General features: G+C 73.0%; 46 protein-coding genes (1 of these 46 cut by a window edge). 24 read left to right on the top strand and 22 right to left on the bottom strand.

Annotated elements, in window-relative coordinates:
- Positions 1-728, top strand: partial view of a hypothetical protein gene (locus ACWD4U_RS26970; RefSeq protein WP_363457766.1) — the 3' portion only. Its footprint begins 178 nt before the window's first position; the window shows 728 of its 906 coding nt (coding positions 179-906); its start codon lies off the left edge, out of view; its stop codon occupies positions 726-728.
- On the opposite strand, the gene ACWD4U_RS26965 is transcribed toward ACWD4U_RS26970, so the two are convergent.
- Complete coding sequence (locus ACWD4U_RS26965; RefSeq protein ID WP_363457764.1) at positions 689-2191, bottom strand: MFS transporter; 1503 nt, start codon at positions 2189-2191, stop codon at positions 689-691. The genes ACWD4U_RS26970 and ACWD4U_RS26965 overlap by 40 nt on opposite strands.
- A gap of 148 nt (positions 2192-2339) precedes the next feature.
- Here ACWD4U_RS26965 and ACWD4U_RS26960 point away from each other — a divergent pair, with 148 nt between their 5' ends.
- A complete protein-coding gene (locus ACWD4U_RS26960) occupies positions 2340-3338 on the top strand; it encodes an Lrp/AsnC family transcriptional regulator (protein ID WP_363457762.1) in 999 nt (332 codons plus the stop codon).
- A 191-nt stretch (positions 3339-3529) separates the two neighbouring features.
- Here ACWD4U_RS26960 and ACWD4U_RS26955 read toward each other — a convergent pair whose 3' ends face one another.
- Both ACWD4U_RS26955 and ACWD4U_RS26950 read right to left on the bottom strand, forming a co-directional pair.
- On the bottom strand, positions 3530-4744 hold the full coding sequence (locus ACWD4U_RS26955) for a M20 metallopeptidase family protein (RefSeq protein ID WP_363457759.1): 1215 nt from the start codon (positions 4742-4744) through the stop codon (positions 3530-3532).
- Between the two features lie 118 nt (positions 4745-4862).
- A complete protein-coding gene (locus ACWD4U_RS26950; RefSeq protein ID WP_363457757.1) occupies positions 4863-5414 on the bottom strand; it encodes a TetR/AcrR family transcriptional regulator in 552 nt (183 codons plus the stop codon).
- A gap of 93 nt (positions 5415-5507) precedes the next feature.
- Here ACWD4U_RS26950 and ACWD4U_RS26945 point away from each other — a divergent pair, with 93 nt between their 5' ends.
- Genes ACWD4U_RS26945 through ACWD4U_RS26935 form a run of 3 tightly spaced genes read left to right on the top strand, consistent with a single transcriptional unit; the run spans position 5508 to position 6751 of the window.
- The gene (locus ACWD4U_RS26945; RefSeq protein WP_363457754.1) at positions 5508-6032 is read left to right on the top strand and encodes a carboxymuconolactone decarboxylase family protein; all 525 of its coding nucleotides are present in this window, start codon (positions 5508-5510) and stop codon (positions 6030-6032) included.
- Positions 6029-6259, top strand: a complete 231-nt coding sequence (locus ACWD4U_RS26940; RefSeq protein WP_363457751.1) for a hypothetical protein — start codon at positions 6029-6031, stop codon at positions 6257-6259. Before ACWD4U_RS26945 ends, ACWD4U_RS26940 begins: the two co-directional genes overlap by 4 nt.
- A 24-nt stretch (positions 6260-6283) precedes the next feature.
- Entirely contained in the window at positions 6284-6751 is a 468-nt protein-coding gene (locus ACWD4U_RS26935; protein WP_363457749.1) for a hypothetical protein, read from the top strand.
- 62 nt (positions 6752-6813) lie between these two features.
- Here the strand turns inward: ACWD4U_RS26935 and ACWD4U_RS26930 are convergent, their stop codons facing one another.
- The gene (locus ACWD4U_RS26930; protein WP_363457747.1) at positions 6814-7515 is read right to left on the bottom strand and encodes a hypothetical protein; all 702 of its coding nucleotides are present in this window, start codon (positions 7513-7515) and stop codon (positions 6814-6816) included.
- Between the two features lie 29 nt (positions 7516-7544).
- On the bottom strand, positions 7545-8414 hold the full coding sequence (locus ACWD4U_RS26925; protein WP_363457744.1) for an oxygenase MpaB family protein: 870 nt from the start codon (positions 8412-8414) through the stop codon (positions 7545-7547).
- A 597-nt stretch (positions 8415-9011) separates the two neighbouring features.
- Between ACWD4U_RS26925 and ACWD4U_RS26920 the strand changes: the two genes are divergently transcribed.
- Both ACWD4U_RS26920 and ACWD4U_RS26915 read left to right on the top strand, forming a co-directional pair.
- The gene (locus ACWD4U_RS26920) at positions 9012-10361 is read left to right on the top strand and encodes a cytochrome P450 (protein ID WP_363457741.1); all 1350 of its coding nucleotides are present in this window, start codon (positions 9012-9014) and stop codon (positions 10359-10361) included.
- A 136-nt stretch (positions 10362-10497) separates the two neighbouring features.
- A complete protein-coding gene (locus ACWD4U_RS26915) occupies positions 10498-15738 on the top strand; it encodes a type I polyketide synthase (RefSeq protein ID WP_363457738.1) in 5241 nt (1746 codons plus the stop codon).
- A 154-nt stretch (positions 15739-15892) separates the two neighbouring features.
- On the opposite strand, the gene ACWD4U_RS26910 is transcribed toward ACWD4U_RS26915, so the two are convergent.
- The 4 genes from ACWD4U_RS26910 to ACWD4U_RS26895 form a co-directional block, all read right to left on the bottom strand.
- Entirely contained in the window at positions 15893-16807 is a 915-nt protein-coding gene (locus ACWD4U_RS26910; RefSeq protein ID WP_363457735.1) for a hypothetical protein, read from the bottom strand.
- A complete protein-coding gene (locus tag ACWD4U_RS26905; RefSeq protein WP_363457732.1) occupies positions 16804-17661 on the bottom strand; it encodes a ParA family protein in 858 nt (285 codons plus the stop codon). Before ACWD4U_RS26905 ends, ACWD4U_RS26910 begins: the two co-directional genes overlap by 4 nt.
- A 208-nt stretch (positions 17662-17869) precedes the next feature.
- Positions 17870-18643, bottom strand: coding sequence for a DUF2637 domain-containing protein (locus ACWD4U_RS26900; RefSeq protein WP_363457729.1), 774 nt, complete (start codon positions 18641-18643; stop codon positions 17870-17872).
- Positions 18628-18984, bottom strand: coding sequence for a hypothetical protein (locus ACWD4U_RS26895; protein ID WP_363457726.1), 357 nt, complete (start codon positions 18982-18984; stop codon positions 18628-18630). Before ACWD4U_RS26895 ends, ACWD4U_RS26900 begins: the two co-directional genes overlap by 16 nt.
- 327 nt (positions 18985-19311) lie before the next feature.
- On the opposite strand from ACWD4U_RS26895, the gene ACWD4U_RS26890 reads away from it, so the two are divergent.
- Complete coding sequence (locus ACWD4U_RS26890) at positions 19312-20688, top strand: Mu transposase domain-containing protein (protein WP_363457724.1); 1377 nt, start codon at positions 19312-19314, stop codon at positions 20686-20688.
- Between the two features lie 69 nt (positions 20689-20757).
- On the opposite strand, the gene thiC is transcribed toward ACWD4U_RS26890, so the two are convergent.
- On the bottom strand, positions 20758-22602 hold the full coding sequence (gene thiC / locus ACWD4U_RS26885; RefSeq protein ID WP_363457721.1) for a phosphomethylpyrimidine synthase ThiC: 1845 nt from the start codon (positions 22600-22602) through the stop codon (positions 20758-20760).
- Positions 22603-22826: 224 nt separating this feature from the next.
- Here thiC and ACWD4U_RS26880 point away from each other — a divergent pair, with 224 nt between their 5' ends.
- From ACWD4U_RS26880 to ACWD4U_RS26850, 7 genes are all read left to right on the top strand, one after another.
- Entirely contained in the window at positions 22827-23027 is a 201-nt protein-coding gene (locus ACWD4U_RS26880; protein WP_363457719.1) for a hypothetical protein, read from the top strand.
- A gap of 198 nt (positions 23028-23225) precedes the next feature.
- The gene (locus ACWD4U_RS26875; RefSeq protein WP_363457716.1) at positions 23226-24683 is read left to right on the top strand and encodes an SPFH domain-containing protein; all 1458 of its coding nucleotides are present in this window, start codon (positions 23226-23228) and stop codon (positions 24681-24683) included.
- 119 nt (positions 24684-24802) lie between these two features.
- On the top strand, positions 24803-25810 hold the full coding sequence (locus tag ACWD4U_RS26870) for a 3-oxoacyl-ACP synthase III family protein (protein ID WP_363457714.1): 1008 nt from the start codon (positions 24803-24805) through the stop codon (positions 25808-25810).
- Positions 25807-26547 carry a glycosyltransferase family 2 protein gene (locus tag ACWD4U_RS26865; RefSeq protein WP_363457712.1) on the top strand — a complete coding sequence of 247 codons (741 nt, stop codon included), beginning with the start codon at positions 25807-25809 and terminating at the stop codon, positions 26545-26547. Before ACWD4U_RS26870 ends, ACWD4U_RS26865 begins: the two co-directional genes overlap by 4 nt.
- A 142-nt stretch (positions 26548-26689) precedes the next feature.
- Positions 26690-28147, top strand: coding sequence for a class I adenylate-forming enzyme family protein (locus ACWD4U_RS26860; RefSeq protein ID WP_363457709.1), 1458 nt, complete (start codon positions 26690-26692; stop codon positions 28145-28147).
- The gene (locus tag ACWD4U_RS26855; RefSeq protein WP_363457706.1) at positions 28144-29295 is read left to right on the top strand and encodes a cytochrome P450 family protein; all 1152 of its coding nucleotides are present in this window, start codon (positions 28144-28146) and stop codon (positions 29293-29295) included. The genes ACWD4U_RS26860 and ACWD4U_RS26855 overlap by 4 nt, the downstream gene beginning before the upstream one ends.
- Positions 29283-30230 carry an NAD-dependent epimerase/dehydratase family protein gene (locus tag ACWD4U_RS26850; protein WP_363457704.1) on the top strand — a complete coding sequence of 316 codons (948 nt, stop codon included), beginning with the start codon at positions 29283-29285 and terminating at the stop codon, positions 30228-30230. The genes ACWD4U_RS26855 and ACWD4U_RS26850 overlap by 13 nt, the downstream gene beginning before the upstream one ends.
- Before the next feature lie 50 nt (positions 30231-30280).
- Here ACWD4U_RS26850 and ACWD4U_RS26845 read toward each other — a convergent pair whose 3' ends face one another.
- Positions 30281-30481: a DUF5326 family protein gene (locus ACWD4U_RS26845; protein ID WP_363457701.1), complete on the bottom strand. Its 201-nt coding sequence runs from the start codon at positions 30479-30481 to the stop codon at positions 30281-30283.
- Positions 30482-30762: 281 nt separating this feature from the next.
- Between ACWD4U_RS26845 and ACWD4U_RS26840 the strand changes: the two genes are divergently transcribed.
- Positions 30763-33642 carry a NosD domain-containing protein gene (locus ACWD4U_RS26840; RefSeq protein ID WP_363457699.1) on the top strand — a complete coding sequence of 960 codons (2880 nt, stop codon included), beginning with the start codon at positions 30763-30765 and terminating at the stop codon, positions 33640-33642.
- Between the two features lie 19 nt (positions 33643-33661).
- On the opposite strand, the gene tenA is transcribed toward ACWD4U_RS26840, so the two are convergent.
- Positions 33662-34324, bottom strand: a complete 663-nt coding sequence (gene tenA / locus ACWD4U_RS26835; RefSeq protein WP_363457696.1) for a thiaminase II — start codon at positions 34322-34324, stop codon at positions 33662-33664.
- Between the two features lie 35 nt (positions 34325-34359).
- Positions 34360-34677 (bottom strand): cupin domain-containing protein, encoded by a 318-nt coding sequence (locus ACWD4U_RS26830; RefSeq protein WP_363457693.1) that lies wholly within the window; start codon positions 34675-34677, stop codon positions 34360-34362.
- 90 nt (positions 34678-34767) lie between these two features.
- Here ACWD4U_RS26830 and ACWD4U_RS26825 point away from each other — a divergent pair, with 90 nt between their 5' ends.
- Both ACWD4U_RS26825 and ACWD4U_RS26820 read left to right on the top strand, forming a co-directional pair.
- Positions 34768-35142: a phage holin family protein gene (locus tag ACWD4U_RS26825; RefSeq protein WP_363457690.1), complete on the top strand. Its 375-nt coding sequence runs from the start codon at positions 34768-34770 to the stop codon at positions 35140-35142.
- A 296-nt stretch (positions 35143-35438) separates the two neighbouring features.
- Positions 35439-38408 carry a S53 family peptidase gene (locus ACWD4U_RS26820; RefSeq protein ID WP_363457688.1) on the top strand — a complete coding sequence of 990 codons (2970 nt, stop codon included), beginning with the start codon at positions 35439-35441 and terminating at the stop codon, positions 38406-38408.
- 65 nt (positions 38409-38473) lie between these two features.
- On the opposite strand, the gene ACWD4U_RS26815 is transcribed toward ACWD4U_RS26820, so the two are convergent.
- The gene (locus ACWD4U_RS26815) at positions 38474-38902 is read right to left on the bottom strand and encodes an SsgA family sporulation/cell division regulator (protein WP_363457685.1); all 429 of its coding nucleotides are present in this window, start codon (positions 38900-38902) and stop codon (positions 38474-38476) included.
- A 200-nt stretch (positions 38903-39102) separates the two neighbouring features.
- Complete coding sequence (locus tag ACWD4U_RS26810; RefSeq protein WP_363457682.1) at positions 39103-39942, bottom strand: IclR family transcriptional regulator; 840 nt, start codon at positions 39940-39942, stop codon at positions 39103-39105.
- Positions 39943-40278: 336 nt separating this feature from the next.
- On the opposite strand from ACWD4U_RS26810, the gene ACWD4U_RS26805 reads away from it, so the two are divergent.
- The gene (locus ACWD4U_RS26805; protein WP_363457680.1) at positions 40279-40806 is read left to right on the top strand and encodes an NUDIX hydrolase; all 528 of its coding nucleotides are present in this window, start codon (positions 40279-40281) and stop codon (positions 40804-40806) included.
- Between the two features lie 7 nt (positions 40807-40813).
- On the opposite strand, the gene ACWD4U_RS26800 is transcribed toward ACWD4U_RS26805, so the two are convergent.
- From ACWD4U_RS26800 to pdhA, 4 genes are all read right to left on the bottom strand, one after another.
- Positions 40814-42514 carry a globin domain-containing protein gene (locus ACWD4U_RS26800; protein ID WP_363457677.1) on the bottom strand — a complete coding sequence of 567 codons (1701 nt, stop codon included), beginning with the start codon at positions 42512-42514 and terminating at the stop codon, positions 40814-40816.
- Between the two features lie 182 nt (positions 42515-42696).
- The gene (locus ACWD4U_RS26795; protein ID WP_363457806.1) at positions 42697-43980 is read right to left on the bottom strand and encodes a dihydrolipoamide acetyltransferase family protein; all 1284 of its coding nucleotides are present in this window, start codon (positions 43978-43980) and stop codon (positions 42697-42699) included.
- 5 nt (positions 43981-43985) lie between these two features.
- A complete protein-coding gene (locus ACWD4U_RS26790) occupies positions 43986-44993 on the bottom strand; it encodes an alpha-ketoacid dehydrogenase subunit beta (protein ID WP_363457675.1) in 1008 nt (335 codons plus the stop codon).
- Entirely contained in the window at positions 44990-46141 is a 1152-nt protein-coding gene (gene pdhA / locus ACWD4U_RS26785; protein WP_449787327.1) for a pyruvate dehydrogenase (acetyl-transferring) E1 component subunit alpha, read from the bottom strand. The genes ACWD4U_RS26790 and pdhA overlap by 4 nt, the downstream gene beginning before the upstream one ends.
- Positions 46142-46288: 147 nt before the next feature.
- On the opposite strand from pdhA, the gene ACWD4U_RS26780 reads away from it, so the two are divergent.
- Positions 46289-46756 carry an Lrp/AsnC family transcriptional regulator gene (locus ACWD4U_RS26780; RefSeq protein WP_363457670.1) on the top strand — a complete coding sequence of 156 codons (468 nt, stop codon included), beginning with the start codon at positions 46289-46291 and terminating at the stop codon, positions 46754-46756.
- 9 nt (positions 46757-46765) lie between these two features.
- Here the strand turns inward: ACWD4U_RS26780 and ACWD4U_RS26775 are convergent, their stop codons facing one another.
- Together ACWD4U_RS26775 and ACWD4U_RS26770 are read right to left on the bottom strand one after the other, a co-directional pair.
- Positions 46766-47353, bottom strand: coding sequence for a TetR/AcrR family transcriptional regulator (locus tag ACWD4U_RS26775; protein ID WP_363457667.1), 588 nt, complete (start codon positions 47351-47353; stop codon positions 46766-46768).
- 65 nt (positions 47354-47418) lie between these two features.
- Positions 47419-48375 carry a glycosyltransferase family 2 protein gene (locus ACWD4U_RS26770; protein WP_363457665.1) on the bottom strand — a complete coding sequence of 319 codons (957 nt, stop codon included), beginning with the start codon at positions 48373-48375 and terminating at the stop codon, positions 47419-47421.
- A 153-nt stretch (positions 48376-48528) separates the two neighbouring features.
- Here ACWD4U_RS26770 and ACWD4U_RS26765 point away from each other — a divergent pair, with 153 nt between their 5' ends.
- Both ACWD4U_RS26765 and paaN read left to right on the top strand, forming a co-directional pair.
- Positions 48529-49794: a glycosyltransferase family 39 protein gene (locus ACWD4U_RS26765; RefSeq protein ID WP_363457662.1), complete on the top strand. Its 1266-nt coding sequence runs from the start codon at positions 48529-48531 to the stop codon at positions 49792-49794.
- 119 nt (positions 49795-49913) lie between these two features.
- Positions 49914-51608, top strand: a complete 1695-nt coding sequence (gene paaN, locus ACWD4U_RS26760) for a phenylacetic acid degradation protein PaaN (protein WP_363457659.1) — start codon at positions 49914-49916, stop codon at positions 51606-51608.
- 108 nt (positions 51609-51716) lie between these two features.
- On the opposite strand, the gene ACWD4U_RS26755 is transcribed toward paaN, so the two are convergent.
- Positions 51717-52952 carry a glycosyltransferase gene (locus tag ACWD4U_RS26755; RefSeq protein WP_363457656.1) on the bottom strand — a complete coding sequence of 412 codons (1236 nt, stop codon included), beginning with the start codon at positions 52950-52952 and terminating at the stop codon, positions 51717-51719.
- 119 nt (positions 52953-53071) lie between these two features.
- Here ACWD4U_RS26755 and ACWD4U_RS26750 point away from each other — a divergent pair, with 119 nt between their 5' ends.
- Positions 53072-54544 carry an FAD-dependent monooxygenase gene (locus ACWD4U_RS26750; protein WP_363457653.1) on the top strand — a complete coding sequence of 491 codons (1473 nt, stop codon included), beginning with the start codon at positions 53072-53074 and terminating at the stop codon, positions 54542-54544.
- 158 nt (positions 54545-54702) lie between these two features.
- On the top strand, positions 54703-56932 hold a 2230-nt coding region (locus ACWD4U_RS26745), incomplete at its 3' end, for a protease pro-enzyme activation domain-containing protein (RefSeq protein WP_363457650.1).

The raw sequence follows: 56932 nt of genomic DNA, 5'->3' as shown, positions 1-56932 counted from the left end.
ACCCCGAGTACCGCCACTACACCGCACTGCGGGCCGCCCTCGCCGAACGGGCCGCGCCCGCCGACGGGCCGCTCTCCCGGCCGCTGCGCAGCGACCAGGGCGCCGGGCTGTTCCCGGTGCTCACCGTGCTCACCCCGATCCTCGCCGGCGCGGCCGCCGTCATCCTGCTGCTGCTCGGCTACCTGCTGCGGGCCGCCGCCCCGGGCCTGGCGCTCGGGCGCAGCGTGGTCACCGCCGGCTGGGCGGCCCTCGCGATCGGCGCCGCCGCGCTGCTGATCGGCGGCGCCGGACTGGTCCTCACCGCGCTGCGCGACGGCTCCGCCACCCCCGGCGGCACCGACCCGCACCTGCACGCCGACCTCGCCGAGGCGCGGGCCGCCTGGCACACCGCGCTGCGCGAGCGCGCCGTCCTGCCCTGGCTGCACGCCAACCTCACAGGCGAACCGGCGATCGCCAGGCTGCCCGCCGCCCGGCCCGAACCGCCCGAGCTGCTCAGCCCCGGCTACAGCCCGGCCGCCTACTCCAGCCCCGGCTTCACCAGCCCCGGCGCGGAGGGCCTCACCGACGCCGAGGGCCGGGGCCCCCGCGGCGGGCCCGGGTACACCTCCCCGGACTTCACCAGCCCCGGCCCCGAGGGCCTCACCGACGCCCAGGGCAACCCGCGCCGCGCCGAGTTCACCGGCCCCGGCTACACCCCGCCGGACTTCACCGGCCCGGACGAGACCTGACGGACCCTCACCCGCCGTTCCCCCAGCGCCAGCGCCAGCGGCACGCCCGCCGCGCAGGCCACCGCACAGCCCGTCCACACCAGCGTGTACGCGCCCTCGGTGGGCACCCCGGCCCGCAGCACCAGGGCGTTCAGCACGGCCGCCGCGACCGCCCCCGCCGCGGCACCCGCCAGCGACTTCAGGGTGTTGTAGACGCCGGTTCCGATCCCGGTCTGGTCGGCCGGGAGCCGCCGCATCAGCAGCGCCGGCAGCAGGCTCAGCCCCAGGCCGCCGCCGAACCCGGCCAGCGCACCGCCCAGCACGAACTGCCACGCCGCGGCGTGCCCCAGCGCGATCACCGCGTACCCGGTGGTGCACAGCGCGAAGGCCAACCCCAGTACCCGGGGCACGTCCTGACGGGCCGCCAGCCGGTGTGCGGTGAGCGCGCCCGCCGTGGCCGCCGCCGTCTGCGGCAGCACCAGCAGCCCCAGCACCAGCGGCACCGCACCGAGCCCGTACCCGGTCTCGGCGGGCTTGGCCGCCTGGTACGCCAGCGTCGGCCCCTGCGCCCCGTACAGCGCGCAGCCCAGCAGGAAGCTCAGCCCGAACACCGGCGCGGTGGCCCGCCGGGCCAGTAGCCGGACGTCCACCATCGGCTGGTCCGTCCCCAACTCCCGCACCACGAACACCACCAGCAGCAGCACGCCGCCCAGCAGCAGCCCCGCGACGGCCGTGCCCGGCAGCACGGCGCTGCCGGCCAGGCCCGCCAGCAGCAGGGTCAGGCCCAGCGAGAGCAGCGCGGCGCCCGCCCAGTCGATCCGGCCGCGCGCCCGGGTCCGGGACTCCGGGACCAGCCGCCACACCACCGGCAACGCCAGCAGCGGCAGCGCCGCCAGCGCCCACAGCAGCGGCCGGGTCGCCGACGGCGCCGAGCCCAGCCCGCCGACCGCCAGTGCGCCCAGCGTCGAACCCACCGTCAGCGAGCCCACCAGCGGCCCCACCGCGCGGCCGCCGCGCTCCTCGCCCAGGTTGTCCCGCAGGATCGCGAACTCCAACGGCAGCCAGCAGGCCAGGAACCCGGCCAGCGCCCGGCCCAGCAGCAGCGTCGTCAGGTCCCCGGCCAGCGCCGTCACGACGAAGCCCAGCATGGTCAGCAGCACGGTGGCGCGCAGCAGGCGGCGGTGGCCGTACAGGTCGCCGAGCCGCGAGGTCAGCGGCACCGCCACGCCCGACACCAGGAACTCCACGCCCAGCGCCAGGCTCAGGTCGGACGCCCGCAGGCCCAGGTGCTCACCCACCCGCGGCAGCAGGATCGGGAACCCGCCCTGCAGCACGCCGCTGGCGAACTCCACCAGCACGAGCAGCGGGACGGCGGACGCGACGGCTCTGCCTGTGGCCGTGGCAGTGGTGTCGCTCTTCTCGGTGGCGTCGGTGGGGGAGTCGGCCGGGGTGGCGGGGGAGTCGGCCGGCGTGGCGGGGGTCATCGGCGGATCCACGGGGGTGCGGAGGGTGCCGCGGTCGGCGTCGCCGGCGCGGTCGGTGGGGGTGGCGGCAAGGATGACTAACCTGGAGGCCGAACCACCCGCCTCGCACGAATCCGCTCCAGCGGCTCTCCCGACGCAAGGATCAGCCATGATCGACGAGCTGGACCTGGCCCTGGTGGACGCCCTGCGGATGGACCCGCGCGCTCCCTGGTCCCGGCTGGCCGCCCCGCTGGGCGTCGACCCGGCCACACTGTCCCGCCGCTGGGCCCGCCTCACCGCCGACGGCGACGCCTGGGTGACCTGCTACCCCTCCGCCGACCGGATCGGCCGCGGCCTGTCCGCACTGATCGAGGTCGAGTGCACCGCCGACCGGGTCACCGAGGTCGCCGCGGAGCTCGGACGCCACCCGCAGACCGCCAGCATCGAACTGGTCACCGGCAACGCCGACCTGCTGCTCACCGTCGCCGCGCTCGACCACGCCGGGCTCACCGCCTACCTCCTCGACCGGGTCGGCACCGTCCCCGGCGTCCTGCGCACCCGCACCTCCCTGGTCGAACGCACCCTGGTCGAAGGCAGCCGCTTCACCAACGGCGCGCTGGACGCCGACCAGCGCCGCGCCCTCACCGTCTCGCCGCCACCCCCGCACCCGCTGCCGTCCCGCCGGATCGAGGAGGACCTCGCCCTCATCCAGGCCCTCGGCGCGGACGGCCGCATGCCCTACGCCGAACTCGCCGCCCGCACCGGCCTCCCCGCCTCCACCGTCCGCCGCCGACTCGCCGAACTCCGCGACTCCGGCCGCCTCGTGCTGCGCTGCGACGCCTCCCCCCGGGTCACCGGCCACCCCGTCGGCGCGATGCTCTGGCTCGACGTGCCGCCCACTCGCCTCCCCGAAGCCGCGCGCCGCCTCGCCGCGCTCCCCCAGACCCGCCTGTGCGCCGTCACGGTCGGCCCGGCCAACCTCGCCCTCTACCTGATCGCCCCCCAGATCCCCGACCTCCGCCGCATCGAGTCCGAACTCACCCGCCGCTTCCCCGAACTCCGCATCCTCAACCGCCAGATCACCCTCCGCACCCTCAAACTCGTCGGCCACCTCCTCACCCCGGACGGCCGCGCCACGGACTACGTCCCGATCGAACCGCGAGCCTGAGAGGCCCTCCGGGCCGAAAGGGGCCCGGGGAACGGCGGGAGTGCGTGGCGGTGTGGTCTCAAGGGCGCGGTGGCGTCTGGGGGCTTCGGGGTTCCGGAGACCTCCATACGCCAAGACCTTGCAGCGCCCTGTGACCCCGACCGCCACGCACTCCCGCCGTTCCCCGGGCCCCTAGCGACTCCTGGCGGCTCCTAGCGGCTCCTCCCGAGCGCCAACGCCGCGAGCACCGCACTGGCGTCGCCCAGCACCCCGTCATCGAACTCCGCCTCCGCCGAGTGGTTGTACGGCGCCGTGAACGGGTCCTTCTCCGGCGGGCAGGCGCCGAACATCACGTACGCCGCAGGAACGTGCTCCGCCAGCACCCCAAAGTCCTCCGACCCGGCCACCGGTCGCGGCATCTCGATGTACCGCTCCGCCCCCAGCACCTGACGCACCGTCCGCTCCGCGTACGCCGCCTCCACCGGATCGTTGACCGTCACCGGGTAGCCGGGCTCGATCTCCGCCTCGACCTCGCAGCCGTGTGCCTCCCCCACGCCGCGCACCACCCGCAGGCCCTCCGTCAGCACGCGTTCGCGTGCCTCCGGCGAGAACGAGCGGATCGTCGCCCCGAACTCCGCCTCGTCCGGGATCACGTTCTCGGCCGTACCGGCGTGGAAGGTGCCGACCGTGAGGACGACCGGGTCGAAGGCGTCGAAGCGCCGGGTGACCATGGTCTGCAGGGCCAGCACCGCCTCGCACGCGGCCGGCACCGGATCGATCCCCAGGTGCGGGCTGGAGCCGTGGCCGCCGCGGCCTCGCACCACCACCCGCAGCGTGTCCGAGGCCGCCATGATCGGCCCGGGCCGCCCGGCCACGTAGCCGGCGGGCAGCAGCGAGGCGCCGACGTGCAGCGCGTACGCGGCGACCACGCGCTCCCCGGCGGCGTCCAGTACGCCCTCGTCGACCATCAGGGCCGCGCCGCCGCCGCCCTCCTCGCCGGGCTGGAACATGAAGACCACGCTGCCCGCGAGCTCCTCCCGCCGGGCGGCGAGGAGCCTGGCGGCGCCGATCAGCGCGGCGGTGTGCAGGTCGTGGCCGCAGGCGTGCATCGCGCCCGGCACCTCGGAGGCGTACGGCAGGCCGGTCGCCTCGGTGACCGGGAGCGCGTCGAGGTCGGCGCGGAGCAGGACGGCGGGGCCGGGGCGGGCGCCGCGCAGGACGGCGGTCACCGAGCTGAGGTGCTTGCCGACGGTGGTCTCCAGGCCGAGGCCGTCCAGGGCGGCGAGCACCTTGGCCTGGGTGCGGGGGAGGTCCAGGCCGATCTCGGGGTCGCGGTGCAGGGCCCGCCGGAGGGCGACCAGGTCGGGCTGCAGGGCGGCGGCGGCCTGGCGCAGCGGGGTGGGGTCGGGGTGAACGTCGGCCGACATGGGCGCGCCTCCTGGGTGGACGGGGGTGGGCGAAACGTTCGCATCCTCACCCCGGTGCCGCCGTAGTACGCCCGCTCGCACGGATCGGCCGGAGTCGGTCCGGCCGCGCACGAATCGGTCAGGACGGGCCGAGGAGTGCGGCGGCGATGGCGCGGGCCTCGGCGGCGGGGGCGGTGGTGCCTTCGCGCAGGGCGGTGACGATGGCGCCGTCCATCAGCAGGACGAGGCGGCGGGAGAGTTCGGCGGCCTGGTCGCCGGGTCGGCCGTCGGCGGCGAGCAGGGCGGCGAGGTAGCCGGTGACCTTCTCCTTGTGCTCGGCGGCGACCCGGTGGGCGGGGCTGTCGGGGTCGGCGGTCTCGACCATGGTGTTGATGAAGGCGCAGCCGCGGAAGTCGGCGCGGGCGAAGCGTTCGGCGAGGGCGTCGAAGACGTTCAGGGGTTTGCCGCCGAGGGCGGTGACCCGCTCGGAGAGCCAGTCGCGCCAGTTCTGGTCGCGGCGGGCGAGGACCGCGACGACGAGGTCGTCCTTGCCGGCGAAGTGCCGGTAGAAGGAGGCACGGCCGACGCCGGAGTCGGCCAGGATCCGTTCCACGCCGACGGCGCGGATGCCCTCGGCGTAGAAGAGCTGCTCGGCGGTGTCGAGCAGGCGGGCGCGTGCGTGGGTGGCCATGTTCCTCAGGTTAGCGGGTAGTTGACGATTTCGGTACCGATCGGTACCGTCTCCCAGTCAGAACGGAACCGGTCGGTACCATCTGGAGGGGTCATGCCACGCCTGCCACTGCTCACGGACGACCCGGACGGCCTGCTGGAGCGCACCCGCGCCCGCCTCGGCCGGCTGCCCAACCTGCACGCCACCCTCGCCAACAGCCCTGCCGCACTGGGCGGTTACCTGGCTCTGCACGAGCACCTGGGGGCCGGCGCGCTGACCCCGCGGCTGCGCGAGCAGCTCGCCCTGCTGACCGCCCAGCACAACGAGTGCACCTACTGCGTGAGCGCCCACACGCTGCGCGGACGCCGCCTGCTCGGCCTCAGCGACGAGGAGTTGGCCCGCACCCGGCAGGCCGCCGACGACACCGACCCGCACGCCGACGCCGTCCTGCACCTCGCCGACCGCATCCTGCACACCCGCGGCCGGGTGACCGACGAGGAGCTCGCCACGGCCCGCGAAGCCGGTGTCACCGACGCCGAACTCGCCGAGATCACCGCCCACATCGCACTCAACACCCTGTCGAACTACTTCAACCACCTGGCGCAGCCCGTCCTCGACTTCCCGGAGGTCCCCGCATGAGCCCGCAGAGCCACCACGGCACCGTCGAACTCCGCCCCGGCTACACCGTCCTGGACGCCGACGGACACCCCGTCAGCACCGCCACCGACGTCCAGGTCACCCTGGAAGGCGGCTTCGCTCACCTCCGCTTCCCCGGCACCGACACCGTCCAGGTGGTCTCGGCCCCCGCCGTAGCCCGGATCACCTACCGCCCCTCGGGTACGGAGGACGCTGATCCGCCGTCATGATCGCTGGTGGGGGAGGCGTCGGGGATGGGCAAGCCGGGGATGAACGAGTCGGGGACGCCCTACCCGGCGCTGCACGGACTGCGCGGATTCGAACGCGGCCACTACCTGCTGACCGCCACGCTGTGCGGCATCGACCTGCTCTGCCTCTCCGCCACCTGGCTCCCCAGCCGCTCGCTCGTCCCGAAGCCCCTGGTGCTCGGCCTGTTCCTCGCCGTCTTCCCGGTCTTCATCGTCGGGCTCTTCCGCCTGATCGCCGCCCGCGTCAAGGCCAACCAGGTCCGCAGCTCCTTCGAACTGCCGCGCGTGCCGCGCCCCCTGCGGGCCGCGTACGCCCTGGCCATCGCCCTCATCGCCCTCGGCATCGCCACCGGCTCCGCGCACCAGGCCGACCTGAAGGAAACCGAACGCGTGCTGGCCGCGTTCCCCGCCCCCTTCTACACGATCACCAGCGCCCTCATCCTCACCACCGCCACCACCACCCGCCGCCTCTGATCGTCAGTCACTACAGTCCGCCCCCTCCGGGGGGACGGCCGGCTCGGCTGGTGGATCCAGGGTCATCGCTCGGCGCGGAGCATGACCACTCCGGCTGCGGTCATCCAGCCGAAAATCAGCCCCATCGGGACGATCATGGTCAGATTGAGCGGTGCCAGCCATCCGTTCTTCGCGATGACTGCGAAACTGATCGCGAAATTCAAGGCGGCCACCGGGAAGGCGGACTTCGCCAGCCATGTGGGAAAATCCGGCACCTGAAGGGTGGCGACCCCGGCTGCGATCATCATGAGGGCTGCGGGAAGTTCGGCGAACGGCCAGAAGAGGATGGACGTGATGAAGGTGTAGTGGACCATGGACGTGCTCATCGCCACGGGGTGCCCCAGGGCCCCGAGCAGGGTTGCCAGCCAGAGAACTGTCGATGCCGTGAAAGTGGAGACGGTAGCGACCGCACACGGTGTGATGAGTTGGGTGAAGACCGGGCGCGGTGAGGTCGTTCTCGATCGGATCATTTCCGTCAGGCCAACGACGAACCAGATCATCAGAAGAAATGCAAGGGCATTTCCGAAGCAGCCGATGACGACTCGTGGAGCGTTGTTCACCATGAACGAGACGATTTCCGACGGAGGCTCGTCCCAGACGGGGAATACGTGGGGGAAGCTCCCCGCGATGATGAGCACGATGAACCCGGCGGGAAGTTGTACGATTCCCGCCCACGCGGCGTATTTGATATCCCCGCTCTGGGACTTGGACCGGGGCTGGGACATCGATACCTCCCGGGGCGGTGGCGTCTCCTTCATTGCGTGTCCCCGGCTGCCGCGGATTCGGTGTGGTGGTCCGGGCCGAGTTGGCCGATGGTCCAGCCGCGCGGATAGCTGCGGGGTTTTCGGACGTAGGGCCGGGAGTCCGGCCGCGGGGGCGTGAGGCGGATCAGTCGGCCCCGGGCGCGAAGCGCGCGGCGGACGAGGGCGCCGAACCAGGCGGGCAGGGGCGGCTGGTCGAGGATGCCCCGGATGTTCTCGGGAATCATCGACGTGATGGCCTTGGTCGCGATCGTGCGCGTGCCGGGTGGGCACAGCGCGGCGATGATCCGCATGGCGTGCGCGACCATGGCGCCGTTCGCGTAGTGCCACGTGCCGCGTTCCTGGATGTCGCGTTCCAGCCACGTCTTGAACTCGTCGTACGAGGACGGGATGTCCTTGATGCCCATGAGTTCGCCGAGCCTGCGGTGGGCCAGGGCGATGGCGCGTTGCTCGTGGTCGGACAGGGGGCGCCAGCCGTACTGGTTGATCCAGTCGATCGCGGCGACGACGTGGCCGGCGAGGATGTGCAGGTAGTCCTCGTTGGAGATGGTGTAGCGGCCGTGGATCTTGTTGAGCGCGCGTACGGCTTCCCTGCCGTGGGCGGAGTCGAGTCCGTCCCGATGGGCTTCGAAGGGAAAGAGCATGGTGTCGTCGTAGCGCTTCATGCCGCGGTGGGCGAACTCCCCGGTGCCGGCCAGGGTGTGGGTGATGCTGGGTATGACGAAGTCGGTGACCAGCGCGAAGGACCATCCGGTGTGGTAGTCCCAGGGGAACTCGTATCGGGTGACCAGCTTGAAGATTTCGTCGTAGTCACGCTCGGGATCCAGGGTCTGGATGTAGTGCAGCCTGCTGTAGCGGCCCATTGGTCGGTAACTGTCCTCTCCTCGGCCTTTGGCGAATGCTGCCCTGGAGCGCGAAGGTTTCGTCGACCGGATCGCCCGGAAACCCATCCGGCGTGACCGGAACGAGGACCGCGAATCCCGGGTCGTTGATTTCATTGACGGGTGGTCGGACGTCATGGCCGGCCTGGAGCGCCAGGCCGGGACGGCGCAATAACGGCCGTGGAATCCGGTGATCAGTCGTCAGGTCGCCCGGGCGATCTCAACGACGCGGCGGTGGTAATGACCGCCACGGTGAAGAGGGTCGGGTACCGGCGGCGCGGGGGTGCAGAACTGGTCGAGGAGCTGTCCACCGGGCCACACCCGGAACATCGTTGGGGATGCTCCTTTGGCTGTCAAGCAGCAGGGGTGAGGTTGGTCCGAGTGACCTGTTCCGTTGGTGTGCCTGGTCGGGCACGGTGCGCCGGCGATGTCCTCGGGAGGTGAACCGCCTGCCGTGATGCCCCGTTATGAATGGGCGGGGCCGGAAAACTTGAGGATTTCTCGGCCCCGCCATCGACCATGGGGGGGCCGGGCAGGCCGTTCCGCCGTCCGTGGATGCCCAGGGAGAAAGCAGGCAGGATGAAACTGCTGGCAAAGTCCGCCGTCGCGAGGTCGGGTGTGGTGCCGCTGGCGCCAGGCGGCCTTCCACTGGTCGGGCATCTCATACCACTTGCCCGGAGGCGGTTGGACTACCTTCTGGAACTGCGCGGGCTCGGCGATCTCGTACGCATCAGGGTCGGCTCGTCGGACTTCTACGTGGTCAACTCGCCGCAACTGCTGAACCAGGTCCTGGTGACGCGGGCCGACTCGTTCGACCGCGGCCGTGTCTTCGCGAAGGCGAGGGCTTTCGCCGGCTACGGCATCGCCACGTCGGACGGGGCCTACCACCTGAAGCAGCGTCGCATGATGATGCCGGCGTTCCATGTGGCGAGGCTTCGCGAATACGCCGAGGCCATGGTGGAGGAATCCACCCGGCTGACCGGGCGCTGGCAGGCCGGCCAACGGGTCGATCTGGACCGGGCCATGCACAGGCTCCTGTGCGCGATCACCGCGCGGACGCTCTTCCGCCAGGGCCTGTCGGAGGAGGCCGCGGCGGAGGTGTCGAAGCACCTCGACACGCTCCTCAAGGGGGTGCTCTGGCACACCATCGCACCTGACCTGCTGGGATCTCTTCCCACACCGGGCAACCGCCGGTTCGACCGGGCGGGCACGGAACTCCGCGAGCTCGTGACCGATTTCGTGCAGGCGTACCTGGCCGACCCGACGGACCGCGGGGACCTGCTGTCGATGCTCGTCGCGGCACGCGACGACGGGACCGATCAGGGCATGACCAGCGAGCAGTTGCTCGACGAGGTGCTGACCATCTTCTTCTCCGGCATGGAGACCTCTGCCACCACCCTGAGCTGGCTGTTCCACGAACTCGGCAGGAACCCCGAGCTGTACGAGCGACTGACCGACGAGGTCGACTCCGTGCTGCAGGGCCGGAACGCGGGTTTCGACGAGCTGCCGCAGCTCGTGTTCACCCGGCGCCTCGTCACCGAGGCACTGCGCCTGTACACACCGCCGTGGATCCTCATGCGGACGTCGAACACCGAGGTCGACCTGGGCGGGGCGCAACTCCCCGCGGGCACCAACCTCGTTTACAGCCTGACGGCCATGCACCGCGACCCGGCCCTGTACGCGCAACCCGATCGCTTCGATCCCGACAGGTGGGCGGACCCCGAACTCAAGGCGCCGTACATGCCCTTCGGCGGTGGTCGCCACAAGTGCATCGGCGACCACTTCGCGATGACCGAGATGGTCATCGTGGTGGCGACCATCGTGGCGCGCTGGCGGCTCGTACCCGTCCCCGGCGTGGAGGTGCGGGAGATCGCCCACGGGACTCTCCGGCCCAGCAGCCTGCCGATGACGGTGCAGCCCAGGAGCTAGCGCCGGCCGCGCCGGCGAAAGCTGCCTTCCCGCCCCGCCGCCGCTTCCCGGAGCCCCTTCCCCGGCTCCTTCTGACTTCGCTCCGAGTTCGGTCCTTCGCTCTCACCCCGCTCGCGCTCACTTTGGAAGGAACGAGATGTCTGCCTCAGAGGTCGAGCCGATCGCGGTCGTCGGCATAGGCTGTCGCTTCCCCGGCGGGGTGGAAAACGCCGGAGGGCTGTGGGACCTCGCGGCCGCGGGGCGGCACACGGTGGGACCGGTGCCCGAAGGCCGCTGGAACAGCAGGCGCCTGGCCGCGATCCACGATCCCGAGATCGCCGAGCGGGCCGGCATCGGCTGTTTCCTTGAGGGCGACGTGTGGGCCTGGGATCCGGCGGCGTTCTCGGTGGCGCCGTCGGAGCAGCGCTGGGTCGATCCGCAGTTCCGGGTGCTGATGGAGGTGGCCTGGGAGGCCGTGGAACACGCGGGCATCCCGATGGACCGGATGCGCGGATCGCGTACCGGGGTGTACATCGGCACCTACGCGCCCGACAACCTGTTCCGTGAGGCACGGCCGGTGGAGGACTCGCCGAACAGCCCGTACCTGTTCGGGAACTTCACCGCCGGAGCGGCGGGCCGGGTGGCCTTCTCGATGGACCTACGCGGTCCGTCGATGGTGGTCAGCACGCATTGCTCGTCCGGGCTGGTGGCCCTGGACGCGGCGTGCGGGGCGCTGACGCTGGGGGAGTGCGACACCGCCCTGGCGGGCGCCGTGCTGCTGATGGTCTCCCCGGAGACGCACTACTACGAGGCTCCGCTGCTGCTGTCACAGCGTGGTGCGTGCCATGCCTTCGACGCCCGGGCCGACGGCTACGTGCGCGGCGAGGGCGCCGGAGTGCTGGTGCTGAAGCGGCTGGCGGACGCACGGGCCGCCGGGGACCGGGTGTTGGCGGTGATCCGTGGCAGTGCGGTCAACAACGACGGCCAGGCGACCCGGCTGACCGCGCCTTCCACCGAGGTCCAGCAGGCGCTGTTCCGGGAGGCGGTGAAGAAGGCCGGCATCGACCCCGGCGAGGTCGGGCTGGTGGAGGCGCACGGCCCGGGTACGGCGGTCGGCGATCCAGTCGAGTACACCTCGATCGACGCGGTGTACGGGCACGGCCGGGGGCGGTGCGCGCTCGGGTCGGTCAAGACGAACATCGGCCACACGGAGCCCGTCTCCGGCATCGCCGGCGCCATCAAGGCGATCGAATCGCTCCGGCGCGGCGTGATCCCGCCGAACCTGCACTTCCGGGAGTGGAACCCGGCGATCCAACGCGACGGCTCCTCGCGGCTGTTCGTGCCGACCGAGCTGACCGAGTGGCCGGTCCCCGGCGAGGCCCGACTGGCCGCGGTCTGCTCGTACGGCGTCACCGGGACCAACGCCCACGTCGTACTGGAGGCGGCTCCCGCCGCGCCGCGCCGTCGCCCGGCCGGGCGAAGCGCCGGGCTGTACCTGCTGTCCGGCAACTCGCCGAAGGCGCTGCAGCTCTCGGCCGGACGGCTCGCCGACTGGGCCCGGACCGCGGGCGGGAGCGTCGACGCGCTCGACGTGCGGCACACCCTGGCCCAGCGCCGAGCGCACGCGGACCAGCGGCTCGCCGTGGCCGCCCGCGACCTGGACGAACTGAGCGCCCGCGCACGGGCGTTCGCCGCCGGGGAGACGGCGGACGGGACGGCGAGCGGCCCGGTGGCGCTGCCGCCCGGCCATGCCGGTCCGGTCCTCGTCTTCACCGGCCAGGGCTCCCAGCGCCCGGACATGTGCCGGGGCATGCTGGCCGGCGAACCGGTGTTCGCCGCAGCCATCGACGAACTGGAGCCACTGATCCAGGCCGAAGGGGGCTTCTCGGTACGGAAGTTGATCGAGGCGGGGGACGTCTCGATCGGGATCGAACGGGTCCAGCCGATGCTCTTCGCGGTTCAGATCGCACTCGCCGCGGTGTGGCGCTCCTGGGGCGTGCAGCCCGCCGCGGTGATCGGGCAGTCGCTGGGAGAGGTGGCCGCGGCGGTGGTGGCCGGCGCGCTCGGCCTGGCCGACGGAGTGAAGGTGATCTGCCGCCGCGCGGCCCTGCTCGCGACCATCTCCGGTGGGGCCATGGCCTCGGTGATGCTCGGCGAGGAGGAGGTCCGGGCCGCGATCGAGCGTGCGGGCGCGGACGGCGTCTCCCTGGGCGTGCTCACCTCGCCGGGCACCACGGTCGTCTCCGGCGACAGCGGGCAGGTGGCCGCCCTGGTCGAGGCGTGGACCGCGCAGGGCACGGTCGCCAGGATGATCGACGTCGACGTGGCCTCCCACTCGCCGAAGGTCGATCCGATCCTGGACGAGCTCCGCACCGCCCTGGCGGGCGTATCGGCGTTGCCGCCGGGCACGGGGTTCTTCTCCACCGTCAGCGAGGACCCCGAACAGCCCGGACCGCTGGACGGCGCGTACTGGGTCCGCAACCAGCGGGACCCGGTGCGCTTCCGGACGGCCGTCTCCGCCGCGCTGGCCGCCGGGCACCGGCTGTTCATCGAATGCACCGCCCACCCGCTGGCGGTCCGCCCGATCCTGGACACCGCCCAGGCGGACGGTGTGCGCGACGCCGTCGCCGTCGGCACCCTGCGCCAGGGCCTGGACGACCAGGACGCCTTCCTCACCCACCTCGGCGCGGTGCACTGCGCCGGGTACGAGGGCATCGACTGGTCCGCCCACCACGACGGCGGGGACTTGGCGGACGTCCCCGGCACGACCTGGGAGCGCGTGCGCCTCGGCGGCGACGAGGAGCCGCACGTGCTGGTCGCCCCCGGCCTGGTCGGCGCCGAGCAGCACCCCCTGCTCGGCGGGCACGTCCGCGACCCGCAGACGCCCGACCAGCACCTGTGGCAGACCCCGATCAGCCCGGGCCGTCTTCCCTGGCTGGACGACCACCGGGTCGCAGGCGTACCCGTACTGCCCGGAACGGGCTTCGCGGAGATGCTGCTGGCGTCGGGTGCCCGGGTGTTCGGCACCGACCGAATCGCGGTGAGCGACCTGCGCGTGGACCACCCGCTGGTCCTGGACCCGGAACCGCTGGTCACCACCCGTCTGCTGCGCACGGACGGCAGCGCCGAGGCCGAGGTGTTGTCCTTCGACGAGGACGGCGGCGTGGTCGTCCACGCCAGGGGCACGGTGCGGCCGCTGTCCGCCCTCGACGCCGCGCCGCCGGCGGACCCGTCCGTCCCGGCCGGCCCCGAGTGGGCCGACTCCTCCCCGGCCGACCTCTACCGGCACTTCCGCGAGCGGCACAACGTGCAGCACGGCCCGGCCTTCACCGCGCTGGACGGCATCCAGGTGCACGCCGAGGAGGACCGGGCCGTCGCCCGGCTGCGGATCGCCGAGACAGCCCGCGTCTCGGCCTGGGCGATGGCGCTGCACCCGGCGCTCGCCGACGAGGTCGTCCAGACCGTGGTGTCCGTCTGGCTGGCGCACCACGCCACCAGCCCGGGCCCGGTCGTGGTGGCGGGTTTCGAGGAGATCCGCCTCTACGGCCCCACCGCGCACACCCGACTGGCAGCGGTGGAACTGCACAAGGTGGACGATCTGACCTGCGTCGCCTCCGCACGTCTGGTGAGCGCGAGCGGCACCGTGGTCGCCGAGATCCGCGGGCTGCGGCTGGCGAACATCACCCCGCCCGCCGAGCGCTTCGCCTCCCGCCTGGCCCACTTGGCCTGGGTGCCCGAGCCGACGCCCACCGCCGAGGAACCGGCGGACGGGAGGTGGCTGGTCCTTGCCGAGGACGGGCCGGTGTGGCCCCGGCGCCTGTGCACCATGCTGGGTCAACGGTCGGCGGGCAGCCGCCTGCTCACCCGCCCGGAGGGCGTCATGTCCGACGCGTTCGACGCGGAGGAAATCGCCGCGGCACTGGACGAGGACACCCCGCACTCCCCGACGTCCGTGCTGATCGCCATCACTCCCGCCGCGGACCAGGACCGGGCAACGGCCGCGCGCAAGGACGTCGACAGGGTGACGGCGATCCTGCAACAGCTCGCACACCGCACTGACCTGCCCCGGCTATGGGTCGTCTGGCGCAGCGACGACGGCCCGCTCGGCGCAGCCGGCCTGCGCGGCCTGCTCCGGGTCGCCGCCTTCGAACACCCCGAACTGCGGCCCAGCAGCATCGAGCTGGCCGGCGACACCCCGCTGGACGTACTGCTCGACGACCTGCTCGCCACCGACCGGCCGATGGTCGAGATCGCCTGGCGTCAGCAGGAACGCCGCGTCGCCCGGGTCCGCACCGGCCCGGCACCGTTCAGCCTGCCCACGCCGGTACGGACGGACGGCGCGTACCTCGTGACGGGCGGCCTCGGCGGCCTCGGCCTGCTGACGACACGCTGGCTGGCCGAACAGGGCATGCGCCGGGTGGTGTTGTGCGGCCGATCCGCCCCGTCCGCGCACGCCGAGCGAGTGCTGGAGGAACTGCGCGCCTCCACGGGCGCGGACCTCACCGTGGCCCTCGGCGACCTCGGCGACCCGTCCACCGTGCAACTGGCCATCGCGGCAGCCGTCGAGGGCGGACTGCCGCTGCGCGGCATCGTGCACGCGGCCGGGCTGGTCGAGGACGCCGTCCTCGCCAACCTGGACCAGGACCTGACCGCCCGGGTCTGGCGCGGCAAGGCCGACGGCGCCTGGGCACTCCACCAGGCCAGCATCGACCACGAGTTGGACCACTTCGTGGTCTACTCCTCGGTCGCCTCCCTGCTCGGCTCACCCGGGCAGGCCGCCTACGCGGCGGCCAACGGCTTCCTGGACGCCCTGGTCGAGTGGCGCCAGAGCCAGGGCCTTCCCGCGACCGGCATCCACTGGGGTGCCTGGAGCGAGGTCGGAAGGGGCCGGCACCTCGCCCGGCAGCGCGTCCTCATGATCTCACCCGCCGACGGAATCGCCGCCCTGGAACGCATCCTGACGGATGGTCACCGCCGAATCGCCTACTCGCCGATCGACGTGTGGCAGTGGACCGCGCCCTACCCGGCCGTGCGAGGCTCCGCCCTGCTGGCCGAACTCCTCGGCGAGGCCCCGGCGTCCGAAGAAACCTCCTTCCCGGTCCGTGACGAACTGCTCGCCGCCCCGAGCGGAGCCGAACGCCGCCTGATACTTGAGGAGTTCATCATCACCCAGGTCCGCGAACTCCTCGGCGGCGGAACCCGGCACATCGGACCGCACACCAGCATGGTGCTGCTGGGTCTCGACTCCCTCGGCGCGGTGCAACTGCAACAGCGGCTGCAGCAGGCGCTCGGGATCGAGATCAAGGCCGGCGTCATCTGGGTCAAGCCGAGCGCCGCCAGCCTCGCCGAATGGCTGGACGAGCACCTGGCTCCCGCCCCGTTCCCCGACGCCGGGTGAAGACGTGCCGCCGGCGGACGACGCCCGCGCCGTCCACGACGAAGGCCGTCCACGACCTCGAACACCGCCTGCGCTGGTCACACCGGCGACGCCGGCACATGTCCGTGTCATCACCGGCCACGCTACCGGCCGACGGTCGGCACACACCGGTCTGTCAGACGACGGCCCGTTTCATCCGGTCGAACACGGCGTCGAAGACCCGGCTGTCGGTCTCGTCCGCGAACGCGGCGAGCAGGTGGCCGAGGACCTCGTGGCGGTCGATGCGTCGGCGGTCGAGGCCGTCGGCGAGGGCCAGGGCCCGGCGGTCGACGTCGCGCCTGAGCTTGGCCGACAGCGGGGTGGGCGGCCTGGACGGCGGGGGCTCCGCCGCCTCGATCACGCCGTTCAGCGCCTGGGCGATGGCCTGCGGGTCGTCCTCGTCGCTGAGGGCCAGGTCGCCGGGCAGCAGGCGCACGGTCTCGCGGATCCGCTCGGCGGTCACCCTGTCGGCGCCGGCCGCGTTGACGACCAGTTGGTAGACGCCGACGGCGGCCTTGAGGCCGTGACGGTTCTTCAGCGGCACCAGCTCGCGGACCTGCCCTTCGGGGGCCTTGTAGCCGCGGGCGTTGAGGACTTCGCCGAGCTCCCACCCGGCGCGGAGCTTGCTGCACCGCGACTGCTTGATGCCGTGCTCGACGTCCGCCCACTCCTCGATCGTGGCGTAGCAGCGGTCCGGCTCCAGCTTGTGCGGGAGCCGGCGGAACAGTCGGCCGACGGCCATGGTGTCCAGCGACTTGCCCGCGACCCAGTAGGCGGTGGACAGCAGTTCCACGCCTTCGACGCAGGCCGCGAGGCGGTGCTGCTCCTCGGCGGTCAGGTCGCCGTCACCGGCGGGGTCGACCGGGTCGGGAATCTTGTCGAGACCTGGACGGGACGCTTCGACCGCGGCGGTGATGCGGGTGGCCAGCTGTTCGTCGGCCGCGGTCTGCCGTTCGTCGGCCACCCGCTGGGCGGTGCCGGCCAGGCTGGCCACGGCGGCCTCGGTGGCGTCGTCGTCGTCCCAGCCTTCGAGCTCGTACGCGTGGCTCATGCGGTCTTCACCAGTCCCGCGTGGGCGGCGATGTCGAGGAAGAATCCGGCGGTGTCGCTCTTCGGCCGGTGTTGGACGACCGGCAGGCCGACGCTGCGGGACTCCTTGAGGTCGGTCGCCCGGATGGGGACCTCGCCGATGCAGCGGATGCGCGGGTGGCTCCTGAGCTGCTGGTAGATCTTCGCGTCGAAGTCGCCCATCGGCCGCGTGACCCGGCCGATGATCAGGCCGAGGATCTCCAGGTCGCCGTCCGGCCGCTCGGCCTTGCGCATCGCGACGATGTGCTGGGCGGTCTGCATCTTGACGGCCTTCATCGACCACTCGTCGACGTCGACCAGGATGATCGCCGCGTCCGCCGCGGCGGTCTGGGCGTCGGTGTCGGTGTCCAGCGCCGGTCGCAGATCGAGCAGGACCACGTCGTAGAGGTGGACCACGTGCGACAGCAGGCGGCGGTAGAGGCCGATGCTGCTGCCGTGCTCGCGCATCCGGGACGGCAGGAAGCACATGTCCATCGAGCCGGGGAGGACGTCGATGTTCGGCACCCGGGTGCGGGCGATGATCGGTCGGGGGTCGCCCATCCCCAGGACGACGGTGGCCTGGGTGGCGCCCGCGTCCTCGTTCAGCAGCGGGACCTTGAAGGCCATGCTGGCGTTGCCCTGCGGGTCGCAGTCGACGACCAGCACGCGCAGGCCGTGACTGGCGAGGGCGCCGGCCAGGTTGATCGTGGTGGTGGTCTTCCCGACGCCGCCCTTCTGGTTGCAGACGGCGATGATGCGGGCCGGTTCGGCCCCACCGTGGCGCGGTGAGGGAAGTGCGAGAGCGTCGAGAACGGCGCCCGGTGCCGTATCGGTCATGGCACGGACGATAGTCATCCGACCGCCCCCCACCCGGCAGCACGCGCCGACGCTCTCGCCCACAACCGCGGATGTCGAGGGCGCCGCTGCCGCAGACGTCGCGGACGCCGCGCCCCCACCACCAAGATCGTTCTTGCCCAATTGGGCAAGAACGACCGCGCACCGCGACCACGGCCTCGGTCGGCGGCCATCGGCCGGTGACCGCGGGTCACCGGGACGCCTTGCGCCCCGCCTGGCGGCCCAGAGGTTGGCGCGTGCCCCGAACCGCGGTGAGCTGGCGAACCAGTTGATGGAGCGAGACGACTCCGGTGAGCGGGGGCAGCCCGGCGACGATGACGGCGGACAGGGTCCAGGAGACGTCGGCGACGCACAGTCCGGCCGCGAGGCCGGAGAACAGCACCACCACGACCCAGGAGTGGACCGGCTGACGTCCGTACTGGACCGCACGCAGGACCGACAGACAACCCGCGAGCCACGGCCCGTAGACGACCGCCGGCCACAACGGCGACAGTCCTTGCGGCACGCGTGAGAACGCCACCTCCCGCAACGGGCCGTAGGAGAACACCCAGCCGAGTACGCAGGCCGAGGCGACCGTGACCGCCGTCAGAGCGCCGAACACCGAGCTGATCAGCTGGGCACGGGCCGGGTGGGAGACAGGAGACCGTCGGCGATGCCGCGAGGCCGACGGGCCGACCGGTCGGCCCTGCCTGGCCGGCCCCGGCAGGTCGACCGGCGCGCGCGGAGGGGGCACGAACACCGTCTCGTCCCCCCAACCGCCGGCCGATGTGACGGTGGGGTTGAACGCCTGCGCGTCGCCGTACGCGCGGCTGAGGTCACGGGCGAAGCCGTCGTCGTACCAGTCGCCCGCCGGAAGGGTTGCCGCACGGATACGGTCACGGGGCGTGGCCCATGCCCGGTCCTCGGGCTCGCCGAAGCCGTGGTCCCCGTGCCGGTCGGGAGGCTCGGTCATACGGTCGTACACGGCACGCTCCCCACGCGGTCGCCTGTCCGCGGCTTGGTCCGCTCCCCGGCCAGGGCCCGTGCAGGGGGCCTCGGTACGACCTGCGGCGTCTCGGCCGAGAAGAGCAGGGAGCCGATCCGCGCGGCGAAGTCGCTCTGCAACTGCCGGATCGTCCGCTCGAAATCGGCCAACGCGCGGGACGTGTACGACAGGGTGACGCGCTCGCCGTTGCGCGCGAGGTAGCCGGTGGCCACGTCGCCCACGGCGTTGTGGCGGTCGGGAACGAAGAGCCAGTTCCCGAGCGGGGCGACCGGCTCCCGCACGGGGGGTGACGAGGTGTAGGGCTGGCGTGTTGAGGTCACGGGTTCATCAACGAGGAGCGGCGATCTCCGTTCTTACGGCATCCAGGTGTCCTTCCATATTCGATATCGGAGACGCTCCATGAAATTACCCGGGGGGTGGCGCGGGGGGTGGGTCTTTTCTCGCCGACTACGGAACGTATCCCAATCGGCCCGGGTATGGGTAATCAAATATTCACCTCCGGCACCGCTCGCCAGAAGTCCCCAGTAAAACAATCGCAAGAGAAACGTTCATTCTCTCGGCACAGCCACTCCGCGTGCTATGTTTCCGGTTTGCTCTTGGCATATTCACCGACTTGAATCGGTCTGGATTCGACCTCGGGAGGCTTCTTGCTCAGCAGGCGGGAGTACCTGGAAGCAGTCAGTCTTCATCGCCAGGGATGGTCGATAATCAAGATCTCCCGACACCTCGGGCGTGATCGAAAAACGGTGAGGTCCTACCTTCGCGGCAAGCGAACCCCGGGCATCCGAATTTCTTCCCAGGACGCCTTCCTCCAATTCCTGCCGTACTGCCGCCGACGCCTCGCGGAGGACCCGCACCTCGCCGCGACCGCGCTCTTCGACGAGGTCGTCGACCTCGGCTATCCGGGCGGCTACTCGACCTTCACCCGGGGCCTGCGAAGACACCAGGCCCGGCCGGCCTGTGAGCAGTGCCAGGATGCAGTCACGGTCGCGCGCAGCCGACCCGCCGCCCGGCGGAGCGAGGAGGCCGTCGAGTTCGACTGGCTGCGGCTTCCCGAGCCGCCGACGGGTTGGGGCTACGGCAACCGGGCGTGCCTGCTGCTGGCCTCGCTCACCGGCTCCGGTACGGACGCCGACGACGGCCTCGGCCGTTGGTCTGTGGCGCTCGCGGAGGACCAGGAACTGCCCAACCTCGTGGAAGCCGTCGACCTCGTGCTGAGACGGCTCGGCGGCACCGCCGGGTGCTGGCGGTTCGGCCGGACACCGGCCATGTGGTGCCCGACGACCAACCGGGTGACACCGGCGTTCCGACAGGTGGCCGGACACTACGGCGCGCGCATCGAGTGCCGCCTGCCGACCGACCACCGTTCGCACACCCGTCGGACCCTGGACAGGGCCCTCCGCTCCTGGTGGCGCGGGGTGACGAACGACACCACCCTCCAGGACGCCCAGGGCAGCCTGAACCGGCTCGCCGCGAACCTGGACTCCCGGCGCAGGAGGACCGACGACGCGCCGCACCCAGAGGTCGGCAGCCGCTGTGTGGACACCGCCGCGCTTCGCGAGATGCCCGTCCTGCCTTTCCCGGCCCGCGTCCGCGCCCGCCGTACCATCACCGCCCAGGGCCTGGTGCCCTTCCGCGGCAACTTCTACGTCGTGCCGGACCACCTGGCCGGCGCCCAGGTGGAGGTCTGCCGGCGCCTCGACCAGGCCCGACTGTCCATCGAAACGCCCGGCGGAGCCGTCATCGCCCGCTACTCGCTCGCCCCGACGGGGGCCGGTTTGACGGTCGAGCGCAGCAGCGCCGTCGCCGTACTGGAGCGGCGCCCGGTACCGGCGCCCGCCACCACCCCGTCCTGCCGACGGAACACGCCGCGCCCGCCGTCCCCACAGGCTCTGGCCGAAGCCGCCGTGCTACGCGCCCGGTTCAAAGTCCCGCCCAGCCGCCGCCCCGACGAGGAGCAGGACATCACGACGCCGCGGGTGCCACCCCAGCGGGACCGCCCGGCCGACGACGCCGGAAGCTGAGCCGCCTGACCCGGAAAGAGCCCGGCCCGCGCTCCCCCCTCCGAAGCGCGGACCGGCGTCATCGGCGGCTCAGTCCGCCAGCGGGAGGTAGACCCGGTTGCCCCGGGCCGCGAACTCCTCGGACTTGGCCTGCATCCCGGCCAGCGCCTCGGCGTCGACGTCGCTCTGCATCGCGCTGGACCCGTCGCCGTGGTCGGCGCGGATCTGCTGGCTGATCTTCATGGAGCAGAACTTCGGGCCGCACATGGAGCAGAAGTGCGCGGTCTTGGCCGGTTCGGCGGGGAGCGTCTCGTCGTGGAAGTCGCGCGCGGTCTCCGGGTCCAGCGCGAGGTTGAACTGGTCCTCCCAGCGGAACTCGAAGCGGGCGTCGGAGAGCGCGTCGTCCCAGGCCTGCGCACCGGGGTGGCCCTTGGCGAGGTCCGCGGCGTGGGCGGCGATCTTGTACGTGATGACGCCGGTCTTGACGTCGTCGCGGTTGGGGAGGCCCAGGTGTTCCTTGGGCGTGACGTAGCAGAGCATCGCGGTGCCCCACCAGGCGATCATCGCGGCGCCGATGCCCGAGGTGATGTGGTCGTAGCCGGGTGCGACGTCGGTGGTGAGCGGGCCCAGGGTGTAGAAGGGCGCGTCGTCGCAGATCTCCTTCTGGAGGTCCATGTTCTCGCGGATCTTGTGCATCGGGACGTGGCCCGGGCCCTCGATCATCACCTGGACGTCCTTGGCGCGGGCGATCCGCCCGAGCTCGCCGAGCGTGGTCAGCTCCGCGAACTGCGCCTCGTCGTTGGCGTCCGCGATCGAGCCGGGGCGCAGGCCGTCACCGAGCGAGAAGGTGACGTCGTAGGCGCGCAGCAGGTCGCAGAGCTCCTCGAAGTTGGTGTAGAGGAAGTTCTCCTGATGGTGCGCCAGGCACCACGCGGCCATGATCGATCCGCCGCGGGAGACGATGCCGGTCTTACGGCGGGCGGTGAGCGGGACGTAGCGCAGCAGCACGCCGGCGTGCACCGTCATGTAGTCGACGCCCTGCTCGCACTGCTCGACGACGGTGTCCCGGTAGACCTCCCAGCTGAGCTCCTCGGCGCGGCCGTCGACCTTCTCCAGCGCCTGGTAGAGCGGGACGGTGCCGATCGGGACCGGGGAGTTGCGCAGGATCCACTCGCGGGTGGTGTGGATGTTGCGGCCGGTGGAGAGGTCCATGACGGTGTCGGCGCCCCAGCGGGTGGCCCAGGTCATCTTCTCCACCTCCTCCTCGATGGAGGAGGTGACCGCGGAGTTGCCGATGTTGGCGTTGATCTTCACCAGGAAGTCGGTGCCGATGATGGCCGGTTCGACCTCGGGGTGGTTGACGTTGACCGGGATGACGGCGCGTCCGCGCGCCACCATGTCCCGGACGAACTCGGGCTCCAGGCCCTCCCGGAGCGCCACGTACTCCATCTCGGGGGTGATCAACCCCTGCTTGGCGTAGCCGAGTTGGGTGACCGCGACGCCGTCGCGGGCGCGCAGCGGGCGGCGCGGGCGGCCGGGGAAGACGGCGTCCAGGGTGCGCAGGTCGCCGCCGCGCGGGGAGGTGTGGCGGATGCCGTCGTCCTCGGGCCGGGCCTCCCGGCCGTCGTACTCCTCGACGTCGCCGCGCTGGCGGATCCACGGGTCGCGCAGCGCGGGCAGGCCGCGCCGGACGTCCGCGCTGTGGTCGGGGTCGGTGTACGGGCCGGAGGTGTCGTACAGCGGGACGGTGCGGCCGTTGGTCAAGTGGACCTCGCGGTACGGAACGCGCAGGTCGGGGCGGCTGCCCTGGCGGTACGCCTTGCGCCACGCCGGGGTCGGGTAGCCGGTGGTGGTGCTGTCCGTCGACGCCGAACCGGTAGCGGCGTCGTTCGAGCCGTCGGAGGCAGACTGCGGCCGTGCTTCGAAAACGGTCATGAGACCTGTTCACTCCCTACGCCGGCATTACCCGGTCAGGTTCCTGCGGTCGACGCAGCGAGTGGCACGTGCGCACGTGCCGGTCAGCGTCCTCTCAGCCCGGTGCTCCGAGCTCCCGTGTCCTGCGAGGGCAGGACGCCGACCACCGTAGCGGTGCGAACCTTGTGGGTCCAGACGGCTTCCGGCCAGTGGACATGCTCCGGACGGCCGGTCAGACTGGCGCGATGGTCGGACTCATCGGGCGGGTGACGGGCCGGATCGGCCGGGGGCTGGTCGGCGAGGTCATGGTGCACGTGCCGGAGCGTCAGGGCAGCGAGGCGTTCCTGGCGTACCTGGCGGTGCCCGGTGAGACGCTGGAGATCGGCTCGACGGTCGTGGTGGTCGAGTACCAGCCACCGCGCACGGTCTACGTGCAGCCGTTCTGAGCGGTCTGACCGCACGTCAGCAGCGCTCCGGCAAACCTCCCGAAACTGTTTCGAGACAGTGACGGTGCGCACGGGCGATCCCTCTTCCGCTGCGATCACGGCAGGCGCAGAATGTCGGGCTGCCACCGCGTTCCGCGCCATCCTGCACAACCGACGCGCAGCCACGGGACCGGTGCGCCCTGAAGGGGGAGATTGCCGATGCTTGTCGGCATCGTCGGAGGCGCCATCGCCTCCATCGTGGTGATCGTCACGCTGTTCAAGCTGATGTGGCGGGTCGCCGAACCGAACGAGGCGCTGATCATCTCGGGCGCCAAGCACGGGGACGGCCTGGGGTTCCGGATCGTCACCGGGCGGGGCACCTTCGTGGTGCCGGGCGTCCAGGCGGTGCGGCGGCTGTCGCTGGACCTGAACGAGTCCGAGCTGGACGTCGAGTGCGTGACGTCGCAGGGCATTCCGGTGCACGTCAAGGGCGTGGTGATCTTCAAGGTCGGCGACGACTCGGTGTCGATCGCCAACGCCGGACGCCGCTTCCTGGACCAGCAGAAGATGATGGGCCAGCGGGTGCACAACGTGTTCGCCGGCCACCTGCGCTCCATCGTCGGCGGGCTGACGGTCGAGGACATGATCCGCGACCGTGAGCGGCTCACCGGGGAGACCCGTTCCGCGTCCGGCGCCGAGATGGAGAAGCTCGGCCTGATCATCGACTCGCTGCAGATCCAGGAGATCCTGGACCCGACCGGCTACATCACCAACCTGGCCGCGCCGCACGCCGCGGCGGTCCAGCGCGACGCCCGCATCGCGGCCGCCGAGGCCGACCGCCGGGCCACCGAGGCGGAGCAGGAGGCGTTCGCCCGCAAGGCCGAGGCGACGCGCAACTCGGCGATCCAGCAGGCCGGTTACCAGGCCGAGATGGACACCGCCGCGGCCCAGGCGCAGCAGGCCGGACCGCTCGCGCTGGCCGCCTCCCGGCAGGAGGTCGTGGTCCAGGAGACCAAGGTCGCCGAGTTGGAGGCGCACCGCAGGGAGCAGCAGCTGCAGGCCGACGTCCGCAAGCCCGCGGACGCCCGGGCGTACGAGACCCGGACCAAGGCCGACGCCGACCGCGACGCCCGGATCTCGGCCGCCCAGGCGTCCGCCAAGGAGACCGAGTTGAAGACCGCGGCCGAGGCCAACCGGGTCAAGGTCGCGGCGGGCGCCGAGGCCGAGGCCACCCGGGCCCGCGGTCTGGCCGCCGCCGAGGCGACCCGGGCCACCGGTGAGGCGGAGGCCGCCGCCGCGGCGGCCAAGGGCCTCGCCGAGGCCGAGGCCCTCCGCGCGCTGGGCCTGGCCGAGGCGGAGGGCATCAAGGCCCGCGCGGCGGCCCTCGCCGAGAACCAGGAAGCCGTCGTCGCCCAGCAGTTGGCGGAGAACTGGCCGGCCATCGTGCGGGCCGGCGCGGACGCCTTCGGCAATGTCGAGCACATGGTGCTGCTGAACGGCGCGGAGGGCATGTCCGAGATGTTCGCCAAGGCGCTCACCATGGGCGGCACCGGCCTGGGCCTGGCCCGGCAGCTGCTGAGCTCGATGAACCCCGGCGGGGGTGCGGAGGCCGCCGAGGCCGCCGCCAAGCCCGCGGCGGCGCAGGTCATCCCGATCCAGGACGGCAGCAAGAGCTGACGACCGGTCAGAGTGGAACGGGGGCGCGGGTGCGGGACCACGGTTCCGCACCCGCGCCCCTGCGACCTGAGTACCCGTACTCACGCCCCCGTGACGCCCGGCACGCGAGCATCGAGCCCATGAATCTGCTGCCCCGCGTCGGGATCACCGCCGTCGGCTCGTGCCTGCCCCGGCAGGTCGTCACCTCGAAGCAGCTGCAGGACGAGGTGGCGGCTGGAAGCGGACTCGCGCTGCCCGACGGCATGTTCGAGAAGGCGACCGGCATCCGCACCCGCCGGTTCGCCGGACCGGACGAGCACCCCTCCGTCCTCGCGCTGGACGCGGCCCGCAAGGCGCTGGCCGCCCGCGGGCTGGAACCCGCCGACGTCGACCTGCTGGTGTTCGCCTCCGCCTCCCGGGACGTCTGCGAGCCCGCGACCGCGCACCTGGTGCAGGCCGAACTCGGTTCCCGCGCCCACGCCCTGGACGTCTCCAACGCCTGCAACAGCTTCCTCAACGGGATCGACACCGCGCGGGCGATGATCCTGGCCGGCCGGGCCCGCCGGGCGCTGGTGGTCACCGGCGAGACCCCGAGCCGGGCGATGCGCCGCGACCCGTCCGGCCTCGCCGAGTTCCGCGACGGGTTCGCCGGCTACACCTTCGGCGACGCGGGCGCGGCCGTCGTGGTCGAACCGGTGGCACGCGGCGGCATCCTCGACGTGGAGACCGAGACCGCCTCCGAACACTGGGAGGTCGGCGGCATCCCCGGCGGCGGCTCGCGGCATCCGCGCGGCGACGAGTGGAGCTACTTCCGGGGCGGTGGCAAGGAGTTGCGCGGCGTCTTCGAGAAGATCGGCGCGGACATCCTGACCCGGGTGGCGGCCCGCACCGGCTACGGCTGGGACGCCTACACCCGGGTGCTGGTGCACCAGGTGACCCTCCCCTACCTGGAGCGGTTCGTCGAGCTCACCGGGGTTCCGGCGGACAAGCTGGTGGTCACCGTGCCCGAGCTGGGCAATCTGGCGTCCGCCACGATCGGGGTCCAACTCGACCGCATCATGGATGAGTTGATGCCCGGCGAGCGGGTGCTGATGGTCGGGCTGGGCGGCGGGGTCAGCCTGCAGACGATGGTCTGGGAGAAGTCGTGACCGAGCTCTGGGTGGTCGTCCCCGCCTACCAGGAGGCCGCCCGGATCGGCGGCACGCTGCGTGCCCTCGCCGCCCAGCACGACCGCGACTTCACCCTGCTGGTGGTCGACAACGGCTCCACCGACGCCACCGCCGAGCAGGTCCTGGCGTTCGCGGCGCAGGCACCCTTCCCGGTGCACCTGCTGACCGAACCCGAGAAGGGCGTCGGCTGCGCCGTCGACTCCGGCTTCCGGCACGCCATCGCGCACGGCGCGCGGCTGCTCGCCCGCACGGACGCCGACTGCCTCCCGCAGCCCGGCTGGAGCGCCGCCGCCCGCGCCGGGATGCTCAGCTCCGGCGGTCTGGTGTGCGGACGGGTCACCGCCCGGCGCGACGAGCACGGGCCGCTCGGCCGGGGCGTCTTCCTGCTGCTGGTCGCCCTCGGCGCGTTCTTCGGCCGGATCCGGCCCGCCCACCGCCGCCGCCACGGCTACCTGACGCCGTACCGGATGCACGCCGGCAACAACATGGCGATCACCGCCGAGCTCTACCTCGCCAGCGGCGGCATGCCCCGCCGCCCCTCGCCGACCGACCGGGCCTTCATCAACCGGATCCGGCTGCGCAGCACCGCGATCGTGCACCGCCGCGACATGGTGGTGCAGAACTCGACCCGCCGCATCCGTGCCTACGGCCTGCGCGGCACCGCCCGCTGGTACCTCGAACGCGGAGCGGGTAACCGCGCGGTGGACGTCCGGTAGCCCTCGCACCGGTAGCCCTCGCACCGGGCACCCTCGCGCCGACCAGAGACCAGAGAGCCGAGACCCGAGGACCGAGACCCGATACCCAGACCCGAGCCTCGAGACCCGCAGCCAAGCCGCGACCACCCAGGAGCGATCCGCCGTGCTCGACCAACTCGATCGGACCCTCCGTCAGGGCGGCTCCCGACCCGCGCTGCTCACCGCGACCCGCGGCGGCAGCCCGCGCGTGCTCGCCCGGTGCGGTGAACTGACCGCGCTCGCCGACCGGTTGGCGGCCTCGCTGCACCACCGGTACGGGCTGCGGCCGGGGGACACGCTCGGGGTGGCGGTCCGGCCGGGGCCGCGGGCGCTCGCGGTGCTGCTGGCCGCGCACCGGCTGGGCCTACGGGTCGCGGTGCTGGACCCGGGCGCCGGGCCGGAGGTGCTGCGGGCCCGCCTGGCGCTGGCACCGCCCGCGCTGGTGGTGGCCGACGCCGCGGCGCAGGCGGTGGCCGGCTGGGCCCGTCCGCTGGCTCGCCGCCTGCGGCTGGAACTCCCGCCGCTGCGGGAGCTCGGCCCGGTGGTCACCCTCGGACCCCGCACCCTCGGCAGCGCGCCCGCCGTCCCGGACGCCGCCGCACCGCCGCCGCGCCCGTACGACGGCGACGGCGACGCGGTGATCGTCTTCACCTCGGGCACCACCGCCGCCCCGCGCGCGGTGGTGCACACCCGGGCCACCCTGGCGGCGGGCGTGCGCGCGGTGGACGCCCTGGTCCGGCCGCAGCCGGGCGGCGTCGTACTCGGCGGCACCACCTTCGTGCTGGTCCCGGCCCTCGCCGCCGGGGCGACCGTCGCCCTGCCGGCCCGCCGCCCCGCCACCCTGCAACGGCAGATCCGCGCCCTGTCCCCGGACGAGACCTACCTGACGCCGCCTCAACTCCGCCCGCTGCGTCACCTCACCGGCCGGGTCTGGACCGGCTCCGCGCCCGCCGACGCCGCCCTGCTCCGCCGAGCCAAGGCAGCGGGTGCCGGCGAGGCCTGGGGCGTGTACGCGCTCACCGAGCTCTTCCCGGCCGCCGCCGTCGAGGAGGCGGAGAAGAGTGCGTTCACCGGCTCCGGCGACCTGCTCGGCCACCCCCTGCCGGGCGTCCGCACCCGGCTCGGCGCCGACGGCGAGCTGCTGCTCTCCGCCCCCGCCGCCCGCGACCGCTACCTCGGCGAGCCGCCCGACCCGTGGATCCGCACCGGCGACCGCGCCCGCCTGGAGGCCGACGGGCGGATCGTGCTCGCGGGCCGGCTCAAGGACATGGTGCTGCGCCGGGCGGAGAACATCTACCCGGGCCTGTACGAGCCCTCACTGCACCTGCCGGAGGTCGAACTCGCCGTCCTGGTCGGCGTCCCGGCCCCCGGCGGCGACGAGCAACTGGTCGCCCTGGTCCAGCCCCGGCCGGGCACCGACCCGCGACGGCTGCGCGCCGCCCTGGACGCCCCGCTCACCCGGATGGGCACCGCCCGCCCCGACGCCGTCCTGCTCGGCCCCGTCCCGCTCACCGGCCGCTCCCGCAAACCGGACCGGGCCGCGGCCTCCGCCTACTGCGCACGGGAGCTGGCGCGCCGATGAACACCGACCCTGCCGCCGACGAGCAGTCAGCTGACGCCTCGCCAACCAGCCGCACGCACGCCGCCGCCCGGCGGGCCGACCGCGCGGTCTACCTGGCCTCGCACCCGGTGCTGTTCGCACTGCTCGCCGCCACCCGGCACCGTCCGCTGCTGCGCGTCGGCCGCACCGTGCTGGTGCACCACCCCGAGGCGTACCGCGAGATCCTCACCCGGGTGCCGCTGGACCGGACCGCCGAGCACACCACCGGCGGCACTGCGGCGCGGCTCACCGGCACCGGGCTGCTCTTCGACCAGTCGGGCAGCGAACACCGCGGCGCCCGAAGGGAGTTGGCCGCCCTGCTGGGCTCCGACGGGGTGACGCGGCTGCGTCCGCTCTGGCAGCCGATGCTCGACGGGCACCTCGGCGCCGAGCCCGTCGACCTGGTGCCGCTGGCGCGCAGGATGGCCGGCGCGACCGCCGCCGCGCTCACCGGCAGCACCGCCGACCCCGTCGTGCTGGCCGCCGCGGCCGAGCGGGCCGCGGCCGCCACCGCCCGGGCCCACCTGCCGTCGCCGCTGCCCCGGCCCGGCACCGCGCGGCGGGCCCGCCGCGCGGCAGACGAGCTGACCGCGCTGCTCCCCGACCCCCGCGACGCGATGCTCGCGGTGGCCGCCGTGAACACCACGCTGGCCGCGCTTCCCCGCGCCGCCGCGTGGTGCGCCCGCGCCGGGCTGTGGGCGCGGACAGGTCCCGAGCTCACGGCCGACCTGCTGCGCCTGACCGCGGCCTCCCCCGTCCTGCCCCGGGTCGCCGCGGCGGACGCCGTCGTGCTCGGCCACCGACTCCGACGCGGCGACCGGCTGTTGCTGGTCGCCCGGCACGCCGCCGAAGCCCACCGCGACACCCCGGCCGACCCCCGCCTGGCCACCCAAGCGCCGTTCGGCCTCGGCCCGCACGCCTGCCCGGGCGCCGCCCTCGCCCGCGCCCAACTCACCGACCTGCTCGACGCCCTGGCCCCGTACCGGCCGCGGGTCAGGCACGCGGAGCCGGCCCGGCACAGCGCCCTGCCGTCCTATCGGCGCCTGGTACTGGAGCCGTCCGTCCACGATCCGGCCCCCACGCCCCCCGCACCGACCGCCTGGGAGGACTCCCGCCAATGCCCCCACTGACCATCGCCGTCACCGGCGCGACCGGCTTCTGCGGCTCCCACCTGGCCGAACTCGCCACCGCCCGCGGCCACCAGGTGCTGTCCCTCGGCCGCCGCCCGGCCCGCCACGGCGTCCACCTGCCCTGGGACGCCGCCGAGCCGCACACCCCCGACCTGTCCGCCGCCGACGTGGTGATCCACTGCGCGGCGGCCGTCGGCGACCATCCGCCCGGCTCGCCGGCCGAGCGGACCCAGCACACCGTCAACGTCGAGGCGACCGCGCGGCTCCTCGACGCCGCCAGTGGACGCCCGTTCGTCCTGGTCAGCAGCGCCAGCGTGTACGACCCGCGCCCGGACCGCTCCCGGACCACCGAGGAGCATCCCACCGACGGCGGGCACCTCAACGCGTACGGGCGGACCAAGGCCGCCGCCGACCGGCTGGCGCTCGCGGCGGGCGCGGTGGTGCTGCGGCCGCGGGCGGTCTACGGGCCCGGCGACCCGCACCTGGTGCCGCGGCTGCTGGCCGCGGTGCGCCGCGGCGTGCTGCCGCTGCCCGGCGGCGACGTGGAGTTGAGCCTGACGGCGGTGGAGAACCTGGCCGCGGCCTGCCTGCTGGCGCCCGGCTGGCCGCCCGGCGCGTACAACGTCACCGACCGGGCCCCGTACCGGCGGGACGCGGCGCTGCGCCGGGTGCTGGCCGCGCACGGGCGACGGGTGCGGCTGGTGCACGTGCCGCGCCGGGTGGCGGCGCTCGCGGTGGGCCGACGACCGGGCGTGACCCGGTACGCGCTGGACCAGCTCGCGCATCCGGTGGTGCTGGAAACGACGAAGTCCCGGCACCAGGGCTTCACCCCGGACCGGGACCTCGACGGCTACCTCGCCCGGCTGGGGCGGCCCGAAGGCCGCTCCCACGCCGGGTCGAGCGCAGCGCTCCCCCGTGTGCATCCCCCTGCTTGACTCCCCCGTGCGGGCGACTCCCCCGTGTCCTCCCAACTCCCCTGCGGGAGCTAGCTCTTGGCGGCCTTCTTGATCAGGATCACCACGGCGGCGGCGATGCCGACCAGCACCAGGACGTTGATCAGGAAGCCGATCAGGCCGGCGACCACACCGATCACCGCCCACATCACCTTCCAGGCGACCACGATCAGGATGATCGGGACGACGATGTTGCGCACCCATGAGGGCAGCGACTTCCAGAGCTCAGCCATGTCCGTACCTTCTCCCCTCGGGCTCGGTGCCGGCAGTTCCGGCTGCGTTCCCGCTCCCTCGATCTCGACACTTCGATCGTAGGCGGGCCGCGGCACCGAAACGAGGCTTCCCGGCCCGGAGAGAACCCGGAGATCCACCCCTACCCCGACCCCCGGGGACACCCCTGAGAACGGGGCCGCTGCGAACCGGCGACCCGCCGTCCACGGCGTGATCACCCGGGAGCACAATGGGTCGACCGCACAGGAACCACCGTGCGGGACCAGCACTTTGGGGGGTCCACATGAACCGCGTTCCCGCGCGCCCGAGAACCGGACGGCTCGGCGCTCCGGTCTCGATCCGCGTGCTCTCCGGCGCCACCGCGATGACGCTCGGCCTGGCCCTGCCGCTGCTCGGTGCCCCGGGCACCGCGGCCGCCGCCGCCCGCACGCTGTACGTGAAGTCGGGCGCCGGCTGCTCCGACGACGGACCGGCCACCCAGGCGCAGCCGCTGTGCACCGTGCAGCGCGCCGCCGACCAGGTGCAGCCCGGCGAGACCGTGCAGATCGGCCCGGGCAAGTACCCGGAGCAGGTCACCCTGACCACCTCGGGCACCCCGCAGCAGCCGATCAGCTTCGTCGGCGGCCAGCTGCGGGACGGCATCGACTCGCTGCCGGTGCTCAACCCGTTCGTCAACGGCGGCTTCCCGGGCGAACACGGCCTCGTCCTGGACGGCGTGCACGACGTCCGGGTCAGCGGCCTGGCGATCGGCGGCCGGAGTGAGAGTGTGCTGCTGAAGAACACCGGCAACGTCGTCCTGGACGGCAACCGCACCGGCGGCGGCACCTTCTCCAGCAGCACCCGCAAGGCCGCGGTCCGGCTGACCGGGACGACCGGTTCGACCGTGCTCAGCCGGAACGTACTGCGCGGCTACGAGTTCGACGCGATCGCGGTGGACGCGGGCGTCCAGGGCACCGTGATCACCACCAACGTGGTCGACAACCTGCTCGGCGCGGGCGGCGTCCTGGTCACCGACGCACCGGGCACCGTGGTCACCAACAACTCGATCAGCAGCGGCTGTTCGCCCGCCGTGGAGCTGGCCGGCGTCTCCGGCGGCGCGTACGTCGAGAACAACGTGCTGGCCGCCTCCTCCGACCTCGACCGCACGGGCGGCATCTGCGAGGCCGCCGACCACCCCGCCAAGCTGTCGGTGTCGGCCGGCTCCGCGGCCGGGACGGTCGCCGACTACAACCTGGTGACGCCCTTCCGCGGCGCGGCCGCCTACGAGTGGGCGGGCACCACGTACCCGGACTCCACGGCCTTCGCCAAGAACGTCGCGGGTCACGGGGCGCACGATCTGACCGGGGACGCGAAGGTCGACGGCTACCAGAGCGGCATGCAGCCCCGCTCGGACTCGCCCGCGGTCGACTCCGCGGATGCGAACGCCCCCGGCGTTCTCGACACCGACCTGCTCGGCTACCACCGGATCGACGACCCGTACGTGGCCAACTCCGGTACGGGGAACGGATATCTCGACCGCGGCGCGCGCGAGCTGACCACCTCCACGGCGTGGATCGGCCTGGAGTCCCCGATCGACCGGGTGCCGATCGGCACCCCCGTCACCTTCCACGTGAACGACCAGGAACGCTGGTCCCGGCCGGTGCTGTACACCGTCGACTACGGCGACGGCAGCGACCCGCAGAGCTTCGAGCCGGGCAGCGGCTTCTCGCACACCTACCTGAAGCAGGGCGCCTTCACCCCGAGCGTCGTGGCGACCATGGGCAACGGCGACACCGTCCGCGGGCGCGGCACCCCGATCACGGTCAGCCCGGACGGGCTGATGACGACCTCGGTGACGACCCATCCGACCGACTCGCCGCTGCAGTACTCGGCGGACCTCAGCGTCACCTCGCCGTGGTCGGTCGCCAGGACGGTGTACGACTGGGGCGACGGCACCGCGCCGAGCACCGACTCGCAGCACACCTACGCGCGGGAGGGCGACTACGGGGTCACCGCGACGGTCACCGACGCCGGCGGCCGCACGGTGCCCGCGCACACCACGGTGCACGCCACGTACCTGGCCGCCACCTTCCACCCGCTCAGCCCGACCCGGCTGGTCGACACCCGCAGCGGCCTCGGCGGCTCGACCACCGTTGCGGCCGGCGGCACGCTCAAGGTGCCGCTGCAGCGGGTGATGCCCGACCCGGCGATCCCGTACGAGGCGACGCCGAACGCGGTGGTGCTCAACGTCACCGCGGTGTCCGCGGCCGCCGACGGGCACCTGACCGCCTTCCCGAGCGGCGCGCCGCGGCCGACCACCTCGAACGTGAACTACACCGCGGGTCGGCCGGTGCCCAACCTGGTGACGGTGCCGGTGGGCGCCGACGGCACGGTGAGCATCGGCAACTCCTTCGGCGGCAGCACCGACGTGGTGGTCGACCTGCTCGGCTACTACAGCTCGGTGACCCAGATCGGCGACCGCTACACCCCGCTGCAGCCCGCCCGGATCGCCGACACCCGCAGCGGCGGGGGACCGATCGGGACGGACGCCGCGCGGGACTTCACGGTGACCGGGACCGGCGGGGTGCCGACCGAAGCGGCCGCGGTGGTGCTCAACCTGACCTCCACCGAGGCCACCCAGCCCACCCACCTGACGGTGTGGCCGGCCGGGGAGTCCCGGCCGAACGCGTCCAGCCTGAACCCGGTGCCCGGCCAGGACACCGGCAACCAGGTGATCGTCCCGGTCGGCGCGGGCGGCAAGGTGAGCGTCTACAACCACGCCGGCTCCACCCAGGTGGTGCTGGACGTGGCCGGCTACTACAGCTACGGCGGCCGCGACGGGCTGCTGTTCACCCCGATCACGCCGCGCCGGCTGCTGGACACCCGCACCGGCTCCGGGCCGCTCGGTGCGGACGGCACGGTGGAGATCGACGGCGCCCCGGCCACGAGCCCGGCGGCGGTGTTCAACGTGACCGCCACCGAGGGCACCGCGGACACCTACCTGACGGTGTATCCGTCGGGCACCGCCCGGCCGGGCACCAGCAGCCTGAACGTCAACCCGGGCCGCACCGTGCCGAACCAGGTGACCAGCCCGCTCGGCACCGGCGGCCGGGCGACCGTCTACAACCACCTCGGCCGGGTCCAGGTGATCGCCGACCTGTTCGGCTACTTCACCAAGGGCTGAGCCGGGCGCCGGCGCGGGGTCAGACCGGCCAGGTCTCCCCGCGCCAGGCGGCGTCCCAGAACATCCACTCGTAGCGCGCCGTGGTGCCGAAGTGCTCGATGACGCGGCGCCGTTCGACCGGGGAGAGCTCCTCGCCGATCCGGTCGGTGAGCTCCAGCACCCGGCGCACCACGGACTGGAAGGACTCCTCGCCGTACGCGGCGATCCACTTGGCGTACAGCGGGTCGGGGGAGGAGCGGGCCAGCAGTTCCTCGCCGACCCGGGCGTAGATCCAGTAGCAGGGGAGCACCGCGCCGAGCGCCTCCGCGAAGGAGCCGCCGTAGACGGTGGCCAGCAGGTACGAGGTGTAGGCCAGCGTGGTGGGCAGCACCGGTTCGGCGGCGGCCAGTTCGGCGTCCTCGCCGAAGGCGGACAGGAACTCGGCGTGCATCTCCTGCTCGGCGGCGATCGCGCCGACCGCGTCGGCGGCGAAGGCCCGCACCTCGGCCTCGCCGGGAGCCTTGGCGGCGCACACCGCCAGCGCCCGGGCGTAGTCCCGCAGGTAGTGCGAGTCCTGGACCACGAAGTGCCGGAAGGCGGCCCGCGGCAGGGTGCCGTCGGTGAGCCCGCCGAGGAAGGAGTGGTCGAGGATCTGACGGTAGGTCGGCTCGATGGCCGCCCAGAGTTCGTCGGTCAGTGTCACGGGCGTCGCTCCTGGCTCCGGTCCGCGCGGCACGGTCAGTCCTCCGGCGGGGAGAAGACCACCAGTACCCGCAGTTCCTCGGTGATGTGGTGGAAGCGGTGCTCGGCCCCGGCGGGGACGAACACCACGCTGCCGCGGCCGACCGTGGCGGTCTCCCGGCCGACGGTCAGCTCGGCCCGTCCGCTGACCACCAGGTAGATCTCGTCCTGGTCGTGGGGGGTCTGCGGATCGGTGTCGCCGGGAGAGAGCGCGTACAGGCCCGCGGACATCGTCGGCTGCTTCAGGAAGCGCAGGTACGCGCCACCGCCGGCGGCGCGTTCGGTGTCCAGTTCGTCCAGCCGGAACAGCTTCATCGGGGCTCGGCTCCTCTCCCGGTCCGGGCCCATTCAACAACACCGCTACGGGACTTCCCTGCGGCCGTCCACGCCTGCCACGATCCGCGCATGAAGAACTTCGTGATCAAAACGCTCATCAACGCGGCGGCGATCTGGGTGGCCGCCTGGATCGTCACCGGGATCACGCTGTCGGGGCGCGACTGGCAGCAGAAGACCGTCACCGTGCTGGCGGTGGCGCTGATCTTCGGTGTGGTCAACTTCCTGGTCAAGCCGCTGGTGAAGCTGTTCTCGCTGCCGCTGTTCGTCCTCACCCTGGGCCTGATCACCTTCGTGATCAACGCGCTGATGCTCTGGCTGACCTCGTGGGCCTCCGACAAGCTCGACCTGGACTTCCACGTCGAGGGCTTCTGGCCGGCGCTGCTCGGCGCGCTGATCATCAGCGTCGTCTCCTGGGGCCTCAACCTGGCCCTCGGCGACGACTGACCGCGACGCGTGACCGCCCCCGCGGGTGGCCCGTCCAACTGCCCGTCGGGCGGCGGGCCACCCGGGGTCGAAACCCCGTTGCCGAACGTCCGATCGAGGCTGGTATAACTGGCGGCCGGTGTGCTGACCGCCCTGATGGTTGGGGGGCGAACTCCGGGGGGATTCGCGGCGTGCTGCCGCTTTCTGCGCTGACTTCACGCCCCCCGGACTGCTACGACCCCAGCCGTGCGACCGGTCCGCCACTGCCAGGTGTCCGCGCACGCGGGCGCCGAACGACCGGCAGGAGAAGAACCCGCATGCCCACTCGCCCTGATCGCAGGCGAATACACCGCACCCTCGCGGGCGGCGCCGCCGCGGCGATGCTGCTCGGCCTGGCGGTGCCCACCGCCGCGCAGGCCGCGTCCCCGACTCCGGCCCAGCGGATCGGCCGGGTGCCCGTGACCCCGGCGGACGCCAAGCACGCCACCGCGCCGGACGACGCGACCCCGCTGGACCTCGGCGTGACCCTGCGACCGCGCGACCCGGGCGCGTTGGAGAGCTTCGTCACGGCGGTCTCCACGCCGGGCAGCCCGCTGTTCCACCAGTACCTGAGGACCGGCGAGTTCGCCGGCCGGTTCGGCGCCAACCCGTCGGACGTCACCGCCGTCACCGCCGAGCTCAGCGCGGCCGGCCTGCAGCCCGGCGCGGTCGAGGGCGACGGCCTGACCATCCCGGTCAAGGCCACCGTCGCCCAGGCCCGCAAGGCCTTCGCCACCGACTTCGCCGGCTACACGCTGGCCGACGGCAGCGCCGCGTTCGCCAACACCGCGGCCCCGCAGCTCTCCGGCAAGGCGGCCGCGAAGGTCACCGGGATCACCGGCCTCAACTCGCTGACCAAGGCCACCTCCTCGCACCAGGCGAAGGCGGTGCCACTGAAGGTCCCGAAGACCACGCCGGACGCCCAGGCCACCCCGAACTACGTCGGCGGCCAGCCCGCCCTCTGCACCAACCTGACGGGCCGGCTGCCCGGCGCCCAGCCGATGAACGGGTACACCGACCCGACGAGCATCGCCGAGGTCTACCAGCAGACCCCCGGCAACGGCGGCGCCGGCTCGACCGTGGCGATCATGAGCCTGGAGGACTACGACGACCAGGCCGTCAACTGGTTCCGGAGCTGCCTCGGCAGCACCACCTCGGTCAGCCGGGTGAAGGTGAACGGCGGCCCGACGACGCCCGCCAACTGGCAGACCGGCCGGGGCGTCGAGACCGCCCTGGACATCGAGACCGTGATGGGCACCGCCCCGAACGCGGACATCCTGGTCTACGAGGGCGCGAGCACGGCCACCACCGAACTGGTCGCCACCCTGCGGCAGATCGTGGTGGACAACCGGGCCCAGGTGGCGTCGATCAGCTGGGGCCTGTGCGAGCCCTACGCCTACGTCGGCGACCTGCAGGCCGAGGACCTGATCCTGCAGCAGGCCGCGGCCCAGGGCCAGACCGTCCTCGCCGCGTCCGGCGACGCGGGCTCCACCACCTGCGCGGGCCAGATCGCGGGCGACACGCAGGTGGCGGTCATCTCGCCCGCCTCTAACGCGTACCTCACCGCCGTCGGCGGCACCCGGGTGGCCGGATCGGTCGGCGCCCGGACCGAGTCGACGTGGAACAGCCCGGGGGTCAACGGCCAGCAGGGCGCCGCGACCGGCGGCGGCGTCTCGGCCTGGTACACGCTCGACTCCGCCACCGGCTACCAGTCCGGGGTCTCCGGCCCGGGCTACGCCAACGTCTGCAGCGCCGCGGCCGGCCGGACCTGCCGTCAGGTGCCGGACGTCGCCGCCGTCGCCGACCCCCAGCAGGGCTACCTGACCGTGCCCTGGGTCAGCGGGAGCGACCTGTTCGTCATGATCATCGGTGGCACCAGCTACGCCGCGCCGCTGTGGGCGGGCCTGGTCGCGCACGCCAACGCCGACCCGAAGTGCGCCGCCGCCGGGCCGCTCGGCTTCCTCAACCCGCAGCTGTACAAGCTGGGCAGCACCCCGGGCCTGTACGACGTCACCACCGGCAACAACGTGCTGGACCAGTCCGGCTACATCGGCTCGCTCTACCAGGCCGGCGCCGGCTACGACCTGACGACCGGTCTGGGCAGCCCGCGCGCAGACAAGCTGTTCGCGCAGCTGTGCGCCAACCTGCCGCAGAGCCCGGCCGGCACCTTCAACGCGGTCGCCCCGACCCGCCTGCTGGACACCCGCTCCGGCGCCGCGCTGGCCGCCTACGGCGAGACCGCGGTGCAGATCACGGGCAACGGCGGCATCCCGGCCTCCGGCGTCACCTCGGTGGTGCTGAACGTGACGGTGACCGACCCGAGCACCGACGGCCACCTGACCGTCTACCCCTCCGGCGGCAGCCGCCCGAACACCTCCAACCTCAACTGGACGGCCGGGAAGACCGTGCCGAACCTGGTCACCGTGCCGGTCGGCGCGGACGGCAAGGTCCGCTTCTACAACGGTGCCTGGGGCCAGACCCAGCTGATCGTCGACGTCCAGGGGTACTACGGCACCGCCGCCGGCGGCGCCACCTACCAGCCCTCCGGTCCGTCCCGGGTGCTGGACACCCGCACCTCGGGCGCCCTCGGCGCGTACGGCACCTACACCCTCCCGGGCAGCCGGCTCGGCGCCCCGGCCGGGACCAAGGCCGTGGTGCTGAACGTGACCGCGACCGACGGGCGGGCCGACGGCCACCTGACCGTCTACCCCTCCGGCAACCCCCTGCCGACCACGTCGAACCTCAACTGGACCGTCGGGAAGACCGTCGCCAACCAGGTGATCGTGCCGCTCGGACCGGACAACTCGATCAAGATCAACAACGGTTCCTGGGACTCCGCCCAGGTGATCGTGGACGTCTTCGGCTTCCTCGGCACCGGCTCGGGCGCGTCGTTCCACTCGACCACCCCGCAGCGGCTGTTCGACAGCCGGACCGGCCAGGGCACCACCCCCGGCGCGTTCGGCGCCGACGAGGTCCGGGTCCTCGGCCTGGACGGCGGCGGCCGGCTCTCCAAGGCCAAGGCCGTGGTCCTGAACGTGACCGTCACCAACCCGAAGGTCGACGGCCACCTGACCGTCTACCCCTCCGGGCAGAGCGCGCCCGACACCTCGAACCTCAACTGGACGGCGGGCCAGACCGTACCCAACATGGTCACCGTCCCGGTCGGCGCCGACGGCCGAGTGATGATCAAGAACGGTTCGTGGAGCAGCACCGACGTCATCGTCGACGTCTTCGGCTACTACAGCTGATCCCCCGAGGCTGACGGCACGTCAGTCCTCCACCGCGCGGGCTGGTCCGGGCTTCTGAGCCCGGGTCAGCCCGCGTTCTCGTGTCCGGTGGTGGACAGGATGCTGGCGAGTTCCTCGTCGAGCTCGCCGCCGGCCAGCTCCTGGCCCATCGGGACCACCCGGTCGGTGCGGGCCAGGAAGGCGATCATCGGCGGGGCGGCGGCCCTCAGCACCGCGTCGCCCTCGGGGGAGCGCAGGACGATGCAGACCTCGGCGAGGTCCTCGCCGACCGGGTGGATGTGCACGTCCCCCTCGCCGGTCGGGCGACTGACGCCGTCCACCAGCAGCTCCCGTGCGAACACCCAGGTGACCGGCACGTCACCGGGCAGGTGGAAGGTGAAGCGGACGGCGTACGGATCGGCGCCGTCGTAGTCCAGGTCGACCACGATGCGGAAGGAGAGCTCGCTCGACACCACGAGGTGCATCGCCATGTGGGCTTGGACCGTGCTGTACATGCGCCATTACCTCTCGTTCTGCCCGGGCTCGTGCGCTGAGGGAGACGCGTGCACCGGGCATCGATTCACTGTCGTGGAACGGCTTCGTGTGTTTTGTCCGCTGATTCCCCGTTCGATCCTCATCGTCCATGTTTGGCAACGATCCGGACAAGGTGAGCTTTTTCAAATGGTGAACGAACACCACACCAAATCACCCCAGGTCACCTCACGAACGCCGGGAACATGGCCCCGACCAGGGAACGAAGGCGCGCGGCGGCCGCGTCCAGCCGGTCGGCGTGCTCCAGCGGCAGGGAGAAGGCCATGGTCGCGACCACCGAGCCGACGGTGATCGGCACCGCCGCGCAGACCGTGCCGAGTGCGTACTCCTGCCGCTCCAGCACCGGCATGGTGGGCCGCACCGCGTCCAGCCGGCGCAGCACGGTGTGCAGTTCGGTGGCGGTGGACGGGGTGAGCGCGGTGGGGCGGTAGCGGTCGAGGTGGTCGAGCCGCTCCTCCTCGCAGAGCTGGGAGAGCAGGCAGAGTCCGACGGCGTGCGCGTGCGCGGTGGCACGGAAGTCGGCCCACTCCTCGACCGGCGGCTGGGCGGGGCCGGAGACCACGTCGACGATCCGCACCTCGCCGTCCTCGTAGACCGCGTAGTAGACGGCGGCGCCGAGTTCGTCGCGCAGTTCCTCCATCCGGCCGCGCAGGTCGGCGCGTTCGGCGTGGCGGGTGTCGGCCCGGCTGATCCCGTCGACCGACTCGCCGTAGTAGAACCGGCCTTCGTCCCGGCGCAGGTAGCCCTCGTGGGTGAGGGTGCGCAGCAGGTGGTAGGTGGTGCCGAGGGGGAGTGCCGCGGAGCGCGCGAGCTGTTTGGCGGTGGCCCCGTGCGGGTGGGTGCCGACCGCTTCGAGCAGCCGTAGTGCGCGCTGCACCGAGGTGATCAGGGTGGGCGCCCGCGGCGCACGTATGCCGCCGCTGGTGGCCGAGGCGGTCCCCCCGCCGGCTTGTTCGCCGATCCGGTCCATGCTCATCCCCATCCCCCGGGCACAGATGGGCATTCGGAGGAGGCTGCTCCGAATCCGCCCGGCAGGCGCACATTGCAGCACAGGGCGACCTCCCCTGCAATCACTATCGAGCACGCCCCGGCCAATTCCCCTTCGATTCGAAGGCGCATGCTCGGCGTGGTCGACGGATCACGAGGCGTCATCTCGGCCGCTCGCGGGAATCGAAGATCCACAGGCGGTGTGTCCGTCGCCGCCGACCGGGACCCCCGGGCATGCCGCCTAGCCCGTTCGGCGGAAGGCCTTCCTCCGAATCGCACCCCTGTGCGGGTTTGGCCCCGGGCCGCGCGCGGGAGACTCCCGCACAACCCTCGCGCCCCGGAGGTGGCAGCCATGTCGGCTCCCGTCCGTCCCGTCGTCAAACGCACCGCCCGGGCCATCCTGTTGGAGCTCGACCCGGACAACCCGCACTCCCCCGCCTCACTGGTGCTGATCCGCCGGGTCCGCCCGGGCTCCCCGCACCCGTACTGGATCACTCCCGGCGGCGGTGTCGAACCCACCGACCGCACCGTGGTGGAGGCCCTGCACCGGGAGGTGGACGAGGAGTTGGGCGGCAAGATCGCCGACGTGGTGCCCGCCTTCGTCGACACCGTCGCCCACTCGCACCACGACGACGGCACCCCCGCGCACCCGCACGGGGTCAAGGTGCAGCACTTCTTCGTCTGCCGGCTCACCGACCTGGACCCGTCCCGCCGGCACGGCCCCGAGGTGGAGCAGCCCAACGGCGAGTACCGGATCGTCCGGGTGCCGTTCACCCGCGAAGGCGTCACCTCGGTCAACGTGGTCCCTCCCAGCCTGCGTGCCTACCTCGCCGCGAACATCGAGGGCGTCCGCGCCCTGCTCGCCCAGGACCTGGCCTGACCCGGCGTCAGGCCAGGTCCCCCACCAGGTCGTGGTGGACCGACCCGGCCGCCACACCGGACCGGCGCAGGGCCGCCACCCCGCGCCGGACCATGGCGGGCGGCCCGCTCAGGTACGCCTCGAAGCCGTGCCACGGCGCGTACCTGGCCACCACCTCGGGCAGCTCCCCGGCCAGCGCCTCGCCCGGCGCGACCGACTGCTCGGAGACCACCGGACGCACCGTCAGCCACGGGTGCCGCGCGGCCAGCTCGCGCAACCCGGCCAGCTGGTACAGCTCCTCGGCGCGCCGCGCCCCGTAGAACACCTCCACCTTGCGGCCGTCGGCGCCGTGCTCCGCGACCTCCTCGACCAGTGCCGCGATCGGCGCGATCCCGGTGCCGCCGCCCAGGCAGAGCAGGTTCCGCCCGGCCGCGTGGTCCAGCACCATGCCGCCCGCCGCCGGTCCGAGCCGCAGCACGTCGCCCGGCCGGGCCCGGTGCACCAGCGCGTTGCTCACCCAGCCCGCCTGCACCGCCTTCACGTGCAGGGTGAGCAGCCCGTCCGGCCGCGGCGCGGCGGCGAACGAGAAGTGCCGCCACACCCGCGGCCACCACGGCGTCTCCACCGCGGTGTACTGCCCGGCCCGGAACGGGTACGCCTGGTCCGGCCGCAGCGTCAGCACCGCCACCTCGGGCGTGGCCTGACGGTGCGCCACCACCTCGGCCTGCCACCACGGCGGGGTGGCCAGCGCCGCCTCCTCGGCCGCCTCGATCATGATCCGGGAGACCAGCCCGTAGACCCGCCGCCAGGCCAGCTCGGTCCGCTCGTCCCACCCGCTGCCGCCGTACCGGGCCAGCGCCGCCACCAGGCACTCGCCGACCGGCCCGTAGTGCCCGGTCAGCGTCCCGTACTTGCGGTGCCCGCGTCCCAGGTGGCCCAGGTACTCGCGCAGCCCCGCCGGGTCGTCGGCGCTGGCCGCCGCCATCAGCAGCGCCCGGAACAGCCGGTCGCGCTGCACGTCCATGGCGGCCGGGAACAGCGCCCGCACCTCGGGGTGGTGGACGAAGATCAGCGCGTAGAAGTGCGCGGTCGCCCGGTCCGCGACCGGCTCGACCACCGCCAGGGTGGCCCGGATCAGCGCCACGTCCTCCGCGGTCGGCGCCTGCTCGGCGGCCGGCTCCACCACCGGCGCCACCGGCTGCACGGGCGTCTCGGCCAGCGTCTCCAGCGCCCAGGCCTGCGACCAACTGTCGCCGGGACCCGCCCAGTTCAGTCCGGGCGCGGTCGGGAAGAGCGGCTGGAACGACGGCCCCGGCGCCCCGTCCGGCAGGCTCGGCGCGGGCACGGTCGGCGGCCGGGTCGGTTTCGCCGGGATCACCGGCCCGGTCGGCACCCGCGCGGGCACCACGGCACCGGGCTGCGGCTCGGGCTGTAGCTGCGGCTCCGGCTGCGGCTCCACGGGCAGCGAAGCCTTGGCGGCCGAACCCGCGGCAGCCGAACCCGCGGCGGGCTCCGGCCCGGTGGTGGGCTCCGGCCGGTCGGCGGCCTCCGGCCCGGCCGCGGGCGGCGGACCTGTGGCGGGCTCCGGTTCGGCGGCCGGCTCCGGACCGGCGGCGGAGGAAGCGGCCGGGACGGCCGCCAACCCGGGGACGGCGGCGGCCGCTGCCGAGCCATGGCCCGCCCTGACCTTCAGCGACCTGCTCTTCAGCGCGATCTGACGAGTACCCAAGAGAATCGTTTCGCTTCCGGTCGACCAATCTGCTGACGCCTTCAGCACATTGGCACGCCCGCACAGCTCATCCGACAAATCACGCGAAGACCGGACACCGACACCGTTCACGCGCTAATCTCGCGGGCCCTCCCCACCTTGCGCGGCCGTACGACCACGCAAGGTGACGACCGCTGCCCGCCCTACAGGCCGCGCAGCAGCAGGCCGGGCTGCTCCACGCAGTCCGCGACGAAGCGCAGGAAGCCGCCCGCGGTGCCGCCGTCGCAGACCCGGTGGTCGAAGGTGAAGGACAGCTGCGTGACCTGACGGACCGCCAACTCGCCCTGGTGCACCCACGGCTTGGGGGTGATCCGGCCGACCCCGAGCATCGCCGCCTCCGGGTGGTTGAGGATCGGCGTGGAGCCGTCCACCCCGAACACGCCGTAGTTGTTCAGGGTGAAGGTCCCGCCGGTCAGCTCGGCCGGGGTGAGCTTCCCGGCCCGGGCCGCCTCGGTCAGCCGGGCCAGCTCCACCGTCAGCCGCTCGGTGTCCAGCAGTTGGGCGTCCCGCACCACCGGCACCACCAGGCCGCGCTCGCTCTGCGCCGCGAAGCCCAGGTGGACGGCGCGGTGGCGGCGGATGCCGTCGGGGCCCGCGCTGGAGTTCAGCTCCGGGAAGCGACCCAGGGCGGCCACGCAGATCCGGGCCAGCAGCGCCAGCACGCTCACCTTCGGCCCGGGCGCACGGTTGAGCTGCGCGCGCAGCGCCATCAGCTCGGTGGCGTCGGCGTCCACCCAGCAGGTCGCGGCGGGGATCTCCTGGTGACTGCGGGTCAGCTTCTCCGCGACGGTGCGGCGCAGCCCGCGCAGCGGGATCAGCTCCCCGTCGAGGGCCTCGGAGGCGACGGTTTCACGTGAAACCGTCGGCGCCGGAGCGACCGCGGTGTGCCGGACCGCCGCCTCGACGTCCCGGCGCATGATCAGCCCGTCCGGCCCGCTGCCCGCCAGCGCGGCCAGGTCGAGGCCGTGCTCCCGGGCGATCCGGCGCACCAGCGGCGAGATCACCGCGACCACCCCGGGGGCCTTCGCCACCGGAGCGGGCGGCTGCTCCACCGGCGCGGGGGGAGCCACCGCGACGGCAGCCCCGGGCACCACCCGGCGGCGGCCGGCCCGGCGGGTCTCGGCGACCCCGTAGCCGACCAGCGGGCGCTCCACCTCGGGCGCGGGCGCGTCGCCGGGCGCGGCGGCGACCGCGACGGTCACCAGCGGCGCGCCGACCGGGATCTCGGTGCCGACCTCGCCGTACCGGGCGGTGACCACGCCGCCGTACGGGCAGGGCACCTCGACCACGGCCTTGGCGGTCTCCACCTCCACCACCGGCTGGTCGACGGCGATCACCTCGCCGACCTCGACCATCCAGCGCACCACCTCGGCCCCGGTGAGTCCCTCACCGAGGTCGGGCAGCGTGAACTCGCGGACCACCGGCATCGCCATCACTCCTCCCACTGGAGCCTGGCGACGGCGTCCAGGATCCGGTCCACCCCGGGCAGGTGGTGGTGCTCCAACATCGGCGGCGGGTACGGGATGTCGAAACCGGTGACCCGCAGCACCGGCGCCGCCAGGTGGTGGAAGCACTTCTCGGTCAGCCGGGCGGCGATCTCCGCGCCCGCCCCGCCGAAGCCGGTGGCCTCGTGCACCACCACGGCGCGGCCCACCGAGCGGACCACCTCGCAGGCGGTGGCCTCGTCGAACGGCACCAGGCTGCGCAGGTCCAGCACCGCCAGGTCCCAGCCCTCCGCCCGGGCCGCCTCGGCGGCCTCCAGGCAGACCGGCAGCGAGGGCCCGTAGGTGATCAGCACCGCCGAGCTGCCCGGCCGGCGCAGCACCGCCTTCCCGATCGGCTCGACGCCGACCGCCGGGTCCCACTCGGCCTTGCCCCAGTAGAGGCGCTTGGGCTCCAGGAAGACCACCGGGTCGTCGGAGGCGATCGACTCGCGCAGCAGCCCGTACGCGTCCTCGACGGTCGCCGGGGTGACCACGTGCAGGCCGGGGGTGTGCGCGTAGTACGCCTCGGAGGCGTCGCTGTGGTGCTCGACGCCGCCGATCCCGCCGCCGTACGGGACCCGGACGGTGATCGGCAGCGGCAGCTTGCCGGCGGTGCGGTTGCGCATCTTGGCGACGTGCGAGAACAGCTGCTCCAGCGCCGGGTAGGCGAAGGCGTCGAACTGCATCTCGACCACCGGGCGCAGGCCGTACATCGCCATGCCGACGGCGGTGCCGAGGATGCCGGCCTCGGCGAGCGGGGTGTCCAGGCAGCGGTCGGGGCCGAACTCGGCGGCCAGGCCGTCGGTGATCCGGAAGACCCCGCCGAGGGTGCCGACGTCCTCGCCGAGCACGGTCACGGCCCGGTCGGCGCGCATCGCGTCGCGCAGTGCGGCGTTGAGCGCCTGGGCCATGGTGCCGGTGCGGGTGCCGGACTGGTTGCGGGTGGCGGTGGTCATCGGGGGTGCACCTCGGCCTCGGCGGCGAGTTCGGCGGCCAGCTGGGCGGCCTGCTCGCGCAGCTGCTGGGTGGGCTCGGCGTAGACGTGCGCGAACAGCGCCGTCGGGTCCAGCTCGGGGTCGGCGTGGAACTCGGCGCGCATCCGGGCGGCCAGCGCCTCGGCCTCCTCGGCGGCGCCCGCGGCGAGCTGCTCGTCGAACAGGCCGCGCTCGCGCAGCGCCGCCTCCAGCAGCCGGATCGGGTCGTGCTCGCGCCAGGCGGCGACCTCCTCCTCGTGCCGGTAGCGGGTCGCGTCGTCGGCGTTGGTGTGCGCCTCGATCCGGTAGGTGAGCGCCTCGACCAGGGTCGGGCCGCCGCCCTGGCGGGCCCGCTCGACCGCCTCGGAGACCACCTGGTGCACCGCGGCGGCGTCGTTGCCGTCGACCAGCCGGCCGGGCAGGCCGTAGCCGACCGCCTTGTGGGCGAGGGTCGGCGCGGCGGACTGCCGGGTGAGCGGGACGGAGATGGCGTAGCCGTTGTTCTGCACCAGGAAGACCACCGGGGCGTGCAGCACCGCGGCGAAGTTCAGCGCCTCGTGGAAGTCGCCCTCGCTGGTGCCGCCGTCGCCGAGCAGGGCCAGGGCCACGGTGTCGTCGCCGGCCAGCCGGGCGGCGTGCGCGAGGCCCACCGCGTGCGGGGCCTGGGTGGCGAGCGGGGTGCAGAGCGGGGCGGTGCGGGTGGCGCGCGGGTCGTAGCCGGTGTGGGCGTTGCCGCGCAGCAGGGTGAGCGCCTGCAGCGGGTCGACGCCGCGCGCGACCACCGCGAGGGTGTCCCGGTAGCTGGGGAAGAGCCAATCGTCTTCGCGCAGGGCGAGTGCCGCGGCCACCTGGCAGGCCTCCTGGCCGGTGGAGGCCGGGTAGACGGCGAGCCGGCCCTGCTTGGTGAGGGTGGTGGCCTGCTGGTTGTAGCGGCGGCCGGCCACCAGCCGGCGGTACAGCTCGCGGAGCAGCTCGGGGTCGGCCTTGTCGGCGGCGGGTGTGCCCAGCACGCGGAAGGGCGCTGCGTCGGGCAGCAGGGGAGCGGGGTCGGTGCGCGGCGCGGTGGCACCGGGCAGCCAGCCGGGCACGGACGCGTGGTCGGCCTGGTCTCTGTGGTCGAGAACGGTCATCTCGGGCACCTCCGGGGTGGTGGGGGCTCCCTACCGATTGTTCGGTCGTCTGTTCACCTTGACCATATCTGCGTCAAGACGGTGGACAATCGGCCGCACGGGCGGTCTGCTGGGGTCAGCACGTCCAATCACGAGGGATGGGGGGCCATGTCGGCTGAACAGGTGTCCAGACTCGACCGAGTCGACCGGTCGATCCTGCGGCTGCTGCGGCAGGACGGTCGCGCCTCGATCCGCTCGGTGGCCGAGCGGGTGCACGTGTCCCGGGCGAACGCGTACGCCCGGATCTCCAGGATGGTCGAGGACGGGGTGATCCGCGGCTTCACCGCCCGGGTGGACCACGAGAAGGCCGGCCAGGGCGCCTCCGCCTACATCACCCTGAAGATCGTCCAGAACTCCTGGCGGACGGTGCGCGACCAGTTGCTGCAGCTGCCGGGCGTGGCGCACATCGCGCTGGTCGGCGGGGACTTCGACGTGCTGATGCTGGTGCACACCGCGGACAACCGGGCGCTGCGCGAGCTGGTGCTGGGCAGCATCCAGTCGATCCCGCAGGTGCTGAGCACGCAGACCATGCTGGTCTTCGAGGAGACCGACCAGGTGCCGCCGGACGAGCGCTGAGGACCGGCCTCAGTCCTGGGCGCGCAGCCCGTCGAAGGCCAGCCGGACCACCGCGTCGGGCAGGCCGTCGGTGTCGCGCTGGCCGGGGCGGTACCACTCCACCACCGAGTTGATCATGCCGAACAGCAGCCGGGTGGCCAGCCGGGGCTCCAGGCCCGCGCGCAACTGGCCGGCCGCGGCCGCCTCGCGGACCAGCTCGGCCACCCGGTGGTCGAAGTCGCGCCGCCGCTCGAGCGCCCAGAGTTCGGTGGCGGTGTTCCCGCGCACCCTCAACAGCAGGGTCACGTACGGGAGTTCGGCGAGCAGCACCTCCGCGGTGCGGCGCACCACGTGCTCCAGGCGGTCGACCGGGCGGCCCTCGGCGGCGGCCGGCTCGTCGAGGATGGCGAACAGCGCGTCCAGGGCCCGGCCGACGGCGAGGCGCAGCAGTTCTTCCTTGCCGCGCACGTGGTGGTAGATCGACGACTTGGAGATCCCGGCGGCCCGCGACAGGTCCTCCATCGAGGTGCCGTCGTAGCCGCGCTCGTTGAAGACCCGCACCGTGACGGCGAGCAGCGAGTCGACGGTGTAGGCGGTGCGCGCGGAGTGGTCGGCCATGGTCACGAGTATCCCCGGCGCCCCGGAGGCCCGCCCCGGAGGGGGTGGGCCTCCGGGGCCGGGGTTCAGCCGCGGTCGGCGGCGGTGTCCTCGGCGACGAAGTACGCGGGCCGGGACTGCACCGCGGTGTAGATCCGGGCCACGTACTCGCCGAGCAGGCCGACGCAGATCAGCTGCACCGCGCCGATGAACAGCACGCCGGCGAAGAGCGAGGTCCAGCCGGGCACGGTGCTGCCGGCCAGGTACACGATCAGGCAGAAGGCGAGCAGCCCGAGGCAGGTGAAGAAGGCGACGGTGCCCAGCCAGGTGGCCAGCCGCAGCGGGGCGGCGGAGAAGCCGGTGATGGAGTCCAGCGCGAGCCGGACCATCTTGGTCAGCGGGTACTTGGTGCTGCCGGCCACCCGCTCCTCGCGGACGTAGCGGACCTCGCCGCTGGGGAAGCCCAGCCAGGGCACCAGCAGCCGGTAGACCCGCTGCTGGTCGGGGAGTTCCTTGAGCGCCTCGACCGCCTCGCGGCTCAGCAGCCGGAAGTCCCCGGCGTGCGAGGGGACCTGACGGCCCACCAGGCGGCGGATCAGCCAGTAGTAGGCGGCGGCGGTGTACCGCTTGAAACCGGTGTCGGTGGAGCGGTCCTCGCGCACGCCGTAGACGATGTCCAGGCCGTCGCGGCGGGCGAGTTCCAGCATCTCCGGGATCTTCTCCGGCGGGTCCTGCAGGTCGGCGTCGATGCTGGCCACGTAGCGGCCCACGGCGCGGTGCAGGCCGGCGGTGAGCGCGGCCTGGTGGCCGCTGTTGCGGCGCAGCCGGACCATCCGCAGCTCGGGCCAGTCGGCGGCCAGGTCGCGCAGCAGCGCGGCGGTCTTGTCGGCGCTGCCGTCGTCGACGGCGACCACCTCGTACCTTTCACCGATCCCGTCGAGCACCGGGCGCAGCCGGGCGACGAGCGCGGGCAGCGCGTCCTGCTCGTTGTACATGGGGACCACGACCGACAGGACGGTGGCGTCCTGGTCCGCAGTGCTCATCGGGTTCTCCCGCCGCATGGGGGTGGTGGCCGTCCGGTGGTGGGAGTTTAACCAGCGGGTGTCCCGTCAGGTACAGACCACTACTGCGTACCGTAGGCTCGCCCGGGAATTCCGGGCGGGCCCGGCGGCGGGCCGACACTCAGACAGGACCTGATGGCGATGGCAGCAAGCCCCGACACCGAGGTGGCCGAGCGTCCCGACGTGCCGCCGAGGGGGGACGTCCCGCGCGAGGGAGCGCGGGAGTGGGCCCGGCGCACGGCGCGGGAGTACGGTCCGGCACTGGCGGTGTTCGGGGCCGTGCGGCTGATCGCGTTCACGGTGTTCATGTGGCTGCTGTCCTGGTCGGGCGAGTACCTGACCAAGCCGCACCGGTTCGGCGGCGGCGCCCACACCTGGGACGTGATGGGCGGCTGGGACGGCTGGTGGTACCAGCAGGTCGCCGCGAACGGCTACGACCCGAAGCTGCTGCCGTCCTCCAGCGGGCCGTGGACGCTGGAACAGAACTCGGTCGCCTTCTTCCCCCTCTACCCGGGCCTGATGAAGCTGGTCTCCGCGGTGACGGGCCTGGGCACCTTCGGGGCGGGCGTGTTCGTCTCGGTGGTCTCCTCGTTCGTCGCCGCCGCGGGCATCTACGCGGTGACCAAGCTGCTGGCCGGGCGGCGGGCCGCGGTGATCGCGGCCGGGGTGTGGGGCCTGTTTCCCGGCTCCGGCGTGGAGTGGGCGGTCTACTCGGACTCGCTGTTCGTCGCGCTGGCCGCCTGGGCCTGCTACTTCGTCCTGACCCGCAACTGGCTGGCCGCGGGCGTGACCGCCTTCGTCGCCGGGCTCAACCGGCCGACCTCGGCGGCGCTGGCCGCCGCGATCGGGGTGGCCGCGCTGACCGCGCTGGTGCGCCGCCGCGACGGGGTGGCCGGACCGCTCACCGCGCTGCTGATCGCCCCGCTCGGCTTCGCCGGCTACATCGCCTGGGCGAGCTGGCGGATGGGCAGTTGGACCGCCTACTTCGAGCTGCAGCGCGGCGCCTGGCTGCACTTCTTCGACTGGGGCAAGCACTCCCAGAACGTGGTGAAGAACCTGCTGCTCGGCCACCACGACTACATCTTCGGCTACCCCACCGAGGACCTGATCGCGCTGCTGCTGGTGTTCGCCCTGCCGATCCTGGTCTTCCTGCTGATCCGGCTGCGCCCGCCGGCCTTCCTGGTGGTCTACACGCTGGTCACCGTGGTCCTGGTGCTCGGCAGCCAGCAGATCTTCGGCAACACCTCGCGCTACCTGCTGCCCTGCTTCCCGCTCTTCCTGCCGATCGCGGTGGCGCTCAAGCGGCTGTCGCTGCCCTCGCTGGCGGTGGTCATGGGCGTCACGGCGGCCGCCTCCGGCTGGTACGCGGGGTACGTCCTGTTCGAGCTGGGCATTCCGTAGACCGCGATCACGCGGGGCGCACCGGCGCGCGGAGATCGGATCGGCCACGGGCCCTTGCCCCGACCGATCGTTCGGTTACTCTGAGGTGTGTCCCGCCCCGCCCCTATGAGGAGCGCACCATGGCTGCTGCGACCCCCACCCCGACGGTCGCCGAACTGACCGCCCGTCACCAGGACACCCTCGACCGCGCACTCGCCGCGATCGCGGACCGCGACTACTGGTCGCCGTACCCGGAGTTCCCGAAGGCGTACGGGGAGAGCGCCCCCGCCGACGGGAAGGCCGCCTTCGAGGCGGTGCTGGGCCGCGAGTTCGCGCTGCCCGGGCACCCCGGCGGCGGTGAGCCGGTGACCGGCGAGGCCTCGCCGTACGGCATCGAGATGGGCGTCAGCTACCCGCACGCCGAGCCGGACGCGCTGTTCGCCGCGCTGGAGGCGGCCCGCCCGGCGTGGGCGAAGGCCGGCCCGGCCGCCCGCGCGGCGGTCTGCCTGGAGATCCTGGGCCGGATCAACGCCCGCTCGCACGAGTTCGCGAACGCGGTGATGCACACCACCGGCCAGGCCTACGGCATGGCGTTCCAGGCCGGCGGCCCGCACGCCCAGGACCGCGGGCTGGAGGCGGTCGCCTACGCGTACGCCGAGCAGGTCCGGCTGCCGCGCTCCGCGCAGTGGACCAAGCCCCAGGGCAAGCGCGAACCGCTCAGCATGACCAAGGAGTTCACCGCGGTGCCGCGCGGCACCGCGCTGCTGATCGGCTGCAACACCTTCCCGACCTGGAACGGCTACCCGGGCCTGTTCGCCTCGCTGGCCACCGGCAACGGCGTGCTGGTCAAGCCGCACCCGCGGGCCGTGCTGCCGCTGGCGCTGACCGTGCGGATCGCCCGCGAGGTGCTGGCCGAGGCGGGCTTCGACCCGAACCTGGTGTGCCTGGCCGCCGAGCACGAGGGCTCCTCGATCGCCCAGGTGCTGGCCGTGCGCCCCGAGGTGAAGCTGATCGACTACACCGGCTCCACCGGCTTCGGCGACTGGCTCGAGGAGCACGCCCGGCAGGCCCAGGTCTACACCGAGAAGGCCGGCGTCAACACGGTCGTCATCGACTCCACCGACGACTACCGCGGCATGCTCGGCAACCTGGCCTTCGCGCTCAGCCTGTACAGCGGCCAGATGTGCACCACCCCGCAGAACCTGCTGATCCCGCGCACCGGCATCACCACCGACCAGGGCGAGCGCTCCTACGACGAGGTGGTCGCCGACCTCGCCGCGGCGATCGACGGCCTGCTCGGCGACGACGCCCGGGCGTCCGCCATCCTCGGCGCCGTGGTCAACCCCGCGGTGCTCGGCCGCAGCGCCGCCGCCGCGGGCGGCGAGTTCGGCGAACTCGCCCTCGCCCCGCGGGTGGTGGCCTCCGCCGAGTTCCCCGGCGCGACCATCCGCACCCCCGCGCTGGTGAAGGCCGACGCCGACAAGCCGGACGACCGCGCGGTCTTCCTCGCCGAGTGCTTCGGCCCGGTCGCCTTCGCCGTCGCGGTGGCCGACACCGCCGCCGCCGTCGAACTGCTGCGCCGCACCACCGCCGAGCACGGCGCGATGACCGCGGGCGCCTACACCACCGACCCGGCGGTGGAGGACGCGCTGATCGAGGCCTGCCTCGACTCCGGCGTCTCGCTCTCGCTCAACCTGACCGGCGGGGTGTACGTCAACCAGACCGCCGCCTTCTCCGACCTGCACGGCACCGGCGCCAACCCGGCCGCCAACGCCGCGTACTGCGACGGCGCGTTCGTCGCGAGCCGGTTCCGCACCATCGAGATCCGCAAGTAGTCGCACCCGCACCGCAGTGACCGGAGGCCCGGAACCGTCCCACAACGGTTCCGGGCCTCCGGCCGGTCAGTGGGCGCCTCAGGGCCGGGCGCCCCAGAGCCGAGTGCCTCAGGGCCGCCGCGGGTTGAACACCCACACCCGCAGCAGCACGAAGCGCACCAGGGTGGCCAGCGCGTTCGCCGCCACCAGCACGCCGAGTTCCACGCCGTGCCCGGACCCCGGGCGCAGCCAGTGCAGCGCCCCGACCGCGCCGCTGGTCAGCGCCAGGCCCACCAGGAAGGCCATCCCGCCCTCCAGTTGGTGTCGCAGCGCGTCCTGACGGCCCGTCACGCCGAAGGTGAAGCGCCGGTTGGCGGCGGTGTTGAAGACGGCCGTCACGCCGAGCGCCAGCGCGTTGGCGAGCAGCGCCGGCACCGCCTGCCGCAGCAGCAGGTAGAGCAGGACGTACGCCAGCGTGCACAGGCCGCCGATCACCGCGAAGCTGACGGCCTGCCAGCCGAGCCCCAGCGGCACCTGCGCCTGCCGCACCCTCTCCGGAAGCTCGACCCGGCCGGTCCCCGCCAGGCTGCGCCGGGCCACCCGGGCCATGCCCTTCAGGTCGTCCAGCGCGGTGCGGACGATGTCCACCCGGCTGTCCGGGTCGTCCACCCAGTCCACCGGGACCTCGTGGATGCGCAGGCCGGAGCGCTCGGCGAGCAGCAGCAGTTCGGTGTCGAAGAACCAGGCGTTGTCCTCGACCTCGTCCAGCAGCCGCTTCACCACCTCGGTGCGGCCGGCCTTGAAGCCGCACTGGGCGTCGGAGAACTTCGCCGCCATGGTGGCGCGCAGCAGGAAGTTGTAGGTGCGGGAGATGAACTCCCGCTTGGGGCCGCGCACCACCGCCGAGCCGCGGTGCAGCCGGCTGCCGATCGCCAGGTCGCTGTGCCCGGACAGCAGCGGCGCGACCAGCGGCAGGAACGCCTCCAGCCCGGTGGACAGGTCGACGTCCATGTACGCCACCACGTCGGCCTCGCTGCTGCCCCACACGTGCCGCAGCGCCCGGCCGCGGCCCTTGAGGTCGAGGTGGACGGCGCGCACCTGCGGGATCTGCTCGGCGAGCCGGGTGGCCACCTCCCAGGTCCCGTCCACCGAGGCGTTGTCCGCCACGGTGATCAGGTAGTCGTACGGAAAGGTCTCGGACAGATAGGCGTGCAGCTCACGGACGCAGCGCTCCAGCGAGTGCTGCTCGTTGTAGACGGGTACGACGACCTCCACCAGACGGGTTTTCACGGTGGTGGGCGCCGGGCTCCGTCCGTCGGCCGCCGGGTCGAGCCGGGCGGGTCGGCGCATCGCTGGCTGTGTCATGGAAAGGAGGTTCACAGCCCCTGATGGGCCCGCGATGATGGCAGTCTGAGAGCGCGCTGAGAACCCGGGCCGCCGCGGACTCCGCTCTGGTGACGACGGGACGACGACGGGAGACACGGATGTCCGAGATGGAGTTCGACTGCGACGTGCTGGTGGTCGGAGCCGGTCCGACCGGCCTGCTGCTGGCCGGCGACCTGGCTGCGGCCGGCCTGCGGGTGGTCCTGCTCGAGAAGCGCGCGGAGGAGTCCAACCTGACCCGCGCCTTCGCGGTGCACGCCCGCACCCTGGAGCAGTTGGACGCCCGCGGCCTGGCCGACGAACTGATCGCCACCGGGCAGGTGATGCCCTCGCTGCGGGTCTTCGGACGGCTGCGGGTCGACCTGGCGGGCCTGCCCAGCCGGTTCCCGTTCGTACTGGTCACCCCGCAGTCGCAGACCGAGCGGGTGCTGCGCGAGCGGGCCCTGAAGGCGGGCGTGGAGCTGCGCCGCGGAGCCGAGGTGACGGGTCTTCGGCAGGACGCCGGGGGCGTCACGCTGACCGCGGGCGAGCAGTCCCTGCGGGCCCGGTACGCGGTCGGCGCGGACGGCGTGCGCTCCACGGTGCGCGACCTGCTGGGCATCCCGTTCCCCGGCGAGTCGGTGGTGCGCTCGGTGATGCTGGCCGACGTCCGCCTGGAGCGGGAGCCGGAGGAGCCGCTGACCGCGGGCGCCGGCGAGGCCGGCTTCGCCTTCCTCGCACCGTTCGGCGACGGCTGGTTCCGGGTGATCGGCTGGGACCGCAACCGCCAGGTGGCCGACTCCGAGCCCGTGGTGCTGGCCGAACTCGCCGACCTGGTGCGGGAGGTGATGGGCGAGGACTACGGGCTGCACGACGCCCGCTGGACCTCCCGCTTCCACAGCGACGAGCGGCAGGCGCCGACCTACCGCTCCGGCCGGGTCTTCCTGGCCGGCGACGCCGCGCACTGCCACTCCCCGGCCGGCGGCCAGGGCATGAACACCGGCCTGCAGGACGCCGCCAACCTGGGCTGGAAGCTGGCCGCGGTGCTGCGCGGCTGGTCTCCTGACGCCCTGTTGGACACCTACCAGACCGAGCGGCACCCGGTGGGCCGGGCGGTGCTGCGCAGCTCCGGCGCGCTGGTGCGGCTCGCCCAGGCCCAGCACGCTCCGGCCAGAGCGCTGCGCTCCGCGCTCAGCACGGTCTCCGGACACGTGGGCCCGCTGGCCGAGTTGGGCGCCAAGCAGGTCTCCGGGATCGCCTTCTCCTACCCGGCCGACAAGGGCTCGCACCCGCTGGCCGGCCGCCGGCTGCCGGACCTGCGGCTCGCGGTGGACGTGCCCGGCGGCCCGTCGCGGCTCCACGAGGCGCTGCGCGGCGGCCAGTTCGTGCTGATCAGCAACGACGAGCTGTCGGTCGCGGACTCCTGGCCGGAGCGGGTGGTGACGGCCGCCCCCGCCGACCCGCACGGCAAGCTGCGGGACACCGTGCTGCTGGTCCGCCCGGACGGCTACGCGGCGTGGGCCTGCGTCGACCCGACCCGCGGGGAGCTGCGGGCGGCGCTGAGCCGCTGGCTGGGCCGCCCCGCCATTCAGTGAGTTCGGCCGCGCATTCAGTTAATGGCTTTCCCGTTCCACAGTTGACTGTTTTTTAGTAAGCAATTGCTCAGGCATGGGTCTATTCCTGGGAGTTCTCTGAGAGATTCTGGCGAGCGTTTTCGACCAACCGGAACGCCCCCAGATTTCCGGAGGAGCCCGTGCGACCCCGCTCGCTCGCCCTTGCCGCGGCACTTGCCGTGCTGCCCCTGACCGTTGTCTCCCTGGGCGTCGGCACCGCCCAGGCGGCGCCGACCCCCAACGCCGCCGCCGCCCGGGTGGCGCTGCCGCAGACCGTGACCCCGGCGGTGGCCCGCTCGCAGAAGCAGGGAGACCTCCCGGCGGACCGCGAGATATCCGTGGCGGTCAACCTGAAGCTGCGCAACACCGCCGAGCTGGACCGGTTCCTGACGGCGGTGAGCACCCCCGGCTCCGTCGAGTTCGGGCACTACCTGACGCCCGCTCAGTTCACCGAGAAGTTCGGCCCGACCCAGGCCGACGTCGACCAGGTCCGCGCCTACCTGGCCGCCCAGGGCCTGAAGGTCACCGCGGTCAGCGGCAACCGCCAGGTGGTGGACGCCAGCGGCCCCGCCGCCAAGATCGCGCAGGCCTTCGGCACCCACGAGTCGACCTACACCGACCCGCAGCAGGGCGGCCGGGCGTTCTTCGCCAACGACGGCGCCGCCTCGGTGCCGTCCGCGCTGGCCGGTGTGGTGGAGGGCGTCAGCGGCCTCAGCGACCACACCGTGCGCACCACCCGCCTGGCCAAGCCGTCCGCGGCGACCCCGATGGCCACCCCGAGCGGCTTCGGCCCGGCGACCTACGACGGCGCGTACCGGCTGAACCAGCTGGGCGCGGACGGCACCGGCACCACCGTGGCGCTGTGGGAGTTCGACGGCTACAAGAGCACCAACCTCTCCACCTACGACAGCCAGTTCGGCCTGTCCGGCCCGGCGGTGAGCACCGTCTCGGTGGACGGCGCCAACTACGACTCGAAGCCCGGCCAGGGCCAGGGCGAGGTCGAGCTGGACAGCGAGATCGTCCGCGGCGTCGCCCCCAAGGCGACCCAGCTGGTCTACGAGGCCCCCAACAGCGACCAGGGCGAGATCGACATGGCGGCCAAGATCGTCGCCGACAACCGGGTCTCGGTCATCTCCATCTCCTGGGGCTCCTGCGAGCCGGACACCACCGCGTCCTCGATGACCGCGGTGAACAACTCCTTCAAGCAGGCCGCCGCCCAGGGCATCTCGATCTTCTCGGCCTCCGGCGACGACGGCTCCCGGGACTGCACCCGCTCCACCTCCGGCTCCTCCGTCAAGGCGGTCGACTTCCCGGCCTCCAGCCCGTACAACACCGGCGTCGGCGGCACCAACCTCAAGGTGAGCGGCACCACCTACAGCTCCGAGAGCGCCTGGAGCACCGCCGGCGGCGGCACCTCCACCCAGTTCGCCAAGCCCAGCTGGCAGACCGGCACCGGGATCAGCGGCACCCAGCGCACCGTCCCGGACGTCTCCTCCAACGCCGACCCGGCCTCCGGCTTCGCGATCTACACCCAGGGCAGCACCAGCGCCGGCTGGCAGGTCTACGGCGGCACCTCCGCCGCGGCCCCGCTGTGGTCCGGCTACGCCGCGCTGTTCAACCAGAAGGCCGCCGCGGCCGCCAAGCCGGTGCTCGGCGAGGCCAACCCGAAGCTGTACGCCCTGGCCAACGGCAGCAGCTACGGCTCCGCCTTCCACGACGTCACCTCCGGCGCCAACCAGGACTTCTCCACCAAGGCCGGCTACGACCAGGTCACCGGCTGGGGCACCCCGATCGCCGACGGCCTGACCAACGCGCTGCTGGGCACCAGCACCGGCGGCAACACCGTGACCGTCACCAACCCGGGCAGCCAGACCGGCACCACCGGCACGGCGGTCAGCCTGCAGGTCAGCGCCACTGACAGCGCGTCCGGCCAGACCCTGACCTACACCGCCTCCGGCCTGCCGGCCGGCCTGGCGATCTCGTCGACCGGCAAGATCACCGGCACCCCGACCGCCGCCGGCACCTACACCGTCACGGTCACCGCGACCGACACCACCGGCGCCGCCGGCTCCGCCACCTTCAGCTGGACCGTGTCCGGCACCGGCGGCACCTGCACCCCGGCGCAGCTGCTCGGCAACGCGGGCTTCGAGACCGGCACCGCCGCCCCGTGGACCACCACCTCCGGCGTGGTCGACAACTCCACCTCCGAGGCCGCCCACAGCGGTTCCTGGAAGGCCTGGATGGACGGCTACGGCTCCGCCCACACCGACACCGCCTCGCAGACCGTCACCATCCCGGCCGGCTGCAAGGCGACCTTCAGCTTCTGGCTGCACATCGACACCGCCGAGACCGGCTCGACCGCGTACGACA

This window comes from Kitasatospora sp. NPDC002522 (genome assembly GCF_053595195.1).
This window is presented reverse-complemented; position numbering and strand designations above follow the sequence as displayed.

Coding starts and splice junctions, on each gene's coding strand:
- ACWD4U_RS26960 (WP_363457762.1), top strand. CDS start 2,340: ATGATCGACGAGCTGGACCTGGCCCTGGTGGACGCCCTGCGGATGGAC.
- ACWD4U_RS26775 (WP_363457667.1), bottom strand. CDS start 47,353: ATGGCCGACCACTCCGCGCGCACCGCCTACACCGTCGACTCGCTGCTC.
- ACWD4U_RS26925 (WP_363457744.1), bottom strand. CDS start 8,414: ATGGGCCGCTACAGCAGGCTGCACTACATCCAGACCCTGGATCCCGAG.
- ACWD4U_RS26765 (WP_363457662.1), top strand. CDS start 48,529: ATGGCGATGGCAGCAAGCCCCGACACCGAGGTGGCCGAGCGTCCCGAC.
- pdhA (WP_449787327.1), bottom strand. CDS start 46,141: ATGACCGTTCTCGACCACAGAGACCAGGCCGACCACGCGTCCGTGCCC.
- ACWD4U_RS26845 (WP_363457701.1), bottom strand. CDS start 30,481: ATGGCTGAGCTCTGGAAGTCGCTGCCCTCATGGGTGCGCAACATCGTC.
- ACWD4U_RS26755 (WP_363457656.1), bottom strand. CDS start 52,952: ATGACACAGCCAGCGATGCGCCGACCCGCCCGGCTCGACCCGGCGGCC.
- ACWD4U_RS26950 (WP_363457757.1), bottom strand. CDS start 5,414: ATGGCCACCCACGCACGCGCCCGCCTGCTCGACACCGCCGAGCAGCTC.
- ACWD4U_RS26935 (WP_363457749.1), top strand. CDS start 6,284: ATGGGCAAGCCGGGGATGAACGAGTCGGGGACGCCCTACCCGGCGCTG.
- ACWD4U_RS26830 (WP_363457693.1), bottom strand. CDS start 34,677: ATGAAGCTGTTCCGGCTGGACGAACTGGACACCGAACGCGCCGCCGGC.
- ACWD4U_RS26945 (WP_363457754.1), top strand. CDS start 5,508: ATGCCACGCCTGCCACTGCTCACGGACGACCCGGACGGCCTGCTGGAG.
- ACWD4U_RS26880 (WP_363457719.1), top strand. CDS start 22,827: ATGGTCGGACTCATCGGGCGGGTGACGGGCCGGATCGGCCGGGGGCTG.
- ACWD4U_RS26840 (WP_363457699.1), top strand. CDS start 30,763: ATGAACCGCGTTCCCGCGCGCCCGAGAACCGGACGGCTCGGCGCTCCG.
- ACWD4U_RS26820 (WP_363457688.1), top strand. CDS start 35,439: ATGCCCACTCGCCCTGATCGCAGGCGAATACACCGCACCCTCGCGGGC.
- ACWD4U_RS26750 (WP_363457653.1), top strand. CDS start 53,072: ATGTCCGAGATGGAGTTCGACTGCGACGTGCTGGTGGTCGGAGCCGGT.
- paaN (WP_363457659.1), top strand. CDS start 49,914: ATGGCTGCTGCGACCCCCACCCCGACGGTCGCCGAACTGACCGCCCGT.
- ACWD4U_RS26795 (WP_363457806.1), bottom strand. CDS start 43,980: ATGCCGGTGGTCCGCGAGTTCACGCTGCCCGACCTCGGTGAGGGACTC.
- ACWD4U_RS26965 (WP_363457764.1), bottom strand. CDS start 2,191: ATGACCCCCGCCACGCCGGCCGACTCCCCCGCCACCCCGGCCGACTCC.
- ACWD4U_RS26825 (WP_363457690.1), top strand. CDS start 34,768: ATGAAGAACTTCGTGATCAAAACGCTCATCAACGCGGCGGCGATCTGG.
- ACWD4U_RS26905 (WP_363457732.1), bottom strand. CDS start 17,661: ATGACCGATACGGCACCGGGCGCCGTTCTCGACGCTCTCGCACTTCCC.
- ACWD4U_RS26920 (WP_363457741.1), top strand. CDS start 9,012: ATGAAACTGCTGGCAAAGTCCGCCGTCGCGAGGTCGGGTGTGGTGCCG.
- ACWD4U_RS26805 (WP_363457680.1), top strand. CDS start 40,279: ATGTCGGCTCCCGTCCGTCCCGTCGTCAAACGCACCGCCCGGGCCATC.
- ACWD4U_RS26940 (WP_363457751.1), top strand. CDS start 6,029: ATGAGCCCGCAGAGCCACCACGGCACCGTCGAACTCCGCCCCGGCTAC.
- ACWD4U_RS26810 (WP_363457682.1), bottom strand. CDS start 39,942: ATGCCCATCTGTGCCCGGGGGATGGGGATGAGCATGGACCGGATCGGC.
- ACWD4U_RS26915 (WP_363457738.1), top strand. CDS start 10,498: ATGTCTGCCTCAGAGGTCGAGCCGATCGCGGTCGTCGGCATAGGCTGT.
- ACWD4U_RS26930 (WP_363457747.1), bottom strand. CDS start 7,515: ATGTCCCAGCCCCGGTCCAAGTCCCAGAGCGGGGATATCAAATACGCC.
- ACWD4U_RS26875 (WP_363457716.1), top strand. CDS start 23,226: ATGCTTGTCGGCATCGTCGGAGGCGCCATCGCCTCCATCGTGGTGATC.
- ACWD4U_RS26870 (WP_363457714.1), top strand. CDS start 24,803: ATGAATCTGCTGCCCCGCGTCGGGATCACCGCCGTCGGCTCGTGCCTG.
- thiC (WP_363457721.1), bottom strand. CDS start 22,602: ATGACCGTTTTCGAAGCACGGCCGCAGTCTGCCTCCGACGGCTCGAAC.
- ACWD4U_RS26815 (WP_363457685.1), bottom strand. CDS start 38,902: ATGTACAGCACGGTCCAAGCCCACATGGCGATGCACCTCGTGGTGTCG.
- ACWD4U_RS26770 (WP_363457665.1), bottom strand. CDS start 48,375: ATGAGCACTGCGGACCAGGACGCCACCGTCCTGTCGGTCGTGGTCCCC.
- ACWD4U_RS26790 (WP_363457675.1), bottom strand. CDS start 44,993: ATGACCACCGCCACCCGCAACCAGTCCGGCACCCGCACCGGCACCATG.
- ACWD4U_RS26855 (WP_363457706.1), top strand. CDS start 28,144: ATGAACACCGACCCTGCCGCCGACGAGCAGTCAGCTGACGCCTCGCCA.
- ACWD4U_RS26780 (WP_363457670.1), top strand. CDS start 46,289: ATGTCGGCTGAACAGGTGTCCAGACTCGACCGAGTCGACCGGTCGATC.
- ACWD4U_RS26910 (WP_363457735.1), bottom strand. CDS start 16,807: ATGAGCCACGCGTACGAGCTCGAAGGCTGGGACGACGACGACGCCACC.
- ACWD4U_RS26955 (WP_363457759.1), bottom strand. CDS start 4,744: ATGTCGGCCGACGTTCACCCCGACCCCACCCCGCTGCGCCAGGCCGCC.
- ACWD4U_RS26850 (WP_363457704.1), top strand. CDS start 29,283: ATGCCCCCACTGACCATCGCCGTCACCGGCGCGACCGGCTTCTGCGGC.